The sequence below is a fragment of the Enhygromyxa salina genome, assembly GCF_002994635.1.
In the GTDB taxonomy this organism is placed as follows: Bacteria; Myxococcota_A; Polyangia; order Nannocystales; family Nannocystaceae; genus Plesiocystis; species Plesiocystis salina_B.
Map to the genome: position 1 here is coordinate 1 of NZ_PVNL01000052.1, position 57671 is coordinate 57671.

Sequence of the window (57671 nt, forward strand, 5' to 3'; positions counted from 1 at the left end):
GCCCCCTACGCTGCCCCCTACGCTACCGAAGTAGTCCATGGTCGCGCTGGCGGCCAGCGCCAGCGCGCGCAGCCGGCCGTCGCGACGACCCAGCAGCTCGCGGGTGAGGGCGTGGCTCTGGACATCGGGCAGCGAGGCGATCACCTGCAGCAACCCAAAGCTCGGCTGCCCGCCGCCGGTCGTCAGCGTCGGGTCCGAGACCGCTGGCTTCTGCTCTTGGTACAACATCCGCCGGGTGTCGGTCAGGACGCGCTCATGGTGGACGAGCGTGGCGGCCCGGCCGAACGCGTGCACGCCCGCGTCGGCGTCGAGCAGGCTGAGCAGCGCGAGGCGGGCGGCCTCGGGCTGATCGGGCGCGGTGCAGGCCAGCAGCGCGCGGCGCTGCCACGACTCGCGGGTGACCAAGAACAGATCCAAGAGCAGCTCCGCGCGGGTCGGCGGGTCGAGCTTGGCGAGCGTGGGATCCCCCGCGATCGGGCATGCAGGCGCGGCGGCTCGCGGGGTCTGGGTGGCGCGGGTCAGCAGGCGCCGGGCGGCCAAGCGGACGTGATCCTTGGCGGGCGAGCGACCCGCGCTGCGCATCGCCTCGGCGGCGTCGGCCGCCACCGACCAGTCGAGCGGCCGAAAGCTGTCGCGCAGCAGCTTCATGTGCGGCAGGAAGTCGCCGACGTCCTCGGGGGTCGAGCCGGAGATCAGCACGAACAGGTTGCCGCCGGTCGGGATCAGCAGGTTGTCGATCACCGACTCGTCGTCCGCGACCATGAACTCGATCGCCGGACCGGAGGGCAGCTCGAGCTCGCGGGTCCACAACAGCGCGTAGTTGCGCGAGGTCCACTCGGCGATCAGCGGCTCGGCGCAGCCGATGCCCTCGCAGCGCGACGCCCTGGGCTCGCGCATCACGAACTGGACCCGGGTGTGCTCGCTCGCGTCTGGATCCGCGGCGTCGCCGACCGGCTCGGCGTTGGGGATCGGCTCGCGGGCGCCGAGGCCCTCGGGGTTTTGGTCGGTGCTGGCGGCGAAGAACGCCTCGGCGGCGGTGTCGACGTGGGCGCGGCGCTGGGGCTGCAGTCGGTCGATCGCCGCGTCGTCGATCCCGGCGAGCATGGTGTCGAACGCCTCGGGCGAGCGCAGCCACGCGGGCAGTCGATCCTCGGCGCCGGTCAGCACCGCGGGCAAGGCCTCGTCACTCAGCCACGGGTGCGCGGGAAACATGACCTTGGCGTTGGCGAGCAGCTCGCGCGCGGCGGCGAGGTCGTCGGGCCCGGTCAGCAGCGGCAGCGCGTCGGACAGCACCAGCGGGCTGTCGGGGTGCAGCAAGACCAGCTCGCGGGCCAGCGCCACGGCCGGCTCGCGCATGCCCGCGTCGCTGTAGGCCGACAGCAACAGGAGCTTGGCCACGTGACTGTCGGGGTGGTCCGACGCGACCCGCTCGTAGTCCGCGAGGCCGAGATCTTTCGCGTAGCTGTCGAGCAGATCGAGCATCGCCTCGCGCGGGATCCGGGGGCCCGCGAGGTCGTCTCGGATCAAGGCGCTGATCGACAGCGCGTACAGCCCGAAGGTGCGCAGCTCGGCGTCGCTGGTGTCACCCTCGGGCCGCGTGGCCGCCAGCATCTGCGGGGAGTGGGCGGTGAACTCGGGCGCGGCGTCGTCCTCGACGGCGGGCAGCCAGGCGAGCAGGCGGTCGGCGTAGAGCTCGGCCGCGGTCAGGTCCAAGCTGCGCACGGCCGAGCCGGCCGCGAGCGCGAACCGGCGGCGATCGACGATGTCGAATTGCCCGACGATCTGTTGGCGCAGCAGCGCGCCCCGGTAGCGGCCCTGACCCAGCTCGATGTCGTCGGGCTCGGGCGCGATCGCATCGAGCGCGAGCTGCTTCACGCGCAGCTCGGCGCCGCGCTGCTCCTCGCCCTGCTTGGACAGCCACAGCGAGGCGTTGAGCAGCCAGACTGGATCATTGGCGAGATCCGGCAGCCGCTCGGCCGTCGCGAAGAACTCGTCGAGATCGAGGCCGTTGGCGCGCACGCGATCTGGGTCATTGAGCGCGAGGTAGGCCAGGTCGACGGCCAGGAACCGGCTGCCCCCGAGCTCGTTCCACAGCGGCACGCAGCGCTCGGCCGCGATCTCGAACTCGTCGCGACCAAACATGCGCAGGCACGCGTACTGGGCCAGCGCGGGGTCTTCGGTGGGCGCGTAGAGATCGCTGACGATGCTGCGGGTGGCCGGATCGTCGGCCTGCCACAGCTCTTCGCGGACGATCGCCCAGCTCAGCAGATCGTCGATCGCGTGGCGACTGCGGGCGTCGGCGAGCAACAAGCTGGCGTGGAGGCTGGCGGCCGGCTGCCGGAACGCCTCGTAGCGGGGCCGGGCCAGGGCCAGGGCCTCGAGCTCGCTGTCGCGTCCGATCAGGTAGGTCAGCCACAGCTCGACGTCGCGATACTGCACGCGCAGCTCGGGCGCGGCGGCGCCCAGCCAGGCCAGGACCTTGGCCGCGATCGGGAACGCCTCGGCGGGCGATCGCGCGGCCTCGAGCTCGGCGAGCAGGCGCTCGAGCCCGAGCTCGGCGAGCGGGCGGATCTTGGTGCTGGGCTCGCCAATGCTCAGGAGCATCGCCGCGTCGTCGCGGGCCAGCCACAGCTTGGTCAGCAACGGACCGTCGAGCTCGCCGCGGGTGGCCGCGTCGATCAGCTCGCTCGCGCGCCAGTGCATGCCCGCGTCGGGGAACAACAGCAGCGCGTCGCGGACTCGCCCGAGCTCGCGCTCGGGGATCGCCAGGGTCCGCAGCGCGCCCTCGAACGCTGGCAGCGCGCGCGGGCGCCGAGCCAGGGCCCGCAGGTACATGGTGTGGGCGCTCGCGAGGTCGAGCGCGTCCTCGGCGGCGCGGGCCCGCACGTAGGGCGCCATGAACCCCTGCGGATCTTCGGCGTCGGCGATCGCCAGGGCCTTGGTGCGCAGCTCGGGCTGATGGGAGAGCTGGGCGGCGAGCGCCAGTCGGCCCGCGACCACGCCCTTGGCCACGCCGTCGAGGTCGTCGACGGTCGCCGCGAGCTCGGTGGTCGCGGCTTGCCACGCGCCCATCCGCGCGAGCGCGAGCCCGCGGGCGAACCGAGCCAGGCGCGAGCGCCCGGGGAACAGCTCGTCGACCATCGCGGGGTCACCCGGCAGCCAGCGCTCGAGAAACCATGTCGCGTCGGTGTCGGCGCTGGGGACTTCGAGCAGCAGGTTGGACAGGTCGCGCGGCTCGACCAGGCCGTCCTCGAGATCGCGCAGCGCCATGCTGGCGGTCGCGCGGGTCTCGGGTCGCATGATCGCCCCGTTGAGCTCGAGCCGGGCCCGCGCGAGGTCGGGTCGGTTGGAGGCCAGCTCGCTGAACAGCGCGGCGGCCTGATACTCGGTGGTCGCCGCCAGACGCGTGCCCTCGAAGCTGGCCAGCCGGTCGCGCACGCCCGGCAGCTGCTCGCCCTCGAGCCAGGGGACCGGCGCGAACCACTGCGCGCGGGTGTTGGGCGAGCCGGCCAGCGCGTCGAGCCCCGCGCCATACTCGGGGCTCGCCACGTCGAGCTTGCCCAGCTCGTCGAGCACGTCGCGGCAGTCTTGATCGAACAGCTTGCGCTCACGGCAGATCGCCAGCTTCGCGCCGAGCTCCGGCTGGCGTCCCGCGACAGCCGCGAGCGCGCGGGCGCGGGCACGCTTGGACGAGTTCGCGTTGACGGCCGCCGATCCGATCACGGGCAGCGCCAGGCGAGGGGCGTTGCGACCCTTGGACTGGGTCACGAGCTCGCGGTCGGCCGCGCGCGCGAGCTTGGCGTGCTCGGGCGGGGCCTGGTCCTGCTCGAAGTCGCTGACCCAGCTCGCCAGCGAGGTCGAGTGCTGGGCCCGCGCCTTGCGGCGCCATCGCTCGAACGTCGCCCGGCCGTGGTCGGTCCCCGACGACAGCGCGACCATCGCGTTCAGGGTGGCGTGGAGGGTCTGCTCGCTGGGCGTGCCCGAAGGCTCACCGAGCTCGGCCAGCAGCTCGCCAGCGTCGCCGAAGGTCCCACCCGCGAGCATCATGTTGGCCCGACACAGCGCGAGCGCGAGGTTGTCGGGGGCCGCGTCGTGGCGCAGCGACATGCGGGCCTGGCTGCCGAGCGGATCGGCGCTGTTGGTGGCGAGATCGGGCAGCAGCGCCTCGTCCTCGCTGATCTCCCCGCGGGTGAGGGCGTCGAGCACGACCTTGGCCGCGAGCGCGTCGTGATCCCAGTGGTCGGCCTCGAGCAGCGCCTCGAGCCAGCGCCGCTGATCCGCGCGACGGCGCTCCGCCGCCGCGCGGTTGGCCTCGTTCCAGATCAGATCGATCGCCTCGGGGCCCGCCGCCGCGAGCGACTCTGGGGCCATGCGCGGCGCGCCAGACGGCAACCCGGGGGACTGGTGGCTGCGCCAGCGCAGCCGCTGCAGCGCCGCGAGCATGTTCGCGTTGCCCGAGAACGCGTCCCACAGCCGCTCGTAGCCCCAGCTCAGGTCGGCCTCGTAGGCCACGCTCAGCGCCCGCGCGATCGCCTTGCGCTGGCGCTTGGGCGCGAGCATGAACTGCGCGGCTTCTACTACGAGCGTCGCGTCGAGCACCTCGTCGCCGATCTCCACCGCGAACACGGCGGCCGCGTCGAGCTCCGTGATCGCCGAGTCGAACTGCGCCGCGTCACCGCCCGCGAGCCGGACGATCAACAGTCGCGCGCGGGCCAGGTCGAGCTGCTCACGCGCAAACCCGGACGCCTCGTCCGTGTTGCCGAGCTTGGCCGCGAGCTCGGCGGCCAAGCGCGCCCGAGCCTGGCCGTCGTCGAGCTCGCCAAACCCGCCGAGGTGCCCCAGCGCGACCCGATCGCGCAGCGTCTCGCCGTCGAGCGTCTCGTGATGGGTGTGAACGGGGACGCGGGTGAGCGAGCAGGCGCTGGTGACCGCCGCGATCAGGACCAAGAGTGACAGGTACGAGGTCCAAGACTGGGCGCGACGCTCAGGCATCCCCGGATATATACCCCGGCAGCCTCGCGCCGGGGTGCTCGACCAGGTGCTCTAGCAGTTCCGCAGCGGGAGCGTGGCACGATCAACTTGCCGGCTCGGGTAGGTGAGCGAAGACAGCACCTGGCCAGCCACGGGATTGGAGATCCCGAAAAAGTCTGCCATGTCTTCCAGCATGGCCCGGACCAGCGACATCGCTCCCCCCGTTCGCAGCGGCGCGGTGCCACGCGAGCGCTGCGAAGCCGGCCTTGCCACCGAGCACCTCGTCGTAGTGCCCGCCATCTCGTTCGACGAGGTACTCGAGGTAGTGCTTCGCGTGCCGCTCCTCACGCCACCAGGGCATCGGGATCGGCATCGCGGCCTTCCGCTGATTCTCCGCGATGCAGCCCGGTAGCCAATCGGCGTCGCAGCACTCGAACTCTTCGACGTCGGCGTGTGACAGGCGTGGGGCGACGTTGGCAGCGCAGCCCGCCAGTCGCAGGGCGCTTCGGTCCGCGAAAAAATAGCCTTCGACCATCGGGCACAGCAGATGGAAGCTGCATCGCTCGCGCACGCGGTCGCGGATCCGCTGAGTTGTCTGTTGGTCGCGATCACGGGCTTCGATCTCGCGCTCGAGCGCCACACGGAAGTGCTCGCAGATGAGCTGCCGCTGGTCGAAGTTGTTGAGCTCGACGTCATCAACCGCGATCACCAGATCCGCTGGCGTCCCGTCCGCGCCCTCCCAGGCCTCGGCCAACAGCGCCCTCGCTAGGCCTCGCATCGCCCTGTCTGGCTCCTGATTCGGTCGCAGACGATTCCCCGTGGCGCCGTGGACCTTGCGGGGCTGCAACCATTCGACATCCTCGCCCTCAAAAGTCTGGGACGGGAACAGGCGCGAGATCGAGGGCACGATCGCGGCCCATTCGAGGTCACCGGTGACGATGAATCGGACGCGCTTCACCGACTCATCCGCGCTCGTCGTTGCTACCAAGTTCGCCGTCGGCCAGGAGCTCGCCCAGACGAAACTGTCGCAGCCAGTCGGGGTTCTTGAGCTGTGTCAGCGGCGTGGGTCCGGGCCAGGTGCTGCGCTCGAGCACGTAGATCTGTTCGGGCGAGCCATCGAACGCATCGAGGAGCACGGGGGAGTGTGTGGCGAGGATGACCCGAAGCCCTCGCTTGCGGGCGGCCCGTGCCGCGAACCTGGCGAAGGTCCGGATTGCGAAGGGGTGCAGCGCGGCCTCTGGCTCGTCGATCGCGACGATGCCGCCGTCGTCCGCGGCAGCGAGGTCGCACAGCAACACCAGCATGGCGAGCACACCGTTGGCCTCGTTGCGCATTGGCTCGGGTGCCTCACGACCGGGCCGGAACACGCGGGCGGCGAGGGTGCTGCCTGCCTCGACGAAGTCGAGATCTTCGATGAGGCCCGGAAACGCCGCTCGCAGCCCCGTGAGGACGAATGCGAAGCGCTGGCGATCTGGCCGACGCTGATGCCAGGCACGCAGCATGGTGATCGCGTTGTCGCCTCGGCTCAGCAACTGCGTGGACAGTGCGGCGCTCGAGCCCCCTCGCAGGGCGTGCAGATCGGGATCGTGGAACACCGAGATGCTGCGCAGGCACGCGACCATGCGTGTGACGGCGGGGTCGTCGACCTGGCTGTCGAGCACGGCGCGCAGGCCCAGGCGATTGTCGGAGCGCAGCTGTCGGTCGCCGTGGACGAAGTTGCCCAGCGCGTCGCGGTGGAACACCTCACGATCACCATCGCAGAGTGTCTCTTCGGTGAGGTGAGCGACGGTGGCGCCGTCGGGGCGCAGCTGGATGGTCCAGCGCAGATCATCTAGCTGCACGCCGAGCTCGATCGGCTCGTGTTCCGCGGCGTCGCGATGTTTGAGGCCGTGAGTTCCACCGAGGACCACGCCAACCGCCTCTGGCAGCCCTCGATCCAGAGCGAAGCGCAGCAACTTCAGCAGCAGCAGCGCGGTGGTCTTGCCAGCCCCGTTGGCTCCGACCAAGAGGCTGACGCCACACAGCGGAAGCCGAAGATCGCGGAGGCCGTAGAAATTGCGCGCCGTGATCACGCAACGCTCGGCCGTGAACGGGAGGTGGGGCACCGCCTCCACCGGCGGCGGGGACGTCTCCACCGCCGGAGCCCCCAACGCTTGGTGCTGAAGATCGAGCTCGACGCGGGTCAGGATCTGGCCCATGAGGTCGAGGATCGAGCAGTAGACCCAAGTTCCCGTGGAGCGATGGGCGACCTTGCGCCGCAGCCCCAGCTCACCCGCGTCGCCCCACGCTGCGTCCAATTCCCGCAGCTCGTCGTCGAGCTTCAGGTGGCGCAGCAGCGGCCGCAGAGTCGCGTGGGCGATCTCGACTTCCAGGTCCTGGTCGTCGGTGTCAGTCTGGGGATCGAGCGCCTCGCGAGCTGCGTGTGCCCACGCATCGTCGACCGCCTTTTTTGCGCGCTCGAAGGTCGACGTTGTGCTCGACACACGAACGCTCATACACCGGTACGCTCACCCTGCACAACGACCGAGTGACGGTGCTGTTCACGGAACCAATACGCGGATGCTGGCGCTCTCGCGGCTGCGGATCCGCGGCCCCACGCGGACGTGCTCGGGCTCGAGGTCGAACCGCTCGATCGCCTCGGCGATGATCCGCTCGTTGGCCGGCTTGTCTTTGCGCACGCTCAGCTCGATCTGCGCGCGCTCGAAGGTACCCGCCAAGAACCCCAGCTCTTCGACCAGCGCAGCCTCGTCGATCGTCGCGCCCTCGGGCAGTCGGTGGACGAGGATCAGCCGCTCGCCAGATCGCTTGGGCGTGGCCTGGCCGGCGATCAGCGGCGCGCCCTCGCCCAGCGCGACCCGAGCGATCACGGAGTTGTCGAGCGGGGCGTGCTCGGGCGCGGGGGTCGAGAGCACGCCGACGTCTCGCCACAGGCCCCAGGACCGCTGAAACAGGACCTCGATGCTGACGGCGCCGCGACCGGACAGGCCGGCGAGGCGGGCCCCGTCGGCGAGGTCGGCGAACGCGACGTAGCCCATGACCTCGAGCAGGACGACGGCCTCGGGCGCGCCGGGCTCGCGTGAGATCCGGCGCGCGGCCTCGGGGACGTCGGCGCCGAACCGCTCGGCGCCCGCGAGCCAGGTCCGGCCGAACCGCGCGAGGTCGTTGGTGTTGCCGCGGACGAAGCTGGCCGGGGCGACCGCGACCATCGGGATCAGGCGCGGTGCGTCGGCGCTGCTCAGGACCAGATCGCGGGCGTCGATCGTGCTGCCCGAGTTGGCCACGGGGCTGGTCAGCGAGCGCTCGACCGCGCGCAGCTTGGCGTCCTTGGCCTTGTCGCCGGTCGCGGACACGAGCGCGACGTTGGCGGTGTCGACCCCGATCTCGTCGAGCGCGAACAGGCTCAGCATCGTGGCGGTCTGCCCGGCGTAGCCGACCAGCTCCAGCTTGCCCTGCGGCGGCTTCTCGGTGAGCAGCTTGGGATCGTTGGCCGCGAGCGCGTCGCGGCCTCGCGACCAGCCGACCACGAAGAACACCTCGGGCGACAGCGCGCGCAGGTGCTCGTAGGACGCGACGAAGGTCGGCAGCGGCATCACGGCGACGTCGGCACCGTCGTCGTCGCCGCCACCGCGGGCGAGCTGGGTCTCGATCTCGCTGGCCGTGAGCGCGACCGAGAATTCGACGTCGAGGCCGGCGCTGCGAAAGCTGCTGTTCTCGCCAGGGCTCAGCCCGTCGTTGGCGATCAACCCGGGCGCGACCAGCTCCCAGCCGAGGCCCACGACGCGCAGGGGGCGACGCGGGGTGAGCTCGGCGGGGGCGGGGTCGGTGTTCGCTGCGGCGTCGCTGGTCGCGGCAGCGGGCGTGTCCGACTTGTTCGCGGCCGTGGTGGCGCTGGGCGTGTCCGACTTGGTCGGGTCAGTCGTCGCAGCGTCGCTTTCGTCCGCCTCCTCGCTCGGCGGATCGGCCTGGGCCTCGGGCAGCGGGTGGGTGGCGAGCAGGGCGACCAGGCCACCGGTGATCAGCGTGACGGTGACCAGCCCGATCGGTCGAAACGCGGCAGGTTGGGTGCTATCGGTGTTGGTGTTCATGTCGACCTCGTGTCCGGGAGCGGGCTCACCACGAGCTGGCGCCGAAGCTGCGGCGGTTGGGGTACTCGTCGGCGACCATGGCCGACAGCTGCGAGACCGGGACCGCGAGGTTGAGGTTCTGGCCGCCGACCATCCCGGCCACCGACACGCCGATCACGAAGCCGTAGCGATCGAACACGGGCCCGCCGGAGTTGCCGGGGGAGATCGGCGCGGACATCTGGATGTAGCGCTCGCCCTCATAGACCCGGCGGGCCGAGACAATGCCGTTGGTCAAGGTGTGGTCGAGGCCCAGCGGGTTGCCAATCACGCTGACGGGCTCGCCGACCTGGACCGTCTCGGAGTCGCCGAGCAAGGTCGGCGCGGGCGGCTTGGGCAGCGTGCTGGGATCGATGCGCAGCAGGGCGAGATCGACGACGGGGTCGCTGACCAGGAGCTCGACCCGATCGAACTCGGTGCCGTCGAACAGCTTGACCCGGACCTCGCTCGCGTCCTCGATCACGTGGTGGTTGGTCGCGATCGTGCCCTTCGCATCGATGAAGAAGCCCGTGCCGCCCGCGCTGAACCCCCGGTGCTCGAGCTTGATCGAGACCACCGCTGGGGCGTAGGCGGCGAACAGCTCGGCGGGGCTGTACTCTTGCTGCTTGCCGGTGGGCGATGGCTTGGTCGCGTCGGCTGGCTTGACGTCGGTCTTCTCGTCGGTTGGCTTGGCAGCGTCCGAGGGCTTGGGATCGGACGCGTCGGCGAGCTTGGTGGTCGCGGGATCGGCCGTGGCCGGCTTGTCGGTGGTGGGCGGCTCGATGGGCGATGTGGTCGCCACGGCAGGGTCATGCGTCGTCGTCGGGTCTGCGCTGGTCGCCGACGCCGGGTCGGGCCCCGCCATCCATCGCCCGAGCCACGCGGCGCGGCTCCAGCCATCGGCGTCCAGGCGCTCGGCCTCGGCGTGGAGCGGGCCCGCGGTCAGCGATCCAGCGGCGGCGACGAAGATCAGGGCCGTCGCAGCCCAGGTGCCCGAGATCACGTCACGCACGAGCCCAGGGCGGCGCTGCTTGTCGGGGTCGTTGGGCAGCAGGCGGTCGGCGATCACCAGCGGGACCACCGCGAGCACGACCAGCGGCACCAGCAGGCGGACCCACAGGTTGTCGGTCGCGAGTCCCATGACCGACATGCCGCCCACGGTCGCCAGCGGCAGGCCAATGCCGATCCCCGCGAACGCGATCACACCGTGGAGTAGACGCAGACCCGTTCGCGCGGGAGCCGATTGATCGGAGCTCACATTGTTCATGACGCAGAGATTCCCTCGCCGCGCGCGTCGTGACGGACCCGCCAGCGCGCGTCGCAACGATAGCCGTTTGACGGGTATTCCGCCCAGCGCTGGTTGCAGGACCGGAGGGCCGACTGATCCCTACTGATCCACGGCCAAGCTCGCGCGCTCGAGCCCCGCTTCGATCAGCTGCCAGCTTGGGTCGGCGTCGTCGGCTGGACCTTGCAGCAGGTCCTCGAGCGCTTGCTCGATCGAGGCCATGGCGGTCGAGACCTCGGCGTGGCCGTAGGTGCCGGCGGTCCCGTGGAGCGTGTGGGCGATCCGATGGGCAGCGTCGATCGCCGACTTGCGGCTGGCCTGGTCGGCCGCGCGGGCGTGCTCGACCGCGGCGCGCAGACCCTCGATCTTGGTCGCGAGGCTGTCGGCGTAGCGCCGCCGCAGGGCCTCGATGCGGACCCGGCCGCGCTGCTCGACCGGCTGATCCAAGATCCCGCGGATCTCTTTGGGCAGCTGCATCGGGTCAAACGGCTTGGGGATCACACCGGCCGCCCCAAACCCGACGTAGCGCTCCTTCTCGTGCGACTGGACCTTGGCGGTCATGAAGATCACCGGGATGTCGCGGGTCTCGGGCTGGGCAGCGAGCGCCTTGAAGGTCGCGACGCCGTCCATCTCGGGCATCATCACGTCGAGCAGGATCACGTCGGGCTTGTGGGTGACCGCCAGCTCGAGCGCCTGGGCGCCGGACGAGGCCAACACGGTCTTCCAGCCGCCGACATGAGACAGGCTCATCTCGGCGATCGTGCGGATATCGGGCTCGTCATCGACGAGTAAAATAGTGTTGATCTGTGCCACGGGGACTCCGGTGTGGGAGAAGTGAGTTGCGACTCAACGTGAGTCAGAGGCTCCGCTGGGCCTCATCCTCGAGGGTCCGCAGCGCTTCGGCGAGGGCCTGGCGCTGGCCGTGGTCGTCGACGTTGCTGGGGTTCGTCACGAAGTTGGCGAGGCTCGAGGCCACGCGGATCAGCGCCGAGCGAACGGGCACAGCCAGGCCCCGGCGGCGGGCGAGGTCGGTCGCCTGGCGGTGCAGCTCGCGGGCCATGTCACGGGCCATGTCACGAGCCAGCTCGCGAGATGGATCTGCTCCCGCCGAGCCGATCAGCCCGGCCGCGCCATCGACGAGCTCGAGCACGGGGTTGCTGCGCTGGCCCTCCGCGAGCGCGCGTCGAGGCTTGCGAAACGGGCCTGACTCGGCGCGGAACCGACGGACCGGTCGCTCGCCCTCGCCGACCTCGAAGTGAAATCGGGAGCCCGCGCCCGGCTGGCTCTCGACCCCGATCACGCCGCCGTGGGCGTCGACGATCGCCTTGGAGATCGCCAGCCCTAGCCCGCTGCCGCCGACCGATCGGGTGTCGGACTCGTCGAGCTGCGAGAACTTGCGAAACAATTTGGGCAGCTGATCCTCGGCGATGCCGGGGCCCTCGTCGCGGACCGAGAACCGCACGGTCCCCACGGCGATCTCGGCCAGCTCGACGTGGACGGTGTCGCCGTTCTTGGAGAACTTGATCGCGTTGGACAGCAGGTTGATCAGGACCTGCAGCAGTCGATCGCGATCGCCACGCAGCTCGCACGAAGGCTCGAACTCGCGGACCAGCGTGATCCCGCACTCCTCGGCGTAGCCGGCGATCTCGGCGATCGCCTCGTTGGCGAGCACGACCGGGTCGAGGGCCTCGCTGCGGAGCTCGAGCTTGCCGGTCTCGATCTTGTCGAGATCCAGGATGTCGTTGACCAGCCGGATCAGCCGCTCGGTGTTGCTCAGCGCGATCTTGACCAGGCTGCTGGTCCGCGGCTCGAGCTGACCGACCACGCCGCCGTCGAGCAGCCCGAGCGAGCCACGGATCGAGGTGAGCGGGGTGCGCAGCTCGTGGCTGACGATCGAGACGAACTCGTTCTTGAGCCGCTCGATTCGCGCCCGTTCGGTGATGTCGGTGGCGATCCCGACCACGCCCTCGAGCCGGTCCTCGCTGGTGACCGCGGGCGAGCAGCGCAGCTCGAAGGTCAGCCGGCCGATCGGGGCGGTGGTGACCGTGGTCTCGCCGGTCATCGCCCGCCGGACCGCGCCGAGTAGCTGGGGTACGTGGGCAAACACTTCGAACACCGAGCGGCCGATCACGCGCTCGGGCGAGACGCCGAGTCCGGCCGCGCCCAGGCCGTCGAACAGCGACAAGATCCCGTCGGGGTCGATCGAAAACAGCACGATCGGTGCCCCCGTGATGATCGTGCGGAGTCGGTTCTCGCTGTGGATCAGGGCTTCCTGGGCGCGCCACCGCGCGCTGACGTCCTCTTCGGTGACCAGCGCGAGGCGCTTTGGGCCCTCGACCGCGCTGACCTGGATCAAGAACCAGGAGCGGCCGCGTGGCCCATCTCGGGACACCTCGCTCTCGTAGCGACGCCTGCGGCCGTCGAGGACCTCGAGCATGCTGGCCACGAACGCGCCGACTTCGTCGTTGGGGCCGCCCGGGGTGAGTCCGGCCAGGTAGTGGCTCCCGACCGGCCGCCAGGCCGGTGCGTCGGGGTGCTCGTTGGCCATTGGAGACAGCCACGCTCGATTCGCGGAGATCACCCGGCCCTCGCGATCGAGCAGCGCCGCGCGGTTGGGCATCGCCTCCAGCAACTCGTCGTGGGGCAGGCGGGCGCGCGCAGGCGTGAGCTGTGCCGTCGCGTCGCTCGGGTCACCGCCGGCTCGAACCTGCTCGCCGCTGGTGGACTTCACTGCCCCAAGTATGCCGTTGAGGGGCGTTTATCACCAGTGATCAGTGGTGGCACCGGGCCCCGCGGCCCCCGCGAGTGCGTACATGACCGGACCAGCGGCACACGATCGGCGATTGGGAGCGTCATAGGACTTGTCACCGCTCGACGCCGGCTGTCATAAACGCGGGGATGGAGAGGGAAGCAGGCGCACGGCGCAAGGCCAGGGTGTTGGTGGTCGACGACGATGTCGACTTGCTCGCGCTGCTCGAAGCTGGACTCGAAGACGAAGGGTACGAGGTCGAGGTCTGCGGCTCGGCCGAGCGCGCGCTCGAGCTGCTCGAGGTCGCCGCGCACGACATCATCGTCACCGACATCAACCTGCCGGGGATGAGCGGCCTCGACTTCTGCTCGCGAGTGGTCTCGGAGCGCGGCAACGTGGTGGTCATGGTCATGACCGCGTTCTCGAGCATCAAGTCCGCGGTCACGGCCTTGCGCGCGGGCGCCTACGACTACTTGATGAAGCCCCTCGACATCGAGGCGCTGGTCCACCGCCTCGATCGGGTGGTCCGCGAGCAGGACACTCAAAAAGAGGTTCAGAAGCTTCGCGAGCTGGTCGCCGAGGAGCGCGGCTTCGAGGGCTTGTTGGGCACCAGCGCGCCGATGCAGAAGCTCTACGACCTGGTCGCGCGCGCGGGTGAGACCGACGCCTCGGTCCTGGTCACCGGTGAGAGCGGCACCGGCAAAGAGCTCGTATCTCGGGCCCTGCACCGTCGCAGCGCCCGTTGTGGCGCGCCCTTCGTGCCGGTCAACTGCTCGGCGATCCCCGACACCCTGCTCGAGAGCGAGCTGTTTGGTCACTCGCAAGGTGCGTTCACCGACGCCCGGCGGTCCCGCGCCGGGCTGTTTCTCGAGGCCACCGGGGGCACGCTGTTTCTCGACGAGATCGGCGAGATCCCGATGCAGGTCCAGCCCAAGCTGCTGCGCGCGCTCGAGGAGCGCAAGGTTCGACCGGTCGGCTCCGACAAGGAGAGCGACGTCGACGTGCGCCTGGTCGCGGCGACCAACCGCGACCTCGAGGCCGCGGTCGAGGACGGCAGCTTTCGCGAGGATCTATTCTTTCGCGTCAACGTGATCCACATCCACGTGCCGCCGCTGCGCGCCCGCGGGGGCGACGTGCTGTTGCTGGCCCAGAGCTTCCTCGAGCGCTACGCCGCCCGGTTTGGCAAGGACGTGGTCGGCCTGAGCGCGGGCTCGGCCGAGCGGCTGATGGCCTACAACTGGCCCGGTAATGTGCGCGAGTTGCGCAACTGTATCGAGCGGGCGGTCGCGCTGGGTCGCGGGGTCGACATCCAGGTCGAGGATCTGCCCGAGCGTGTGCGGACCCACAGCCGCGCGCAGCTGGTCGTCGGCAGCGATGACCCCTCGGAGCTGGCGGAGCTGGCGGAGATCGAGCGGCGTTACATCCTCCACGTGATGGAGGTCGTCGGGGGCAACAAGAGCCTCGCGGCCAAGACCTTGGGGCTGGATCGCAAGACGCTGTACCGGAAGCTGCAGCGCTACGCTCGGGCCGGCACCGCGGATTGATCCTGCTGGGCCCGAAGCTGGGCCGAAGCTGGCCCGAAGCTGGGCCCCAAGCTGGGTTGTCGCCGCGGGTCCTGGGAACCTGCCCGGGTCCGCGGGGTCTGGCGGCCGTGCGTTGCGATGCAGGTCGTGGTTGGATTGGGGTGATGTCGCGCGAGAGGTGGGGTCGGTGGTTGGGGCTCATACTGCTGACCCTGGTGTTCGCGGCCGGGTGCAAGGCCAAGCGCGGGGCGGCCCTGGCCGAGGGGCCGCCGGAGATCGACGCCAACACGCAGGTGCTCGCGGCGTTCAAGCCTGGCGAGCTGGCGGACACGGGCGCAGCGGGGCTGGACCTGGACGCGGTCGAGACCTCTCCCCCGGTCGCGCCGGACGTGCCCGTGTTGCCGCCGCCGAGGCTCGAGGAGTTTGGGCCGATCGGCGACACCGGGGAGTACGCGGACATCGAGTTTCGCTTCAACCGGCCGGTCGTGCCGCTCGGCGAGCGTGACCGGCTCGACCCCCAGGCGCTGGGCCTGGTCATCGAGCCCCCGCTGGCGGGCGAGCTGTACTTTGCCGAGCCGACCCGACTGGTGTTCTCGCCCGAAGCCGCGCTGCCGCTGGCGCACGTGTGGCAGGTCAAACTCGACGCTCAGCTGCAGGCGGTCGATGGCCCGACGTTCTCGGCCAAGGCCGAATTCTCGTTCGCGACCGAGCCGCCGACGGTGTCGGTGTGGGTCAGCGACGACGATCAGATCCTCGCGGACGACGAGGCCAACGGGCTGATCGAGTACCACTGGGACGCCAAGGTCCTGCTCGACGTGAGCGACGAGACCACGCTTCGGCAGCTGCAGCCGCATGTTCACGCCGAGGCGATCGACGCCCGCGGGCACGCCACATCGGTCGCGATCGGGGTCCGCAAGGGCAAGCGGGACGACTCGGGCTGGCGCGAGTCCCAGTTCGAGATCTACCCCAAGACCCACTGGCCGGCCGGGCGCGAGATCCTGATTCGTGTCGACGATGGGCTGGTCGGCAACCTGGGCCCGCGGCCGACCGGGCGCGAGGAGACGATGTCGTTTGCGGTCACCGCAGGTGTGCGGGTGGTCGGGGTCCAGTGCTACGCGGGCGACTTTGGTGACGGCTGCGATCTCGGGCCCCTGCAGGTCATGTTCTCCGCTCCGGTCACGCGGGCCCAGGCCCGTCGCGTGCGGGTGAGCCCGGCCAGCGCGGGCTTCGACACGCTCGCCTACGATCGCGAGGACTGGCGGGAGGACAGCCGCAACAGCTACTGGTCGATCCTCGCGTGGGGCGACTACGCCGACGGCGGGCACTACAAGGTCAGCGTCGACCCCAGCTTGCGCGACGTCCATGGCCAGATCTTCGTGGGCGAGACCGAGTTCGAGGTCGACTTCGTCGAGCCGCCGCCGGAGCTGAGCGTATCGAACGGCCACGGCACGCTGATCCAGTCGAGCACGCCGCGGGCGGGGATCGAGAGCCGTCACGCCGAGCAGCTGCGGCTGCGCGTCGCCGTGCTCGACGATAAAACCCACGAGCAGATGCTTGGCCAGCCGCTCGGCGAGATCGCGTGGCCAACGAGCGGCGCGAAGCGGTTCGACGAGCACATCACGCCCGCGCACCAGGGCCAGTTCGCGTGGGCGGCGACCGAGCTCGACTTTCACCGGTTCACGGGCAGCAAGCCGGCGGCGGTGTTGTTCGAGGCCTCGGTCACCAAGCTGCTCCCGCGCGCGGCCAACCGAACCATGCCGTCGGCCGAGCGGGGGCTGGTCCAGATCAGTGACCTCGGCGTGAGCGTGATCGGCTCGCTGACCGACAGCTGGGTCCGCGTCGCCGACGTGACCAGCGACAAGCCGGTGATCGACGCGGAGGTCGAGCTGATCGACGCGCCCGGCGGGGCTCGGCGGGTGCTCGGCAACACGGATGGGTCGGGGCTGCTCTCGCTGCCCGGCGCGGCCAAGCTGCCCGAGCACGCGCTGCTGCGGGTTCGCAAGGGCGACGACAAGCTGCTGGTGTCGATCGCCACGCTGCGTCGCCCCGAGACCGCGCCGAAGGGCCTGCGGACTGGAGAGACCGCCAAGGTCGCGGTCACGACCGAGCGCGCGCTCTACCGGCCCGGCGAGGTCGTCCGCGCGATCGGCTGGGCGACCGTCGCGGGCCCGTATCAGCTCGCCGGGGTCCGGCCGCTCCCGGCCAAGGCCACGATCACCCTCGAGCTGCGTGACTACCGAAACGAGCTCGTCGCCACGCGCACGGTCACGCCCAAGCGACGCGGTAAATTCTGGGCGACGCTGCCGGTCCCGGCCAGCGCGCCGCTCGGCAACTACTCGGTCACGGCCACGGTCCTCGATGGCTCGGGCAGCGCCCAGCTCGAGGTCAAGGACTTCGTCGCGCCCGAGTTCGAGGTCTCCGCCCAGGTGGCCCGCGCCGATCTGCATCACGGCGAGACCACCACGGTCGACGTCAACGCTCGCTACTACTTTGGTGGGCCGGTCCCGATCGAGCGGATGCGGACCGCGCTCGACTGCCGGGAGTCGAACTTTCGCCCGCCTGGGCTCGCGCCCGAGTGGCGGGTGAGCCCAGGCGCCGCGCACTACTCAATGCACGGCGTGCCGCGGATCTCGATTCCGCTGCCGCCAACCGCGAAGCACGGCCACGTCGAGACCGGCCTGGAGCCGCAGGCGCTCGATCCTGGACGCCCAGCCCACTGCACCTGGTCGGTCGCGCTCGCGGATCAGACCCAGCGCGAGGTCGGGGCCGAGACCAGCGCGTGGGTCCACCCCCCATTTTATTTGGCCGCGTCGGTGCCCGGGCATGTCCTCCCCGGGAAGGATCTCGACATCCCGATCGCAACGTTGGAGTTCGACGGCGCGCGGCGGCCAGCGAATAGCGTGGAGGTCAGGCTCGAGCGCCGCTGGTACGAAGACGAGTGGGTGACCGAGAACGGCAAGCGGACCTACGCGGGCCGGCGCGAGCGGACCAAGAAGCTGCCCGCGTGCAAGACGAACACGCTCGAGGGCGACGCGAGCTGTCGGTTCGCGGCGATCGAGCACGGTCGCTACACGGTCGAGATCGTCGCGGCCGACAAGCGCGAGCCGGGCTACCACCCCACGCTGAGCGCGAGCGTCTACGTGCCCGAGCCGCACAAGTCGGGCTGGACCTGGTCGACCACGCGGCGGTCCAAGCTGTCGATCGAGGTCGACCACCAAAAGGCCAAGCCCGGCGATGCGATCCGCGCTCGAGTCACTGCGCCGTGGGCGAGCGGGGCAGGGGTCGTGTTGATCGCCAAGGGGGCGATCCACGAGGTCCATCGGGTCGATCTCAGCCAGGGCGTCGCCGAGCTCACGTTCACGGCGACCGACGCGTGGATTCCAGGCACCGAGCTGTGGGCCGTGATGATCCAGCCCGGCGACTCGAGCGAACACCCGCGCCTGGCTACCGCTCACACCAAGGTCTCGCTCGACAACAGCACCCGGAATTTGAGCGTCGCGCTCGACGTCCCGCGCGAGGCCAACGCTGGCGACTCGCTGCCGATCGTCGTCCACGCCCGCGACCAGGACAACCAGCCGATCCGCGGTCACGTCAGCGTGTGGGCCGTCGACGAGGCCGTGCTCGCGCTCGCGCCCCACGAGCTGCCGAACTTCGTCGACGCGTTCACCGTCGCGCTCGCGGGCGGGCTCGGCTTCGCCGATGGCTACGCGGCGTTGATCTTCGCGTACGTCGCTCGCAGCGACAGGTACTGGCGCAGGGACTTCGTGAACGGCTGGGCCGCCGATCCCGAGTCTGCGCTCGGCGGGTACGGGTACGGGTACGGTCGCGGATCTGGCGGGGGCTTTGGCGGTCGCGGCTCGCGGGCGCCGATGATCCGCTCGGGGACGGCGAACGTCGAGCCGCCTGCGCGCAGCAAGTTCGAGTCGGCGCCGATCTTCATTGGTGACGCCGAGCTCGACGCGAACGGCGTGGCCCGCCTGTCGGGCGAGCTGCCCGACAACCTCACGACCTTCCGCGTGACCGCGCTGGTGTCGTCGCCGATCGAAGACTCCAAGGTCGAGGCCCGGTTTGGCACCACCGACGCGCGCGTTCGCGTGACCCGGCCGATCGTCGTGCGCGCGGCGCTGCCTCGGATCCTGCGCCCGGGCGACAGCGCCGAGGTCGGGGTCCTGGTCGACAACCTGCGCGCGGGCGCGGGCAAGGCCGAGATCGAGGTGACGCTCGACGATCCGACCCAGGCCCTCGAGCTCTTGTCACCCGCGACCGCGACCGTGGCGATCGCGGCCGGCGGACAGGTCCGGGTCCCGTTCAAGGTCCGCGCGCACAAGACCGGCACGCCGAAGTTCACCGCCCGCGCCAAGGTCCGCCCCACGACCGGCAAGCCGGAGGTCGACGCCGTCGAGCTCGAGCTGCCGATCGAGGCCGAGCGCACCATGAGCGACCGCGTCGCGGTGTACGGGACATTGGACGCCGACCGCCCGGCGCTGCTGCCCTTCGAGCTCCCGGCCGACGCGGATCCAGCGTTCGGCGGGCTGTCGGTGTCGATCGGCTCGAGCATGCTCGGCGGCGTCGAGGATGCCGTCGCGTACCTGGTCAACTATCCGCATGGCTGCGTCGAGCAGACGTCGAGCTCGCTGCTACCGTTGATCCCGCTCGGGGCCCTGGCCAAGACCTACCCGCTGGGCATCGCCGACACCGACGCGTACGTCGAGGCTGGGGTCGCCCGGCTGCGATCCATGCAGCTCGACGACGGCGGATTCGGCTACTGGCCGGGGGCGACCACCGCGAGTCCGTACGGCAGCGCGTACGCGACCTGGGTGCTCGGGCGGGCCAAGCTCGCCGGCCACGCGGTCCCCGACGCGATGCTCGACCGCGCCCAAGCCTACCTGCTGGGCCAGGTCCGTGGCTGGGCCGCCGAGCTCGGCTCGAGCACCGGACGCGACATCGAGATCGCGCTCGCGCTCGCGACCTTGGCCGAGGCCCAGCTGGCCCCGAGCGACGCGCTGACCAAGCTGCACGAGCGGCGCACGACCTTGCCGATGTTTGCCCGCGCGATGCTGTTGATGGCGATCCACGATCAGGACGGCGCAGATCCCCGGGCGGCCGCGATGCTCGGTGAGCTGCGCAGCTTCGTCGATGAGCGCGAAGCCAGCGCGCGGATCGAGGCCAACACGACCTGGACCTGGTACTGGGACTCGAACGTGCGCAGCAGCGCGATGATGCTGAGCGCGATGCTGGCTCTCGATCCCGAGCACGTGCTGGTGCCCAAGCTGGCCCGCGGGCTGCTCGACGCCCGCCGCGGCGGTCGCTGGTCGAACACCCAGGAGAACGCCTACGCGCTGATCGCCCTGGCCGAGTACGCGCGCATCTACGAGGCCGACGAGCCCGACTTCGAAGGCCGGGTCTGGCTCGACCGCACCGCGGTCGCCAAGGTCCGCGTGAAGGGCCGCAGCTTCGCGTTCGAGTCGGGGTTCACGGACATGCCCGCGCTGTTGGCCGCCGATCGTGTCGACCCCACCACCAGCCGGCTGCTGCTCGAGCGGGCCGGGACCGGGCGCATGTACTACCGCGTCGGCCTCGAGTGGGCCTCGACGGCGACCAACCTACCCGCGCGGTCCGAGGGCCTGGAGATCCATCGGACGATCCGCGACGAGTCAGGACGGATCGCGGCCAACCGGGCGATCCCGGCCGGGACCTTGCTCGCGATGGACGTCACCCTGACCACCCGCTCGGAGCTGACCCACGTCGCCGTCGAGCTGCCACTGCCCGCGGGGCTCGAGGCGATCGACATGGGGCTCGGCAAGGGCACCGCCGCGATGCGGATCTCGGGCTCGGTCGGCCGGTTCGTCAGCCACCAGGAGCTGCGCCGGGATCGGGCGGTGGTGTTCGTCGATCGCCTGGTGCCGGGCGAGCACGTCCACACCGTGTGGCTGCGGGCCACGACCCCGGGCGAGTACGTGATGCCGCCCGCGAGCGCGGAGATGATGTACTACCCCGAGGTCTACGGGCGCACCGCCTCGGCCCGGGTGTCGGTCAACTGAGCGAATCGGTCGCGGTCGCCGTCATGGGCAGCGGCGACGGCGATCGGCCCCAAGCAAGCAACGAGCTTTGGTGGCGCTGGGATAGCGAACCAGCTCCGCGCACCGATTGCGGGCTGAATTCGAGAAACAACTTGAGTTCACGACGCCGTGGTCATACGATGCTCTTCACACGGGTGCAGAACATACTTAGTTGAGCTGTCACTGTGCATCTTTGCGCAGACTGTGATCTATCTGGCGTCCGCGATCACGTTCGCTGACGAGGCACACATGAGAGCCCCAGGACATTCTGGATTGAGCGTTCTATTGGCCACGCTCGCGCTAATGGCCTGCTCCGCAGACGAGGTCATTCCGCCGTTGGGGGAGTCTGGCGGCACCGATGGTGGGGACTCGGGCCCGCCGCTGCCGGGCGGCGATGACTGCGACGAGAACTGGTACGCGATCGATGGCGCCCCTGTCCCGCAGGAACTCAACGGACCCGAGGCGTTTGGCGGCTCGCTGGCCAAGCATCAGAGCCGGATCGAATTCACAGGTCCAGCCAGGCAGCCCGACCCGGTCGTGCCTACGCCGATCAACCCGGCGTTCGGTCAGATGACCTTCGAGGACTTCGCCGCGAGGTACGCCGAGCGCTTCGGCAACTACTGGTTCGTCGAAGGCGACCAGGCCATGACAGACGCCGACCTGCACGCGCTCTACGACCGACTGCACGAGCAGGCGAGCAAAGGCGCCCAACCGCCCGTCCCAACCGCGGCCGCCTACGATGAAGGGGGCTTCGACGCCGCGTGGAGCTCGGGCCGCAAGCTCACGCTCACGTGGTGCGTCGGCTGGGTTCTGCCATCATTGTCCGCCAACGAAGAGCTTCACGCAGAACACGTCGCGCTGCTGATCGAGACGATGGAGTGGGCCACGCGGGCCTGGGAGCGGGCCGGCGACGTCAACTTCGTTCACCTGGCGCAGTATGACAGCCCGGAGGCGCAGGCCTCCGGTCAATGTCAGCCCGGCGAGAATGGCATACACTTTCGTGTGCGCACCGGACCAGAGTGTACGGGGGCTTGCGGGGGTCGGGTCTTCATCGAGGCGCTCCCTCAGTACGAGTTTGAAGATCCGGCCAACATCGACGGGGACGCCGAGATCGTGTTTGGACTGCAGCGCTTCTTCGACAACGAGAACGAGGCGCGCATCAACGCGCTGCACGAGCTGGGGCACGTGCTGGGCTTCACCCACGAACACCTGCGCTGGCCTGAGGAGCAAGATCCCGACAGCGGCTGCAACGGCCTCGGCGAGATCCCCTGGCGTGGCCTGACCCCACCCGACAGGAGCTCGGTGATGGCCAACGACTTCTGTGCGGGCGTCAACCCCAACGTGCCGTGGCTCTCGGCTTGGGATCGACTGGGCGCGTACTATCAATACACGTGGGGCCGGCGGCGTGCGTCGATGATGGGCCTGGTGAGCCAAGTCGACGACTATGCGTATGATGGGCTCGGGCAGACGGGGATCCTGTGGCAGACCAGCCGCAGCGCCCGGATGCAGCGCTGGTCGTCGACCGGAGCGCCAGGGCAGCCGATCCAGTTCGCGGTGGAGGAGCTGTGCGCGGACGGGAGCGCGCCTCCGTGCATGGGGGCGTTCGACAGTGAGGGCCGAGTGCGGCCGAGCCCGGCGCTGCTGAGCGGCGGGGCGTTCGATCTCGACGTGCTGTTTCATGGGCCGGGCCCGGCGCTGGCGGACTCGTTGCTGCTCAACGAGGGCGCGGAGCTCGACGCGGTGAACCTGGATCTGGACTGGTTCTCGGTGCCGGTCGTCGGCAGCTTTGAGAGTGGGAACGCAGATCAGATCCTGCTGTACCGACCCGGGCCCGAGGAGGATGCGCTGCTCGTGCTCGAAGACGGAGACGTGGTCACGTACCCGATGAACTTTTCCGGATACGCCTACCCGCTCGCGGGCCGCTTCCGCGGGTTCGCGGGGGGACGGAACGACATCATGTGGTACGATCCGCAGAACAACGGGGTGTCGTCGTGGAGGTGGATGGGACAAGGGTTCAATTTTGTCGTCAACGGTCCCTCAGATGCCGGAACACTGGGCCTTGAAAAAGGCGTCGAGTACACACCGATCGTCGGTGATTTCAACGGGGACGCGATGACTGACCTATTGTGGTACTCAGCCGGTGGCGGCGCGGATCTCATGTGGTGGTCAGAGAGCAATGTGGCATCGATCTTCTTTGAGGTCGCGGGTGCGACCATTACTCACGACTACCGCCCGTTCGTCGGTGATTTCGACGGCAACGGAGTCGATGATATTCTTTGGTTTGCTTCCTACGCGGAAGCGGTGCACGTGACATCCAAGATCTGGTATTTCTTCGAGGACGAGACGTATATTTCTCGCGTGCTGTCAACTCATCTGGACTACAGCCCATACGTCGCCGACTTCGATGATGACGGATGCTCCGATATACTCTGGTACAAACCCAGCGAGCCAAACTCAGCGAGTCCGCTGTGGCGGTGTCTGCCGAACGACCAAGACTTCGCCTGCGAGCCACCGCTCCAGACACCCGGTGGGGCCTATCCCGTGGGTTTCGGAGGATCATATTAATGCGACGCCACGCCGTGTTCGTGCTGATACTCCTCTCCGCGTGCAGTTCGCGCCCCGTGGATTCTGATTGTGACGGGATGTGCCAACTCGCCGGTCCTGAGTTCCCCGGCGTCGGCGAATGCAAGGAGGGGGCGTGCACACCAACCTACGCTGACTGCTCCATTCGAACGGAGATCTCGACCTGCGCCGAGGCATGCGAGGCGCAGGGGACGACGTGTGCCGCCCATGGGTGTGGAGGGTACACGTACCGGCTCTACTCGGTTCTCGAGTGGTGCGAGGACCCCGAACTGGCCGGCCTCTTGTTCGCGCTCGAGTGTGACGAGCCCATCGAGTGGCAGCTCAACGACGCCGTCAAGTGTTGCTGCGAGCAGGAGTAGGGCACGACAACGAGAGGTGAGCGGACAAGAGTCGTTGCTCAGTCCCGACTCCAGGCGGTGGCTCACCAGGTGGGGGCTGACTCTCGCCGTTCGAGAAGCGAGTCGTGGGCGAAGGGATCTGACCCCTTCGCCTCCCCCTTCTGCGCCAGCAGCATCGTTCGGCTGCGAAGCCCCTCCACCAGGGACTACGGTGACTGCAGCTTGCCCGTCATCACGCGAAACTCGATGCGCCGGTTGTTGGCGCGCCCGGTCTTGGTGTCGTTGGTGTCGATCGGCACGTCGGGACCCATGCCCTGGGTCGTCACCCGATCCTCGGAGATCCCCATCCCCACCAGGTAGCTCATCACCGACTCGGCGCGCTCGCGCGAGAGCTGCATGTTGTGATCGTACTTCCCACGATCATCGGTGTGGCCAGTGATCTCGATCCGGACGCTGGGGTACTGCTGAAGGATCCGAATCGCCTCGTCGAGGGTCGGCAGCGAGCTGCGCTCGATCGTGGCCTTGTTGGTCTCGAAGGTGATGCCCTTGATCGCGCCAGAGAAGCGCAGGACCTCGGCCGGGACCTCGTCTGGGCAGCCGTCGTCGTCCTCGAAGCCGTTGTCGGTCTCGGGCTCTTCGACGCAGCTGTCGACGTCGTCGGTGAACCCGTCGCCGTCGGTGTCCTTCAGCGGGCAGCCGTCGGGCTCGACGCCAGGCTCGTCCGGGCAGGTGTCCTGGTCATCCCAAAACCCGTCACCGTCGCGGTCGGACTCGGGGCAGCCGTCGTCGTCTAGGTAGTCGTTGACGGTCTCGGGATCGTCGATGCACTGATCGTCGACGTCGAGGATCCCATCGCCGTCGCGGTCGCCAGGCCCGGCCGGGATCACGACCGGCTCGTCGGGTCGCGCGGGCGGGACGTTCTTGCGGTTGAGCGTAATCGACAGCCCGAGCAGCCCCTCGAAGTTGTGTGAGACGAACGTGTTCTCCACCCCCAGCGAGTGGCTGACGACGTCGCGCAGGTCGAGCCGCAGCATCACCCAGCGGTTCAGATAGATCTTCGCGCCCGCGCCGAAGTGCATGGCTGGATCGATGTCGCGGCCGAGCGGCCCGCCGCCGTTGATCCCCAGCATCCCCGCGCCGACCACCACGAACGGCGTCACGCTCCACAGCCCCAGCTGCGCGACCGCGTGGCCACGCACGGTGAACGGCATCACGCCCGCGCCGCTGCCATCGTCGAGCTTGCCGGGGATCACCCCGCCCTCGGCCTCGACGCCGAAGAAGCGCAGCGGGTAGTAGCCGATCCGCCCGCCCAGGTCGGGGTTGCTCCGCCGCAGCGGCAGCCAGCCTTGCATGGGCAGATTCGCGTTGGGCTCGAACAGCTCATGCTCACCGTTGAGCCGGAACAGGCCGCCGTAGACGCCAAGCTCGAACATGTGGGGCTCTGGCGCCCAGCGCTTGATCCATTTCTGGTCCTTGCGCGGGTTCCACTTGCGGGTCCGAGGCTCGGGCGTCGTCTCGGTGCTGGCTTGTGTGTTGGCTTCGGTGCTCGCGTCCGCACCATCGCCCGACAGGCTCAGCTCGGCCGAGCCTTCACCGCTCGCCTCGGCTTGGTCAGGGGGCGCCCACGCGTGCGCGAACGAGGGAACCGTGATGCCGAGGGCACACACTAAAGAGGGGAATCGCAGTCGCATCGGTCGCTCCTGGGCCGCGGAGGCCCTGACTGCGAATTGTGCCCGGTCGAGCTGAAATACGCAGGTTTTTGACAAAAGCGCGGTGCCCCGCCCGCGCTCGGGGAATTCTGGGACGGGTCCCACTCGTTGGCGATCGGCGGATCACCATCTCCGAGCCAGCGCGCCAGGTCAGGGGAGCGCGAGCAACAAGTCCTCGACCCCACGCGGCGGGCCCGGGTACGATGGCGCGGTCATGGCCCAGACCGTCGAAGAAGAATACATGGGGGGCTCCAAGGCCCGAGTGTGGACCTACGTGATCCTCGCTGGGCTGCTGCTCGTGGGGCTGCTCGTCGCCAATTTCGTGTGGGCCAACCCCGACGACGCCCGCGCCGCCCTCGACGGCTTCCTGGGCCTGCCCGGCTGGGCGATCGTCGGGATCATGGCCGTGCTCGGCGTCCTGGTGTTCTGGGGCGGCCTCAAGATCGAGGCGGACTGGCCCGAGGCCGTGGGGGCCCTGATGATCGCGGGGGCGGTCCTGGCGGTCGAGATGATGGTCGGGCTCGAGACCTTCCGGCTGTTCGGAATGGGGTTCATGCCGTACTTCATCCCGTTGGCTGTGTTCGTGGTGTTGTTTGGTCTGGGGATGGTGAAGTCGAAATAGGGTTGTTCTTGGTGGTTGGGCGGGGGGGGGTGCCGGCGGGGCAGCGCGCACGGGCTGCAGACGGCCCCAACCCGGCTAGGTCTACTTCAGTCTCGGTTTGCAGCTTCCTGTCGGGGATCGTCTTGGCCCGACGGGGGTGGCTTCGTTAGTCTCCACGTGCGTAGATACGCCGGGTTGGGGCCATCTGCGGCCTTTTGTGCGCTCTACGTTGGTTGGAACGTTGGCTCCGACCCGGACGAGTGGAGGTTCTCGCGATGTTGTTGCTACTAGTTCACGAACCCTCCGAGGGTTGAGGGGGAGAACTGCGCCGCCTGGCTCACGCGGACCGCCGACTGCGAGAACACCTGGAACGCCGAGCGGATCTCGCTGGTGCTGCTGCCGGGTGTCAGGACCCAGCGATCCTGGATGCCCATCTCGGTGAACACCCGGCGGAAGTCCGTGCTGCCGTCGTCGATGCCCATCGCGGCGACGATGTGGGTCTCGGCGCGCAGCATGTCCTCGACGAGTGGGCGGACGTGGGTGGCGGTCGCGCGGGTCGAGTGGACGTCGGCGCCGTCGCTGATCAGCAAGGTGACGGTTCGGACTGGGACGCCGTTGTCGGCGAACTCCTGGGACTTGGCGAGGACGGTGGCGAGCAACACCACGGTCTGATCGTACAAGGGCGTGCCCTTGTTGGGATCGTAGTTGGCCTTGGTCATGCGCGTGGCGTGCTCGAGCGGGATGTAGGGGTAGAGCACGTCGCCGTTGAGGTAGCGGTTGTGGACGAGGATCTCGGCGGCCTGGCGGCAGGTGCCGAGCGCGTCGAGGATCAGGTTGTGGCCCTGCCGGACGGCGTCCGCGTTGCCGGCGAAGCGGATCGACCCCGAGTCGTCGGGCATCAGGCTGACGAGGACGACCTCGGCTGCAGGGACGTCGTCGACCTCGACGCCGAGCCCGGCCTGGATCTGGGCGCCGAGATCCAGCACGTCGAGGGTCGCCATCGAGGCCTTGGACAAGGTGCCCTGGGCGCGGGCGTTGGTGAGCAGTGACCGGGCTTTGGCGCCGGGCTTGTTGGTGTTCGAATTGGACATGATCGGTGCTCCTATTGCTGGGTGGGGGTCATGACGCGCGAGGCAGCTCGGGCCAGGCGTCGAGCGGATCGGTCGAGCGGACCAGGTGCATGCCGGCGTCGGCGAACCGCTGCTGGGCTTGCTCGGCCTGGTCGCTGAAGTCCGCTGCGAACCCGCCGCGGCCGTCGGGGACGGTCACGGCGGACATGCAGTCGGCGAGGATGTAGACCTTGCGCGCGAGCGATGGATCCGTGGCGACGATCTCGTCGAGTAGATCGTCGATCGTGCTCTTGACGCAGTGGCTGGCGGCCTGGCCGGCGATGATCACCGCGTCGGCGCGCAGCAGGGTCTCGATGAACGCGGTGTTGCGCTGCGCGAGCGGAGCACCGTCGTGGCGGCTGAGCACCTCTGGGCGCAGGACCGAGTAGTTCTCGGTCAGCGGGTTGCCGCCCTTGACCTCGATCCATGACTGCATGCCGCGGGCGAGCGAGAACATGCTGCGGGCTTCGTCGACGACGCCGACGAGGGCGTGACCGTCGCTGCCGAGCAGGCAGTGCGGCGGCCACAGGTAGAGCTCGTACTTGCCGACCCGCTCGAGTTCGCGGCAGTAGTGCTCGACCTGCTGGCGCAGCCACCCGTAGTTGCCGCGGCACAGCCAGCCGGCGACGGCGGGGTTGGGGCGCAGCTGACCCGAGGTGATCGCCGCGGTGGTGACGATCGTGTGGGCGGGCGGCGGCTGATCGTCGCGGTCCAGCCAGAAGCTGGGGAAGAAGATCTGGTGCGAGAAGTGGCTGTCGAGGGTCGCGGTGATCCGGGTGAGCCGCGCCATGTTCTGATAGATGAAGCGGGCGATCCGGCGGCTGTCGTCGATCGCCCCGGTGCCGCTGCGGCCGCCGACGTAGAGGCTGCCCTCCGGCAGGCAAAAGTCCTTCTGCACGTCGATCAGCAGCAGGTGCAGCTCGTGGGCGTCGCCGGCCGCGGGGCGCAGCTGATGGCGATCGATCCACTCGCGGGCGTGACCGGCGAGCGCGTGATGGTCCGCGCGGTAGTCCCAGCGGGCGGCGGCGTCAGGGTCGAAGAAGTCGGGGATCGGGAGGATGGTGGACATGGGTGGTCTCCGTTTGGGTGAGGGGCCGTTTACAATTGAGGTTCAGCCGAGCTCGATGCGGCGGACGCCTTCGCGGTCGACGATCAGCAAGCCCGCTTGTCCGGCGAGCAGCGAGCAGGCGGCGTCGACGAAGGGCGCGGTGTCGGGGAAGCTGCGGGTCAGCTCGGGCCGGCCACCGACGAGCTCGACGCGGACGATGCCGGCGTCGGTCGGGACCAGCAGCATCGAGCCGACCGCGGCGGCGCCGTCGAGCGAGCGGGTCCAGGCGTCGCGGCTGGCTGGATCCTCGGCGTCGAGCTCGGCCGAGCCGAGCACGCTGCCGTCGCGGCCGAGCACGTCGAGCCGCAGGCGCAAGCTGGGCCCGCGCTCGAGCAGCATGAACAGCCAGGCGTGGGTCGCCGAGAGCTGGGCGCCCGCGCGGACGAGCCGACCACGGATCGGCGCGAGCGTGTGGCGGTCGTCGAGGCCCGGGCGGGTCGGATCGAAGGTCGCGGGGATCGGCAGCGCGCCCACGCTGTAGAGCGCCAGGCCAAACCGGGGGCCCAGCCACACGCGGGTCCGATTGGGCGGCACCCGGCCCAGCTCTCGCGCGCGCTCGTGGGGGCCACGGCTGGCGTCCGAGAGCACGCGGCCGCCGCTGATCCAGACCCGGTGATCGCCGTGGCAGGCCAGCGCGAGCTCACCCTCGACGACGTCGACGATCGTGGCCCGGGCTGCGGGCGCCCGCGCCAGTGACTCGCCGTTCCAGACCCACGCGCAGCCGTCGTCGAGCCAGCACTGGCGCGCGGGTGGCTGGCCGGGCGCGAGCGTGGCCACGGGGACGCGCCCGCGCGGCTCGTGGATCCACAGCTGACCGCCCTCGGACTCGAGCAGCCGCGGGCAGCCAGCTCGATCGAGCGCCGCCGCGAGGATCTGGCCGCGGGCGGCGAGCACCGGGTGGACACGGACGGCGCCCCGGACCAGCTGCCGCTGCGGCGTTGGGAGCGACTTGGTGCACGCGGGACAGCGTGAGCGGGCGTGCTCGAGCCCGCAGCTGCGGCAGCGCGTGAACGCGAGCGACTCGAGCAGCGCGAGCGGGATCGGGGTCCGAAGATCCTCGGCGAACACCCGGCGCAAGCACTCGAGCAGCTGGTCGGGCAGGCTGTGCAGCGGCAGCGCGGGCTTGGGGTAGAGGACCCGCGGATCGAACACGGTGATCCGCCGCAGGGGACGGGCCGCGTGCACGACCGCGGCCTCGCCGGGCGTCGGGCGAAACACCCCGCCGTAGGGGCCGACACACAGCAGCGAGCGCATGACCATGATCGCGAGCGCGTACCAGTCCGAGGCCTGGTTGTGGGGGCGGATCAGCGCGGGCGCCGAGCCGTTGGGGTCACACAGCAGCGGGTCGACGAAGCGCTCGGTGAACACGCCGCAGTCGAACCCGGCGAAGCTGAACGAGTCGGCGTCGATCAGCCAGGCCGCGCCGCCGCTGCTCACGAGCACGTTGAGATCGTTGAAGTCGCCGATCACGACGCCGCGACGGTGCAGGGCGGTGAGCGTGCGGTGCAGATCGACGAGGACCTCGACGACCCGGGCCCCGCTGATCCCCGCGCGTCGACGCCGAGGGTCGCCCCAGCTCATCAGCGGCTCGGCGCCTTCGATCCGCCGCATCGCGTAGCCGACCACGCGGCGCCGCCGGAGCCCGCTGGTCGCCAGCTGCTCGGGGTGGACGACGCGCTCGGGCAGGTCGGGCGGGAACGCGTGGAGCTTGTCCTGATGGACCTCGAGCCGGGCGGCGGCCGCGTCGCGTTGCTCGGGGAACGGCCGAAGATCCGGGTGGTCGGGGCCCTTGAACAGCTTGAGCGCGCGGCCGTCGGGCAGCGCGAACACCTCGGCCTCACCGCCAGCGCCGAGCCGCACGAGCTGGCGGTGATCGACGCGGTCGCGCCCCAGCCACACGGTCACGCGGACCTCCCAGGCTCGCGCCCGAGCACGAGCAGGGTCGTGTCATCCGCGAGCCGCCCGTGGCTGCGCTCGACCACCTCTGCGGACCAGTCGATGTTCTGGGTCTCGCGGTTGAGCTGGGCCAGCTCGCGCTGGATCGCGTGAGGGCGCAGGAGGTAGCGGGGATCGGCGAACCGCTCGATCGAGAGCTCGACCGCGCCATCGGTGGCGAGGATCAGCCGCTCGACCTGCGCGGGGTCGACCGCGTGGATGACCTGCACGGGCGGGGTCGGGCCATGCAGCCCGTAGCCGAGGTACGGCGGCTGGTTGTCCGGAAACGGCCCGAGCGTGGTGAGCTGGCCGTCGAGCCAGACCACGCCGTCGCCGATCGCGTGCACGACCAGCTGCGCAGGGGTGAGCACAAACCCGACCAGGGTGAAGAGCAGCGCCTCGTGGACGAGCGCGGTGGACGACCCAGGCAAGGCCTCGACCACCGCGGCGAGCCGCTCGAGGCTGCGCGCGCAGGCGCGGTCCCACAGCTGCGGCTGCGTGGGGGTCAGCCCATCATCGAGCAGTCCGGCGAGCGCGTCGGCCCACAGCCGGGCGCCGAGCCACGCGCCTACCTCACTGTGCGGCGCGCTGCCGCAGCCGTCGGCGACGACGCCGACCACGGCCAGCTCGCTTCGCTGCACGTACCACGCGTCTTGGTTGCCGCGGCCGCTGCGGCGGTGATCCGCCCCGATCGCGCTGCCACCGTGAGCCCGCCAGCTCGAGAGCGAGGGTGCGGTCCGGGGTGGGTTCGACGTTCGTGTCATGTGCACACTCTTGATAGTGTATGATCGACACTTAGTCGAAGCGAGCGCGGGTGAGCTTACGCAAGCCCCGTCACGGGTGGACAGCGCTGACCTCGGCGACGATCATGCCCGCGCGCTCGAGGCCGCCCCATGCAGTCGATGCAGTCGATGAAGTACCTGGCTCACTACCCCGCGGACTTGCAGGAGCAGGTCCGCGCGCTGGTCGACGCCGGGCGGCTCGGGTCGGTGTTAGCCGAGCGCTACCCGAACACCCACGAGATCAACAACAACGCCGCCCTGTACACCTACGTGATGGCGCGCAAGCGGGCCGACATGGCCTCGTCACCGCCGCTCACCAAGGTCCGCTACTGCGACAAGATCAGCACCTTGAGCAACGCGCTGGGCACCCACACCTATGCGACCCGGGTCCAGGGCGCCAAGCTCAAGACCAAGCACGAGCTACGGGTTGCGAGCATCTTCAAGCAGGCGCCGCCCGAGTTTCTGGAGATGATCGTGGTTCACGAGCTCGCCCACCTGCGCGGGCGTGAGCACGACAAGGCGTTCTATCGGCTGTGCTGTCACATGCTGCCGGACTACCACCAGATCGAGTTCGACATGCGCCTGTGGCTGACGTGGCTCGATCTGGGTAGCCCGCGGTAGGGCGACCACCGCTCAGCGGCGTTTAGGGCAGCGCACGCCGCAGCGCAGCCCGAAGCTGACGAGCGTGATGTCGACCGCCAAGAAGGCCCCGAAGCGCAGGACCGGCAGCAGGGTCTTGTCGACCGACTCGATGTCGCCGACCGAGTCGCGCCCGGTGATCGTGCGCTTGTGGCCGAAGGGGTTGAGCGAGAGGCCGGCCCCGAGCACGAACGGTGAGTTGGCGATGCCCACCGTGAAGTACGCCCCGGGCGACAGCAGCCCGGCCAGGTTGAACGCGGCCGGCTCGCCGAGCTCGGTCTGGCTGGTGCCGTTGCTCGTGTCGACTGGCGCGCTGGTCTCCTGCGTGAGCCACTTGGAGGTCGTGATCGCGCCCAGATCCACGACCGAGATCAGCGCGCCCAGGTGCCAGGGCCGCTTGGCACCAACACCGACGGGGCCGGTCGCGTGCACGCCGATCGGAGCAAACATCGCAAACTCGCCGCCGGTCCGACCCCAGGCGAGCTGGTCGTTCGCGTCGAGCTCGTTGGACAGGGTCGCGCCGGCGTAGACGCCCAGGAACCCGTTGATCGAGACCGCGCCCTGCCGATACTTGCGCTTGAAGCCGCCGGCTGGAAACGCGGACTGGAGCGCCAGGTTGACCTCGTCGCTGGAGGTCGCGTTGCCGAGCTCGATGAACAGCGGGATGTACCGCCGGACGCCGGACATGCGCTGGTCGAACGCGGTCGACTTGCCGGGGGCGCGCGCGTTGATCAGCGCGACGGTCAGCTGGATCGTGTCGATCGCCGCGCGGGCCCAGTCCTCGTCGGCGTACGCGTGGGCCAGCTCGATGTAGTCGTGGACGTGCTCGAGCTCGGCCGCGAGCGTGAGCGTCCAGGGCTTGGGCTTGGGCTTGGGACCTTCCTCGCTGCGGGCTGGGCTGGCGACCGTGAGCAAGGCGAGCGCATGGTGCCCGGTGAGCGCGAGCTGCTTGCTTGCGATCGTCGCAAATCCATACATGTCCGCGTCGAGGATCGGTCCGAGCTCGGCGCTCGCGGAGACACGCTCGGCGATCGACTTGCGCAGCGCCATGATGCCATCCTCGAGCTGTACGACCGCGCGGGTCAGGGCTTCGAGCTGACCGGGCTGGATCTCGAAGCGGGTCGAGCCGAGCTGGGCGAGGATCCGCTGCTGGGCGCGGACCGGGAGCTCGGCGAACCGCTGCTCGAGCGTGAACGCGACGCCGACCGAGAGGTAGGCCGGATGGAGCTTCTGAACGGCGGACGAGTTGCTGGCGATCGCGTAGGACAGCATCGACGCCAGCCGCAGCACGGCCATCGTGTCGGCGCAGTTTTGGTCGCCGGTCACGTGACCTGGCGGCGCCAGGGTCTCGCACTCCAGCTCCTCGCTGGCGTGGAGACTGGCGGCAAAGTCGGCCGGGTTGGTGCGCGCGCGGGCGGCTCGGGCCAGCGGGATGACCACGCGCGCGAGCGTGCCGGGGTAGGCGACCTCGGGCGCGGTCATCCACGCGAGCACGAGGGCGCGATCGGGCAGCAGCTCGAGATCTCGGACGATCGACGCGTGCACGCTGGCCCCGATCGCCGCGACCGAGAGCGTGGACCCGACGCTCAGCAGCGTGTCACAGGTGACCGGGATGAACACCCGCGTGTCCGCCGTGGGCGCACAGATCCGCTCGACGAGCTGCTCTTGCACGTAGGCGAGGGTCTCTTCTTTGGCGCGATCGATCAGGAACTCGGCGAGCCCCTCGAACGCGGTCTGGCCGATCGCGCCGAGTGACGGCACCGCGAGCGCCGAGGCGCTCTTGCCTGGAGTCTCGACCTGCGCCTTGCTGATGAAGGTCTCGGCGGCGGGCCCGAGCGTGGCTTTCGCGGCCGCGAGCGCCTCGGCGCTGGCGTAATCTCGCGCCTGCTCGAGCAGCTCGGCGAGCTGTGATCCGGCGATCTCGACGATCTGAGACGCATGCGCGAGCCCGCGGTCGAGCTCGCTGGCGTGATCGAGCCGCAACAGCTGGAGATCTGCAGACTCGAGCTTGCCGGACCTCGCGCGCCGACAGATCGCGTCGAGGCCCGCGAACATGTCGGCCAGCTCGCGGGCGAGCGTGACGATCGCGACGACGTCGGCGTCCTTGGCCGCGGCCATACGCTTGGCGAGCGGGCGCTCGCTGAGCAGCTCGATAATCCGCTCGGGCGTCATCGGCATGGGCCGCTGCCAGCCGCTGACCTGACCACACATCCCGCTGAGCTCCGACGCGAACGTGTCCGCAGCGATCGCGTTGGTGCGCACCACGAACGGCGCGGTCTGACCGACGCGGGTGCGCTCGGCCTCGTCGAGGAACTCGAGCTTTTGTTTACGCTTCGCAAGCTCGCGCGCGGTCGGGGCCGTAGGCTCGTCACCCTCGCCTGCATGGACGGACCCGGTGGGCCATACGAGCGCGAGCGCGAGCGTGAGCGCGCCAACCACGAGCGGTTTTAGGTGTGTCATGTGGGATGCGTCCGCGCGCGGACGAGCGTGGTGATCGCGCTCAAGAACCCGCCAGGATCGACGCGGCGATGCTCGGCCGGAGATCGCGAGCTGTCGCGGAGCAGGCACGAGAGCCGCCGTCGGACGTCGAGGGTCGCCGCGCCCGTTGCGTCGAGGCTCGTCGCGTACGCCAGCCCGAGCGCCGCGATCCCGGCGACGATCGGCGTCGAGGCGCTGGTCCCCGAGAACATCCTCGAGGTGTCGCCCCGGCCCGTCCAGGTTGGGATCTTCAGGCCCGGTGCCGACACCGGCATCCATGATTCCCATCTGAACCGCGTCACGATGCGGTCGTGGCTGGAGGTCGCGCCCACGACCAAGACGTCGTCGGTCGCGGCCGGAAACACGGGACGGATGCGGATATCGTTGCCGGCCGCGACGATCACGGGGATCTGCGCCGCGCGGGCGGAGGCCAGCCCCGCCGCGAACTCGTCGGTGATCTCGGCGAGCGTGAACGGACAGCAGATCAGATCCGCCCCGAGCTTCACGGCCGACTGCATGGCCCGGCCGACCAACGATGGCAGCGGCTCACCGGTGGAGCCCGCCACGCCAAACGCGAGGAAGCTGCTGTCTGGTGCGACGCCCAGCAGCGACTCGTCGCGCGAGGCGAGGATCGACGCGGTCTGGGTGCCGTGCGCGACTGGGCTCAGGTCGTGCCCTTTGGCCGGGCGCTCGAGGCCGTCGGCGGAGAACCGGCGAACGTGGGCGAGCGGCTCGATGTCGGCGACGCCCGTGTCGATCAGCGCGACCGTGACCCCTGCGCCGCGGGTCTCGTAGGTGTCCCACGCAGCGTCCAGATCCAGCGCTTTGAAGTGCCAAGCTCGCATGCGGTGACCCAATGCTACCGGTCGCCCACGCGCGCGTGCAAGCAGTTTGCGAGCCCCTCGCGCGAGCCCCTCGCGCGAGGATGGATCAACCCACGCTCGCGAACGGGCTCGGCTGACGGGCGCGCGGTTCAGATCTTTGCGCGAACGAACGCGCCGATGTGCTCGATCGCTCGCTTGCCCTCGTCGAGCATGCCCGCCCACAGCTGAAAGGCGTGGAACATCTCGTCCCACAGCTCGAGCGTCACGTCGACGCCCGCCTCCTTGCAGCGGGCCGCGAGTCGCTCGCTGTCATCGCGCAGCGCCTCCGCGGCGCCGGCCTGCAGCAAGATCGGCGGGAGCCCAGCTGGGTCGGCGAACAGCGGCGACGCGAGCGGGTGCTTGGGGTCCGCACCACCGAGGTATGCCTGGGCCATCATCGCCACGTAGGGCGCCTGCGCGGAGGGATCTTCCGCGGTCGCGAGCGAGCTCGAGGTGCAGGTCAGATCCGTCCACGGCGACATGCAGACCAGCGCGCCAGGCAGCGCGAGCGGGCCCTCGTCACGGATCCGCAGGGTGGCACCGAGCACCAACCCGGCGCCGGCCGAGTCGCCGACCAGCGCGATCTTGCTGGGGTCTTTGCCGGCGGTCTCGACCAGCCACCTGTAGCTGGCCACGACGTCGTCGAGCCCGGCGGGAAACGGACTCTCGGGGGCGCGGCGGTACTCGATCGACAGCGTGTTGGCCCCCGACGCCAGCGCCACGCGGCTGGTCAGGTCGCGGTGCGAGTCGATCGAGCCGAGCATGTAGCCGCCGCCGTGGACGAACAGGATCGTGCGGGCCTCGTCGGCTTCGTCGGGCCGAAACCATTCGGATCGGACCACCCCGGTGTCGACGACCTCACAGGTCACGCCGGGCAGCGGCGGCGCCAGCTTACCGGCGGCGTCGAGGCTGTTGCGCATGCCCTCGACGCTGAGGTCGGTCGACCCGGTCAGTTGGGCCGTGATGAATTGATGAACGACTGCGAGCTGTGGATTTGTCATGGATGGGACCTCAGGGGACGATCTCCAGCGAGAACGTGGCGGGGGCGCCAGGGAGGATGGTCGGAACGTAGTTGAGCTGGGCGCCGCTCAGCCCGGAGGCGGCCTCGATCAGCGGCTCGTAGTCGATCGCATCGGGCGGCGGGATGTTGATCAGGGTAATTTTGAGCGTGGTCGCGAAGTTGGCGACGTAGCGCCCGACCTCTTCGAGCAGCACCTCGGCGTGCGGAGTCAGCCGCCAGACCACGCTGGGATCGAGCTCGAAGCCGAGCCGGACCGCCGGGCCGGTCTCGACCTGGTTGGTGCCGCGGTTGATCCGCGCGCGGCCGGGGGCGTCCTCGAGCAGCGCGTCCCACTCGAGCTTGGCCTCGATGATCGCGTCTTTGAGCGACTGCGAGTTGGCGGCCTCGTAGGCGATGCGCGGCCCCGCGTACCACGAGCCCGCGCTCGAGAGCCTGGTCGTCGCGTTGTAGAACACGTCGGCGTACTGCTCCTCGCCCTGCGCCGCCTGGCGATACAGCATCAGGTAGCTGCGATAGGCGTCGAACCCACGAAGCCACGGGTTGAGGGTCAGCGCCCACTTCTTGAAGTAGGGGATCGGCACCTGATCTGGCAGCCGCGGGAAGCTCTGGACCTTGGGCACAGCTTGCGCGGCGATCACCAGCTGGGCCCCCGCGGCGTTGAGGATCGCCGTGGGCAGATCCTGGGTGGGCCCGCCGTCGAGCAGGCGGGTGTTGCCGATGTACGTGGCGACGAACGGCGGCAGCGATCCGCTGGCCATCAGACCCTTGCCCGCGAGTCCCGAGGTCTGGTGGTAGGGCTCGCCGGTCTGGGCGATGCTCGACACCGAGATGGTCGGCTGGGCCAGCTCGCTGAGATCGACGAAGTCGGTCGCCCACGACAGCCACCAGGTCAGCGGGATGTTGTCGACCAGGGCAAAGAACACGCCCCAGCCGATCGTGTTCGAGTTGAACAGCATCCGCGTCAGGCCCTTGTCGCCGAGCGCGGCGTAAAACGCCCCGACGAACGCCCCAGTGCTCGAGCCCGAGAGGATGTCGATCGGGATGCCGGCGTCGCGCAGCTGCTCGATGAAGGGGATCCCCACGTAGGACTGGGCCCCGGCCCCGCCGATCGCGACACCGACGCGGCGATCGGTGATCCCACGCGCCCAGCGACCGAAGCTGTCGAGGTTGGCCTGGACCGGCGGGACGGCGGCGGTGGGGTCGCCCTCGAAGCGCAGCCGGATCGTGTCGAGCGACCACGGCTTGGGCTTGAACCGCGTCGAGCTGTAGATCTGCGAGACGACGGCGATCCAGCGCCGCCGCCAGCGGGCGAACCGCTGGGTCGCAATTGCGGCCTGCCACCACAGCTGGGCCTCGCTGGCGGGGTCCGACGAGCTGAGGATCTGCATCAGCTCGATCAGCAGGGTCTGGACCAGGTGGGCCTCGGGCATCGGCCCGAGCAGCGCGACCGGCTGCGAATGGACGGACGCGGGCAGCAACCCGAGCGTGGCCGGGAGCTCGTTCCACTGATCGGGATCACGGATCAGGTAGTCGACGCTGGTCGTGCAGGTGAGCCCGTCCATCGCCCACCACAGCTCGGCGTCGCGCGAGCCGTCGGGGTTGACCCCGCTGGTCTCGATCAACACCTCGTCGAACGCGATGCCCCAGTCGTCGCAGAATTGCTGCAGCTGATCGTGCACGAACACGGTCAGGTTGGGGGTCCCGAACGGCACCCGGATCTCCGTGGGCGGCGTCGTGGGCGGGGGCAGGGCGACGTCCCAGACCACGTGCAGCACCCAGGTGAGATCATCGAGCTCGGTCTCGATGGTCTGGGCCAGGATCTGGACGATCCCCGGCAGCGGGAGCGCGGCTGGATCTGCGCCTGGGTCGGCGAGCACCATGGTCATCGCGGCGCGCGTGACGAGCGGGTAGTAGATGTCGCTGCTCATGGATCGACCGCCTTGCTGAGCCCGCGGGGACCGAGCGCGCGCGCGAGCCCGGGATCGGTGCGGATCTGGTCGAGCAGCGAGGCCTGGGTCAGGACCACGGCGCGGGCCTCATCGGTGGCTTGGGCCGCGAACTGATTGGCCTGCGGGCTGTCGTCGAACATGCCGGGGCCGCCCAGCTCACCGACGCCCAGCGAGACCGTCTGCTCGTCGTTGCTCACGGTGAGCTGGCCCTCGAGCACGTAGTAGAGCGCGGGACTGGTGACGGACTTGCCCTCGAGGCCCAGCTGCTGCGGGTCGTCGTCCTCTGGTTCTTCTGGTTCTTCCGGTTCTTCCGGCGGCTGCTCGAGCTGCATGGGCCCATAGGCGAGGGTCGGCGCGCGCTCGAGCAGACGATAGAGCTTGGGGGTGGTGACGCGGGAGAACTGAGGCGTGCTGCGCAGCGCCGCGACGACCCTGGGGGCGTTGAGTCCAGTTGGAAACATGCACAGGAGCCGCGAGCAGATCGCGTTGCCCTGCGGATGCATGAACACATCGTCGAAGTGCTGCGGCGCGAGCTCGAGCACCCACAGCGGCCCGACCGCGTTACAGCGGACCGGCGCGGGATCGGGAGCCGGCCACGCGCTGGGGATCTTCTTGGCGCAGGCCCAGTCATTGATCGCGCTGAGCCCAAAGCACGAGCCGGTCGTCAGCATCCACGCGCCCTTTTGTTCGCTCGAGTTGCTGGGCTCCCAGCTGGCCTGACCATGCGCGACCAGGCGCAGCGGCGTACTGTCGGGCGTTGCGACCCGGCTGAACAGGTCGGTGCTGTCCTCGTAGTGATGCATCTGCAGCCGCTCGGCGAGCGGCTCGACGTCTGGCTCGGTCAGCCGCTGAAACAGCGGGCACGTGAGCAAGAAGCGGATCAGCGAGGCTTTGTCGGGGGTCGGTGGCTTGGGGGCCAAAGTTCTCACTCACAGTCGAAATTTGAGCCGGAGGACGCAGCGGCCGGGTGCGGAGTATATCCTACGGGCCCTGCCAAGTGCAGCTGATCCGATGCGAGGGCCGCGAGCTTGAACCGATACCTGACCACCTCCGAGCGGGTGTTCCTGGCCATGGCCGAGCAGGTCGTGATGAACCCCGTCGTGATGGTGCGCTGCCGCGGTGTGTTGCCCGTCGAGCGGGTCGAGCATGCGATCCGCACGGTCGCGGCCCGGCACCCGGCGCTGGGCGTCCGCGTGGTCCGTGAGGCGCAGCCGTGGTTCTCGGACCGCGACGTGCCACCGGTCCCGCTGCGGGTCGTGGACCGGGCGTCGCCCGAGCACTGGCGCGAGATCGTGCGCCACGAGCTCAACGAGCCGCTGCCGATCGAGCAGGGCCCGCTGATCCGGTTCGTGTTGGTCCGCGACGAGCAAGCGTGTGAGCTGATCTGCACGACCGACCACGTCAACGCCGACGGTCGCTCGGGGCTGTTCGTGCTCCGCGACGTGCTGCGGGTGATCGACGATCCGCAGCTGCGCCTGGTCCCGCTGCGCGAGCGGACCTGCTTTGACGACTACCTCGAGAGCAGGGGTGTGTGGGACCTCGCCTGGGGGCCCCGGATGCCCGACGCGCTGCGCGGGTTGCTGGCCGATCACGCCCGCACGCTCCTGGGCGGGCTGCAGCGCCACGGGCTCGGTCAGCTGCGCGCGCGGGCGCTGGGCATCCCCAGCGAGGCGCCCGAGCCGGTCCCGCCCGCGCCGATCGAATTCGTCGATCGGCGCCTCGACGTCGCGCGCACGGCCGCGCTGACCGACGCTTGCCGGGCCCACGACAACACCGTGCTGTGTGCGTTGGTGATCGCCTGCGCCGACGCGCTCGCGACCGTCGACGGTCGAGGGGCGCGGGGGTTGATCGGCTGCGTGACCCCGATCGACATTCGCTCGCTGCTGCGCCCCTCGGTCGGCGATGACTTCGGGATCTATGCGTGGGCGCCGACGACGGTCCACCCGGTCGGCCCGCGCGCGAACTTTTGGGATCTGGCCAGGCGGACCCAGCGGTTGGTCAAGGCCTACCGCAGCGTGCCCGCGCTCGCGGGGATGCGTCGCTTGCTCGATCTGATGGAGCTCACCGAGGGCACCCCGCTCGCGCGCCTCTACGACCGCGCGACCCGTTCGTGGCTCGACGGCATGATGGTCGTCAGCAACCTCGGGCGGGTCTCGCTGCCGACCGAGGCCGCGGGCGTGGAGGTCGAGTCGTTTGGGTTCTATGCCATGATTCCAAACGTCGACTTCGTGCTTGGCGTGCAAAGCTTTCGCGGCGTGCTGGAGATGAACTACTGCTGCTCGCCCAATTGGATGCGGCGCTCGGTGGTCGAGGGCGTGGCGGACCGGGTCGAAGCCATCCTCGCGGCGGCCAGCGATCCGGCCGCCTGCGGCGACGGGCGCCTGCGCTATGGCAGGGAGCCGGCGATCAGCTGATCTGCCGCGGCCAGTAGCGCAGCTCGCGACAGGCCGCGATGAAGGTCGCCGCCGCGCCGCCACCCGCGAGCGGAACGTAGCCGTCGTCGCGCCGCGGCTGGCCGATCCCGGCCGCGTCGAGCAGCAGCTCACCGCCCTCGTCGTAGCCGACGAACTTGAAGTGGTGGTGGGCGTCCGTCACAAATTCGCGGGCCGCGAATTTCATGCACATTCGCCGCGCCCCCGCCTGCGAGAGCACCACGGCGACCGCGTCAAACAACACGGAGGGCCCGCCCTCGAGCTTCTCGGCGATCTCGAGCAGGTCGCCTGCGCTGTCGTGAATGCCCTCGCGGGTGGGTGCGATCAGGGCGACCATGGAGCCCTCGGCGTTGGCCTCGCGCATGATCGCGGCGAGGGTGTCCGCGTCGCTGCCGTCGTCGACCAGCACCCCGACCCGGCGACCCGTGAACCGCGTGGGGCCGTTCTTGATGATGCTCAGCGCTGGAGACTCGGGGAGGTCGTCGCGCGGCTCGACCGCTGGCGGCAGCGGCTCGGGCAAGCTCGCGAGCCCCAGGCCCTCGGCGACCTGCGTGGCCAGCTGCGCGTCGACGTTGATCAAGCTCGCGACGACCCGCTCGCGGATCGCCGACTTGTCGACCTTGGACAGCTCGAACACCAGCGCGTTGACCATGTGCAGCTGCTCGGTCGGGGTCTGGCTCCGGTAGAACAGTCGGGCCTGGCTATAGTGGTCGGCGAATGACTCCGGGCGAATCCGCCGCTTGGGCCCCGACACCTGCTCGCGAAAGGTCTGGTAGCCGCGGCTTGGATCTTCGCGCGGCCCCCCCTCGGCGCCCCATGAGTTGGGCTCATAGTTGGCGCGGCCCTTGGGGTTGATGAACGCCATGTGCCCATCCTGCTGAAAATGCGCGAACGGGCAGCGCGGGGCGTTGACCGGCAAGTGCATGAAGTTTGGCGAGCCCAGGCGCTTGAGCTGGGTGTCCAGGTACGAAAAATTGCGCCCCTGCAGCAGCGGGTCGTTGGTGAAGTCGATGCCGCGCACGACATTTTGCGTACAGAACGCGACCTGCTCGGTCTCGGCAAAGAAATTGTCGACAGTCTGATCGAGGACCAGGCGGCCGATCGGCCGGACCGGGATCTGCTCTTCGGGGATCAGCTTGGTGGCGTCGAGCACGTCGAACTCGAAGCGGTCGGCGAATTCGTCATCGAACAGCTGAACACCCAGCTCATATTCGGGCGAAGCGCCCGACTTGATCGCGTTCCACAGATCGCGGCGGTGAAAGTCTGGATCGGCGCCGTTGAGCTTGACGGCCTCGTCCCACACCACCGACTGCAGCCCGAGCTTGGGTTTCCAGTGGAATTTGACGAAGGTCGAGCGCCCCTTCGCGTTGACGAAGCGAAACGTGTGGACCCCGAACCCCTCCATGAACCGGAAGCTGCGGGGGATCGCTCGATCCGACATGATCCACATGACCATGTGCATCGACTCGGGCATCAGCGAGATGAAGTCCCAAAAATTATCGTGGGCGGTCTGGGCCTGCGGGAAGCCGCGATCCGGCTCGGGCTTGGCCGCATGAATGAGATCGGGGAACTTGATCGCGTCTTGAATGAAGAACACCGGGATGTTGTTGCCGACCAGGTCCCAGATGCCCTCCTTGGTATAGAACTTGACGGCGAATCCGCGGACGTCGCGGGCCAGGTCGGGCGAGCCCTTGTTGCCGGCGACCGTCGAGAACCGGACAAAGACCTCGGTCTTCTCACCCGGGCGCTGAAGCAGGTCGGCGCAGGTGATGTCGGCGAGCGAGTCATAGGTCTCGAAGAAGCCGCGCACCCCAAAGCCGCGGGCGTGGACGACCCGCTCGGGGATCCGCTCGTGATCGAAGTGGAAGATCTTCTCCCGCATCACGAAGTCTTCGAGCAGCTGCGGACCGCGGGCGCCAGCGGTGAGCGTGTTTTGATCGTCGGCGATCGGTACGCCCTGCTGGGTCGTCAGTGGCTCGCGATCCGGTTCGCTGAGCTGGTGGGTCTCGCCGCCCGAGCCACGGTGGACCTCGATGTTGCCGTATTGAACTTCCTCGAGATCCTCGGCGGGCTGTTTGCCGTCTGTCCTGGCGCGGGCAGCCGCGGCCTTGGATTGTCGTGCTTCGTTCGTCGCTTTGGTGTCACTCGGCTTGGTCATGAGACTCATAAAAAGTGCAAACCAAATGCCAGCACGGCATCTGAACGACGATGAACAAGCGTCATGTTTGCGGCGCCCGGCAGGTCGGCGCGCAAGATTACGGCGTGGTCCCGAGCGCTCGGATCAGCGCTGGAACAGCTGCGTGATCCGGGCTTCCCACCAGGCCTGCGCGAGCGAGTGAGGCGTCAAGGTAGCCAGCCACGCGTCGATGCCGACCGGGTAGCGCAGCCGCGGGCGCGCAGCCAGGGCCACGTTCGCGATCACGCCGGCGACCCGATCGGGATCCGCGAATGACAACAGCGTCTGCAGGCGCTGCGTGTCGAGCTCGAGCGCGGCCCGGACCCGCGCATGGACTGCGCGAGGCTGCTGCTGGTCCGTCGCCGCCGACGAGCTCGGTCGAACCTGATTGCGCCCGAAGATCTCGGTGGGAAACATGCCCGGCTCGACCAGGCTCACGAACACGTTGTAGGGGACGAGCTCGTAGCGAAGCGACTCGGACCAGCCCTCGAGCGCGAACTTGCTGGCGCAGTAGGCCGAGTGAGCCGGGATCGCGCTGCGCCCCGCGACGCTCGACACGTTGATCACCCGCCCGTGTCGACGCTCGCGCATGGCTGGCAGCAGGGCCAGGGTCAGGGCGACGAGCCCAAAAAAGTTGGTGTCGAACTGCTGGCGCAGGTCAGCCTCGCTGCGCTCCTCGGCGAAGCCCGTGAACATCATCCCGGCGTTGTTGACGAGCACGTCGACGGCACCCTCGGCGGCGAGGATCTGCTCGACCAGGGCGTCGCGCTGGCCGGCGTTGGTCACGTCGAGGGTCACGAGCTCGACGCGCGAGCGCCCAAACCCCGAGGCGTCCAGCGCGGCGCGCAGCGGCTGGGCACGGTCGAGGTCCCGCATGCTGGCGTAGACCTTGAAGCCGCGGGCGCACAGGGCCACGCAGGTGCGCAGGCCAAACCCGCTCGACGAGCCCGTGACCAGTGCCGTGCCCCGCTGCATCCTAGGTGTCCTGCTTGGATCCCGCCGCCGCCGCGCGGACGTCCTCGTCGAGCAGCTCGGGCCCGTGGATCACCACGTCCATCAGGGTCTGATACACGCCGTGCATCTGCCCGCCCGTGAAGTCGATGACGGCGCTGTTGAACCAGTACCCGGCGTCGTCGGCCAGGACCGAGACCAGCGCCGCGACCTCGTCCATGGTGTTCATTCGGCGGGCGGGGAACATCCGATCGTGCACGGCCTTGACCCGATCCCAGACCGCCGCCGGAAACACCCACTGCAAGGCGGCGGACTCGACGGTGCCGAACTTGAGGGCGTTGACCCGGTAGCCGAGCGGCCCGAGCTCGAGGGCGAGGTGGCGCACGTAGGTCTCGAGCGCGGCCTTGGACGCGGCGATGACCGAGAGGTTGCCCAGCAGCGACTCGTTGATCGCGTTGTCGAGCGCGAGCAGCCGCGCGCCCGGGCCCAGCAGCTCGCGCCGCAGCAGCGCCTGGGTCCAGTACACGAATGAGTGCGCCATGCTGTCGAAGGTCTTCGCGACCTGCTTGGGGTGGATCCAGGTGGCCTCGTCACCGCTGGCGAGCAGCCCGACCGAGGCGTTGGCGATCGAGTGGACCATGATGTGCACGCCGTGCCTGCCGACCCGCTCGAGCACCGCGTCGGCCTGCTCGGCGATCCGCTCGGGCTTGCCGGCGTCGGCGATCATCCACTCGATCTCGCGACCGGCGGCCGCAACGGCGGCGGTGACCTCGGCGACGCCGTCGGGGTGGTTGCCGCGGTGCAGGCCCAGGACGTTGAGCCCCGGCTGGCGCGCGAGCGCCTTGGCGATCGCCGCCCCGGCGCCGGAGGTCGCGCCAAGGATCAGCGCCCAGCGGGTGTGTTGTTGCGTCGTGTTTGCCATGGGAACAGATCGGGTTTGAGGTCGAGTTCGCCGACGCGCCCGAGCCAGGTCCGCAGTCGATCCACGCGTGGGCCGAGCGGCGGCCCGTCCAGATTGACGCGCGGCGCAGCTTTGGCCTTGACCCGGGCGAGGTCGAGCAGCGCTTGCACGCGGGCTTGGACCCGCTCGTGGAGCGACTGCAGGGCGGCGCGATCATCGAGCAGCGCCTGGCGCTCCTGTCGGGGGATCACCGGGACGATCGGGGCCCCGACGATCTGATGCACGCGGACCGGAAACGGCGGCGAGCTGGGCCACAGCCCGAGCGGCCCGAGCCCCGCCCACACGGCCCGATCGGGGCTGGTGATCCGCAGCCGCTGCTTGAGGCGGGCGTTGTCGTTGAGCCCGAAGAACGCGTCGTCGACCCCCGAGGCCGCGACCGGAACGACCTCGAGCCCCCGGCTGATCGCCAGGCGCAGGTAGCCGAGGCCCGGCCAGTCGACTCGATAGCGAACCCAGCCCGGGCGCAGGCCCTCTTGCACGCCGCCGGGTGCCAGGATCACGTGGCGACCCTTGGCGATCGCGGCATCGAGGATCGGGCCCTTGCCCGTCGACCACACCAGGCCCTCGGTCAGCCAGCGCAGGTACGGCCAGTCCATGAAATTTCGATGCACCAGCGCCAGCGGGAGGTAGCCCTGCTCGCGCTGGATCTCCGCGCCGAGCAAGAACAGATCCCAGGCCAGCGGGCGCCCGTGATAGCCGACGACGATCTTGCACTCGTGGGTGCGCAGGTGCTCCATGCCCTCGACCGTGTAGGAGAACCACCGCCGCCACGCGGCCATGGTCGCCAGCCAGTGGGCCATGGCGGACGCCGATGGCTCGCCCGTGCTCACGCTCATGGCCCGGCCGCTCCGAGCTGATAGACCATCGCGCCGTAGCTGATCCCCGAGCCGACGGCGACCATCAACAGCAGGTCGCCGCCGCGCAGCTTCCCGCTGCGCCACAGTCGATCGAGGCTGAGCGGGATCGAGGCCGCGCCGACGCTGCCGATCTCGCCGACGACCCGCAGTTGCTTGTGCTCGGGGATCCCCAGCTCGCGCGCCAGCATGTCGAACATGCGCCCGTTGGGCTGGTGGGGGAGCACCCAGCTGATGTCGTCCATGCGCACGCCCGCGAGCGTGAGCGCGGTTCGGGCGCTGGTCAGGACCGCCTCCGTCGCCTCTTGCGTGATTTGCTTGTTGGAAACACCGAAGCGGACGATCTCGGGCTCGCGCGTGAGGCCAGCGTGAGCGAGCGTCACGCTGCCTCGCAGTCTTCCGTCGTTGCGCAGCCACGACGAGCGCAGGCCTTCGCTGGTCCGGCCACGCCCCAGCACGACCGCCGCGCCAGCGTCGCCAAACACCACGTACGAGCGCGGGTCAGAAGGATCGAGGTGGCGAGACCACAGCTCCGACACCACCACGCCAACCGGATGGAGCCCGGTCGCAACGCTTCGGGCCGCGAGATCCATGGCCGACAGGAACCCCGTGCACGCGTTGTTCAGATCGATGCAGTCGCAGCTGCCGTGGAGCCCGAGCGCGTCGCCGACCGCGTTGGCGGTCGCGGGCAGGAGCGTGTCGCCGCCCGTGGAATTGACCTGAATCAGCCGCACGAGGTCACTGGCCTGCAACCCCGCGCTGGCCAGCGCCCGTCGCATGGCATCGGCTGCCAGTGACGCATGAGTCGTCTCGGGGTCGGCCCAGTAGCGGCGCTCGATCCCCGTTCGCGCCACCAGATCGGCTGGATCCCGGCCAGGATAGGCGCGCTGGCACACCTCGGCGGTCGTGACTGCGCGCCCGGGGAGGACGCTGCCCGTGCCCAGAATCCGGACTGGGATCAGTGACTGCGTGGGGGCGACCATCCGGAGCGGCGCGATGATGCCACGTGGGGCGCCATCTACAAAGGCGTCGGTCGTGACTCCAGTGCGACCGACCGGACGCACTCCACCACGGGCCGCCAGCGCGGATTCCGGGCTCGCGCGAACGGCGTGCACCATGAAGCGCGAGCAGAGGGTGAGGATTAGACTGACGTGAAACGAGTAAGTGGGTAGAATCCACGGATTGGGCACCTTTGTCAGAACACGGCGACATCATTGACTCTGCGACGACGCTCTCGGGTTCTGGCGTCACCGTTGGTGATGATGGCAACGCGGCGCTGACAGACGTCGGCGTGTTCGCCGATCTGACCGATGGATACGGAGACCTCGGCTCGGCCGACGTCGAGATCGGCCAGCGCCTCGGCCCCTATGTGCTCGAGCGTCACCTCGGCTCGGGCGGGATGGGCGAGGTCTACTCGGCCCGCCATCAACAGACCGGCAAGCAGCTCGCGATCAAGTTCTTGTCGCGCACCACGCCGCGCTTGCTCTACCGGTTCAAGCGCGAGTTCCGGGCGCTCGCGGACGTCTCCCACCACAACGTGATCTCGCTCGGTGAGCTGGTCGTGCCCTCGTCGAGCGCGGCGTTCTTCACCATGGAGCTGATCAACGGGCTGACGTTCACCGAGTACGTGCGTCGCCGCGCCCGCGTCGGGGAGCTGCCCAACCTCGTTCGCCTCGGGCGGGCGCTCCGCCAGCTGGTCCGCGGCCTCGTTCACCTGCACGACGCCGACTGCGTGCATCGAGACGTCAAGCCCTCCAACGTGCTGGTGACCCGCGAGGGCCGGGTCGTGATCCTCGACTTTGGCCTGGTGTCCGAGCTCGCTGACGCGGACGATGGGATCTCGCACGACGGGCAGCCGATCGGGACCCCCGCGTACATGGCCCCCGAGCAGGCAGCGATGCGGGCGATCACCCCGGCCGCGGACTTCTACGCCGTCGGTGTGCTGCTGTTCGAGTGCCTGACCGGTGTGCTGCCCTACCGCGGATCCGCGATCGAGATCGTCATGCTCAAGCAGGACGAGGACGTCCCGGATCCGGGCGAGCGGGTCCAGGGGATCCCGTCCGAGCTGCGGGAGCTGTGCATGCGACTGCTGGCCCGCGAGCCGGCCGATCGACCCGCGCGTGACGAGCTGCTCACCGCCCTCGCAACCCGGACGCTCGGCGCTGGCGAGCGCAGCACCCCGCACGTCGCTGCCAAGCGACGCGAGCAGGCGCCGTTCGTCGGACGCGACGCCGAGCTCGCGGCGCTCGGCCAGGCGCTTCGTGATGTCGAGACCCAGCGCGCCCCGGTCACGGTCCACATCAGCGGCGCGAGCGGCCTGGGCAAGTCGGCGCTGGTCAGTCGGTTCGCGAGCGAGGTCCGGGCCACCTCCGACACGCTGATCTTGCGCGGGCGCTGCCTCGAGCGCGAGTCGGTGCCCTACAAGGGCGTCGACTCGGTGGTCGACTCGCTCTCGGTTCGCCTGCGCCGCATGTCCGACAGCGATCTCGACCAGCTGCAGCCGCGCAACGTCGCGCCCTTGGTCAAGATCTTCCCGGTGCTCAGCGACATCTGGGAGTTCGAGCGCGGCTCGGCCCAGCGCTACGAGCCCAACGAGCTGCGGCGGCTCGGGATCGCGGCGCTGCGCGAGGTCATGACCCAGCTCGCGACGCTGCGCCCCGTACTCATTCACATCGATGACTTTCAGTGGGCGGACGTCGACGGCGCGCGGCTCTTGACCTCGTTGGTGCGACCGCCCGATCCGCCCGCGCTGCTGGTGCTCGTCTCGTTTCGTTGCGCGAGCCGAGGTGCGCAGGACGGCGAGTCTTCGTCTGCGATCGGCGACTGTGAGGCGCTGCGCGAGCTGACCTCGGTCGAAGCCCGGCTCGGCCGTGACGTCCGCGAGCTGAGCGTGGGTCCGCTCGCCGACGCCGAAGCCCGCGAGCTGGCCTGGGCGCTGATGGGCGCCGACGAGAGCGGCACGATCGGCGAGCGCGAGCAACAGCGGCGCCGGTCCGACGCGTTCGCGCGCGGGGCTCGGGGCAACCCCTTTTATATCGGTCAGATGGTGCTCGGAGACGACGCCGCGCCAGGTGAGACCGGCGATGATCGGATCGTCGCCCGCCGGATCGTGCAGCTCGATCCCGAGTCGCGGCGCCTGCTCGCGACTGTCGCGGTGTCCGGCGGGCCCACGCCGATCGCCCTGGTCCGCGACGTCTACGAGCACACCCAGTCCGGCTCGCGCTCACAGCCGGGCGATCAGTCGTGGTCGGAGCAGCTCTCGGCCGTGGGCGCCGTGATCGAGAAGCTGTGCGCGCTGGGGCTGCTGTCTCGTCGCGGCGGTTCGTTCGACAGCAGCCACGGCGACAGTCAGGACAGCCAGGACAGCCTGTCGAGCGGCGACCTCACCGGCCCCGTACTCGAGACCGCCCACGGCCGGATCCGCGAGGTCACCGTGGCCGAGCTCGAGACCCATGAGCTCGAGCAGATCCACCTCGCGCTGGGGTCCGCGCTCGAGCGCTTAGGTGGCGAACCCGAGACCCTCGCCGAGCACTTCGAGAGAGCCGGCGACTTGGTCCGCGCGACCAAGTACGCCGAGGTCGCCGCCGATCAAGCCGGCGCGGCCCTGGCCTTTGGGCGGTCCGTGCAGCTGTACCGACGCGCGCTCGTGCTGCTCGAGCTCCTCGGTCTCGACGGCATGGCGGGGGACCAGGGGCCCGCGCGTCGTCGTCGCTTGCGGCTCGCGCTGGCGGAGCAGCTCGTCAACTTTGGTCACTCCAGCGAGGCCGGGGCGCTGCTGCGCGAGCTCGCCGAAGAGGAGTCCGCGCCCAGCAAGGCGCTGGTGCTGCGCCGCAACGCGGCCGAGCAGCTGCTCCACGCCGGTCACGTCAACGACGGCCTCGCGCTCGCGGCCACGGTGCTGCAAGAGATCGGAGAGTCGCCGCCGCGCGGGTTTTGGGCCTCGATGTGGAGCTTCATGTGGGGTCGCCTGCGCCTGGCGCTGCGCGGCTACAAGTATCAAGTGCGCGACGAGAGCCAGGTCGACCAGGCCAAGCTCGATCACATCGACACCCTGCTGACGATCAACAAGGGCTTGATCCTGCACCTCGAGATGCACTCGTGGGTCTTGCACAATCGGCTGCTGCGCCTGACCCTCGACGCTGGTGAGCCACGCCGGCTCGCGCTGATGCTGGCCAACGAGATGACGATCGTCGCCAGCTTTGGTGGTGAGGGCAAGGTCCACGAGCTCGCTGGTCGGGCCCGGGAGCTCGCCGCCACCGTCGACGACATCGAGCTCGATCGCAGCATCGACTTTCAGCGCGACATGGTCGAGTACGCGCTCAACCGGTTCCGCGGCGCGACCGACCAGCTGCGCGAGCTGATGCCACGGCTCGAGGAGGTCGCCGGGGCCAACTGGCTGCGCAACACCGCCGTGCTCGTGTACTCGAGCCTGTGTGTCATCACAGGGCGCTGGGCGGAGCTCTATCGCAACCTGCCGCAGTGGCTGGCCGTCGCGCGCGACCGCGGCAACCTGCGCGAGATCGTCGAGCTCGAGGCCTACGCCGCCATGACCGAGCTGCATCGCGGCAACCTGGCCCAGGCCCGCTACCACCTCGACGCCGGTCGCGACGCGTGGGATCACTCGCGCTACAACTACACGACCGTGATGCTCGACCGGGTCGAGATCTTCATCTTGCTCGGCGAGGGGCAGCACGAGCGCGTGCTCGAGCGAATCGACATCCTGCTGGCCGCCGTCCGTCGCTCGAGCGTCGCGCTCAACCCCGTGGTCAAGCGCTTCGTCGACCAGCTGATCGGACGCTGCTGGGCGGCCGCGGCCGTGCAGTTCCCCGCCAACACCAAGCTCGCCGCCCAGGTTCGCGGCGTGTGTCGGCGCCTGCGTCGGACCAAGGTCCCCCTGTACGTCGGCGAGGCCGCGGTCAACGAGGCCGCGCTGCACTCGGTCAATGGCGACGCCGAGCAGACCCGACGGTGCTGGCGCGAGGCCGAGCTGTTGTTCGATCAAAACGGGATCGAGTGCCACGTCGCGTCGGTTCGCTGGCAGCTGGCGCGGGCGACCGAGGGGAACGAGGCGAAGGGCTTCGAGGTCGCGGCGGCCAGGTACTTTGATGCGAATGGGATCAGCGATCCCGAGCGGGTCGCGACCATGTTGGTGCCGAAGCGGTAGCTGGTCGCCCGGATGAAATCGTGGCTGGACTGGGGCGTGCCGATCACCCGGGCCATGGCAGGATCGAGAACACCTTGGCGGCGCGCTCGTGCATCACATCCACGATCACCGTCGCTCGCTCTGCGTCGAAGGGCACATAGCTGATCGCCGAGCGACTCACCTGTGCCGCGCCGTCACTCCAGCGCGAGAAATAGTCAGCATTGCTGGGCCGGATCCGGGTGGTCCCAACCAGCAGTCCATGCTCGAGCACACACAAGCCCCGCGTCCAACCCTGCGCGGCGCCACGCTCGACGAGCGACCATCGCTCGATGATCTCGCCAGTCGTGGGATCGCAAGCGATGACCTCACCGGGCACGGTCGTGACCCATAGACACGACCGCCCGGAGGGATGTCGAGCGATGAACCCCTCATGAGGTGGAGCGGAGTACTCGGGCGACGCCCAGTCCCAGTCAGTGTCTTCGTCGCCCACGCACACGATTCGCCGCTGACGGACCAGCGTCAGCATGAGCGCGCCATCACCACGCCGGGCGCAATGGTTGGCGTGCATGAAGTGCGGGTGCGAGTCGCAGGTGCGAAACTCTGGCGCGCGCGCGAGGCGGGCCTGGGTGCGCGCGTCGCTGGTCAGGAGTCGTCGATGTCGCAGCTGGCCGTGATGGTCGAACTCGTCGAGTGATTCGAGCCCGGTGTTGACCACGGTCAAGCCGCGGTCTTCGGCGAGGACGTGGTGCAGATCATTGAACCCCGGATCATCGATCACGCGGACCAGCCGCAGGTCGTCCAACGATACGCCCATTACTTGATTGGCGCTGCACAGCCACAGCAATCCGTCATGATACGAACCGCCCGTAAAGCCCTTGTTGGCCACGCGCAAGCTGGGATCCGGGGGCTCACGGATCAAGCGCGGCTCGAACTCCAGATCCATGCGCTCGTCAGCGTGACTCAGCACGAGCTCCCCGACGAAGCCTTCGGATCCGCCATCGAAGAACCCGCCGGTGATCAGGAATCGCTCGGCGCTCACCGTCGGGCCTCCCGCAGCGCCGCGACACAGGCCCGCATGCCCTCGGCCAGCGACCAGCGCGGCGCCCAGCCAAGGCTGCGCAGCAAGGTCGAGTCGATCGCGCTGTGCCGGATCTGCCCTGGGCGGTCGTCGACCAGGCGCAGCTGGACCTCGGCTCCGACGGCCTGCTGAGCGAGCCGGGCGAGCTCGAGCACCGAGCAAGCGTAGTCGCTGGCCACGTTTACGCAGCGGGGACGGGCCGGGCTGGCGAACACGGTCACGATCCCGCGCGCGACATCGTCGACGTGGGTGTAGCAGCGAGTTTGCTGACCGTCCCCGTGGATATCGATGGTCTGCCCGGCCAGCGCCCGGCGCAGGAACACGCTGGTCGCCAGGCTCTCGCGCATGCCGGGTCCATAGAACGTTGCGAGGCGGAGGACGGCGGCGCCGGGCGGCATGAAGGCCTCACCGGCGAGCTTGGTCCTCGCGTAGAGCTCGGTGGGGGCGGGAGGGGCCGCCTCGTCGCAGCGCGCGAGGCCGTTGTTGCCGTACACACAGCAGGTCGAAGCGTAGAGCAGCCGCGCTCCGGCCTCGCGGCACGCGGCGGCGACCCGTCGGGTGCCCTCGACGTTGACGAGTTCGCAGCGCTCGGGGTCGGCTTCGGCGTGGTGCAGATCGGCGATCGCGGCCAGGTGCAGACACGCACCACAGCCTGCGAGGGCGCGCCGGAGCTGGTCCGCATCGAGGATGTCGCCACCGACGCGCAGATCGTAGGGACGAACCGTGTATCCGACCCGGTGAAGCTCGGCGCACACGCTGCGGCCGAGGAATCCGTCGCTGCCCGTCACCAGGACCACGGCGCTCATGTCCACACGCTCCGCAAGATTAGCTCGGGTCCGCGCTCGCAGCCGGCCTCCGTGTCGAGGCCAAACTGCATGGCGAACCCAGCCACGCGCGCAAGCTCGAGCATCGCCCGATTGTTGCGGCCCTCGGGCCACGCGAGCCATGGCGTACCGCCGCGGGCCAGCAGCGAGCGACGGCCGTCGAGCAGGCGCGGGCCGAGCTCGGCGGGATCGAGCTGACGCAGATCACTGTGCTCGGGCCCATGCGAGCCGATCAACCACCCGGCGTCTCGCAGGTCGGCGAGCTGCTGAAGATCGAGCATCACTTCGGTCTCGGGTTCCAGCGGAATACCAGCGGCGTCCAGTCGTCGACGTTGCTCGTGCTCGGGGAGCAACTTGAGACCCAGCCGATCGATACCGAGCACCTCGCCAGCCTGCGCGAGGGTGCGACCCGTGGTCGCGCACCAGGCATACAGCGCCGTCAGCGGCAGCGGACGGCGATCGCCATCGAGCAGCGCCGCGGTCACGAACAACACCGGCTGCAGCTCCGGTAGCGCGGCGAAGATCGGCGCCAGCAACGTGCTGTCGGCGTGGCCGTCGTCGATCGTCACCAGCACCTGTCGATGTTGCTCGTGCGCGCGGTTCCAGGTCCGCACGTGCTCGGCCAGCGCTCGCAGTCGCGCTTCGATCGCGGACAGTGGAAGGCTCATCCCAAGCTCGGCTTGAATGCGCCGCGCGCCGACGACCCCGGGCTCGTGGACACGATGCAAGCAGGGCACCTGCGCAGGCCACCAGCGGGTCGGCCCGCGTCCGGGCCACACGCCGCTGGGGAACAGATCGTCGAGCCATATCAGCGCTGCGTCGACAGAACCGAGGCTGACGATCGGCCGCTCGCGCCGCTCGTCGAGGCGCTCCCCGGCGAGACGCTGGGCCCAGCCGCCAGTCTGTGCGAGGCACCCGAGCGGGCGTTGCTCGTGCCAGGCCAGCGCGATCTCGCTGAGGGTCCCTGCTCCGCCGCCGATCGCAATTGCAGCATCGGCAACTCGGGCGACGAGGTTGTTGCGCTGCGAGCCCATGCCGGTCGCTAGCGTGATGTCGATCCACTCGTTGGGCTGCTCGTCGTCGGTCCAGCCTGGCAGCAGGCCGAGCACTTCGGCGCCGGTCCACGCCACGCTCGAGCGCGCGCCACAGCTGACCGCCGCCATCACGCCCGAGAGGCCGCCGCACACGATGCGAAAGCCGGCGTCGACCAACCCCCGACCGAGAAGCTCGGCCGTGGCAGCGACCTCCGGATCGGCCCGGTTGCCCCCGAACACGGCGATCAGCGGCTTGAACACGTGGCCCCTTGCTGCTCGGACTCCCACAGCGTCCGTCCAACCAGATCCCACCAGGCGACGTAGGCGGCGTTGTAGACGTTCCGGGCGCGGTGCAGCCGAAACGCCTCGGCGCTGATCCAGAGCTGCTCGAGTATCTCTCCGAGCTCGTCGGCACGCGCAGGCGCGAGCAGCCCGACCGCGAGCGCGCGCGCGCGTACGGCCGCGCGCCGCTCGGAGTCGGCGAGGGCGATCGCTAACGGGACGCCGGGCTCGTCGAGCAGTCGACCGATCTGGCCTGCGATCAGCCGCGAGGCCTCGAACATCGTGAGCGGCTCACTGAGATCGGGACCCGCGTGATCGAGGCGCGGGAGCGCGTCCTCGCTGCTCGATCGGGACCCGAAGCAGGGGAACCACTCGCCGTCCAGCACCGCGCCGGGCTCGACGGTGACGTGCTCGTTGACCGGGTGCCAGGCAGCGTGGTGGGGCACGTAGCGGGTGTTGGGTGGCATCCACAGCGAGATGTAGACCGGGCGCTCGCCGTGGTCTTCGTTGGGACGCGAGCGGTGCCACGTCAGGCCGTCGAGCACGACGATAGAGCCGGCCTTGGCCGGGAGTCGGATGACGCTCGCGTCGGCCGGAAACTGTGAGCGCGGAGTGGCGATGAAGTCCGCCGGGGCGCCGGGGCCCCAGCGGTGTGAGCCGTCGATGACCTCGAGGCAGCCACCGGTCGGGCCGACATCGACGAACGGCAACCAGCACGACAGCCCCGAGCGATCGACGGGCCAGAAGGTCGCGTCCTGATGCCAGGGGATCGTTCCGTTGAGGCCGGGGCGCGGCTTGGCGATCACGTGGTCGTGGAGCAGTCGCGCGCTCGTCAACCCGAGGCCGGCGCTGGCAGTGCCCCACAGTCGAGCGTCACCGAGCAGCTCGGCGAACGCAGGCTCGTGGCGCCACAGATCGCGCCATTGGCTGACGTGGGCGTCGTAGCGAGTCGGCTCGAGGCCCATCTGCTCCGCGCAGCGCAGCTTGAGCGCACGCCAGCTGTCGAGCGTCTCGGTCAAGAGCGCCGCATCGAACATCGGCGCGAGCACCACGTAGCCGTGCTCGCGCAGGAACGCGTGGGCGTGGTCGTCGAGGCGCTTGAAGCTGCGGGTCTCGACCTCGTATGGGGGTGCTTCGAGTGGCATCTGCAGGTGCTCGAGGGCGTCGTTCAGCGGTAGCTCGGCCGTGGGAAAGTGGTCCCGCAACGCCAACGCGAGCTCGATGTCGTCGAGGCTGTGGACGTCGTCGCGGTCGGGAGCGATGACACGCAGCACCCGGTCGCGGAGCACGATCGACCGATCCGGGAGATGACGGTTGACGCGAAGTCCACTCAAGAAAGGGCCGTAGCCGGGCCGTGAATAGTGGGCGTCAATCATGCCAGCGAATGACGCGAAGGTGCGCGGGGTCAGGTCGAAGTCGTAGTTGCGCGACCACTCCAGCTGGCCGCGGCGGCGGTGTTGGACCTGCCAGCGAGCACCGCCGAGCGGGCGCAGGCGATGGTCGAGCATCGGGTGGTGGCGCCGCCGTGGGTCGCCGAGCGGGATTGGCTCGAGGTAGGGAAAGCCGTTGCCGATGTCGACCCACAGCTGCTCGCCGTCGAGGGCAATGATCAGCGCGATGTGACAGTCGGGCGCCTGCATGCTGCCAGCCACGAGCGTGACCGCGTAGCCGAGCTCGTACAGCAGCGCCGCAAAGAACGGATTCATGTGCCCGCAGGGACCCCCGAGACCCTCGAGCATGTCGGCGCGCACTTCGGCCAGGGTTGGCGCGCGGCGGGGTCGGGCGAGCATGCAGATGTTCTGGAACGGCACCCGCTCGAGCGTGCGCGCCACCAAAGCCGTGAGCGCACGCTTGCTGGGGGTCTCGCGGGGCAGCCCGAGCCGGGCATGGAACGCCTCGATATCGGCGTGGTCGAGCCAGCGATCGAGGCCGTGGACGCTCGTCACTCGAGCACCTCCAGTAGCCGCGAGAACTGGGCGTGACACAGCCCGAGCAGGCTCGGATCGAGGGACTCGTCGGGCGCGTGGATGCGTGTCCAGTCGTCGTTGGGGCCGATCGCCAGGTACGGTCGCGAACCGACGAGATGCTTCAGCATCGGACAGCGATCCTGGCCGAACGCCTTGTTGAGGTAGCGCTCGCGGACCCGCACCGCGCGACCGTGGGTTGCGGCGACCTCGCTGAGCGCCGCCACGATCGGCGCGAGCACCTGGTTCGAGCCCTTCGTCAACACTCGCTGGGCGCCGTCCTTGTAGAAATAGCCCGTCTCCTCGAGCCACACCGCCACGGGTGGGAGCTCGAGGCGCGGATACAGACGCTGGGCCCAGGGCGAGCCAAGCTCTTCTTCACCCTCGATCAGCCAGACCACCCCGCACACGGTCCGGGGCAGCTCGGCGCAGCTCAACAGCCGCTGCACGAGCGGGCCGAGGTTGTCAGCGACCCCGCGGCCGTAGACTCGCCCGTCGCGTTCGGACAAGGTCCAGGGATCCGACTGCCACACGCCAGGCGCTTCCTCGACGTCGTAGTGCGAGGAGATGCCGAGCCAGCGATCAGAGGCTCCAGCTCGCGTGGCCACGAGGATCGGCTGCGCGCCGGGGAGGTCGGCGGCGTGAACCTCGACCGAAAAACCGCACGCCTCCAGCATCATGACTAGATCGTCGCGGACCTGCGCGAGGCCGGCAGGGTGGCTGGTGGTCGGTCGCGCGCCGACCCACCGGGCGAGGAGCGAACGCCACTCGTCGATGCGACTCCACATCATGCTCGATCTTCCTGCGCCGGTCCGGGTGGCATGGTCAGCGAGTCCGACAGGTCCGCGAGCAGCGACACGATCGCGTCGCGTCCGAAATCGAGCGCCGTGATCGCGGTCAGGCCTTCGTTGATCGCAACCGCTACCGCCTCGAGCTCGGGCCGCCAGTCGAGGAGCCCGGCGCAGCGCCGTCCGGCCTCATGCACGGCCTTGCTGACCTCGCGGCGCCGAACTTCACAGGTCTCGAGTACTTCGTTGGCGGCCCGCATGAGCAGGTCGGCGCGTGGCCACGATGCGCGCGCACGCCAGCGCTCGATACCCCGATACAGCCCGACTCCGACGAGATCGGCGACCAGGCGCTCGCGCCAGCGCGATGCGGACTGCGCTGTCCAGCCGGTCTCGTCGCGTAGGTGTCGCAGCGGCAGCGGGAACTGCCCGAGCCGACAGCCATGCACGCTCGCGGCAGCCTGCGCCCAGATCGTGTCGGCCCGACGTGGACGCAGCCCACCGAGCTGGGCCCGCGGGTGCGGCAGCTTCAGCCACGCACGGTCGAACACGATCGTGTTGCCGCCGCGCACGATCGGGACCGGCCGCGTCCGCGCGAGGGTCGTTGGCGTCGCAACCAGCGGGCGCGCGAGCGTCCCGTGGATCATCAGGGCATCGAGCAACGCCGAGCCCTCGAGCGCGAGGCCAAGCATTGGGTACGGATCACGAATGGTCCGCACCGGCGATAGATCATAGTAGTGGTCGATCTCGCTCCAGCGCGCAGCTGTTGAAGATGTGGGCCAGGCGTGGCGAGCGGCTTCGAGGTCGAAGAGGTTGGTAGAGAGCGTCGACGAGGCTGGTAGCGGCGGCGCGCCAGTGACTCCGCCGAGCGCGACGTCGATCTCGGGGTGGGCTGCGTGGAAGCTCCAGATTGCCGGCAACCATGGCCAGGGGGCGCCCAGCTCGACGCCGTCTGGACCCGAGTAGAGCGCGTCGAAGGCCAGATCGTCGTCGAGCAGCAGCACGATTGGGTCATCCTCGAGATCGAGGGTCGCGGCGGCCGAGAGCAGCGCCTGCCGGCCATCGGCGATGCAGCGATCAGCGCTCGAGGGAGCCGGACGACGAACGACCTCGACGCCTCGGGCCGACAGCGCGTCGGCCATCTCGTCCACGCTCGGGCAGCGTCCGCGCTCGACGATCAGCCAACGCAGCATCGATCGCCCGGCCCGGCGCACACCGACCAGGCCGGCGTGCTCGATCATCTGCATGAAGCTGTGGGTGACGGCGCCCAGGTGCACGCCGCCCGGAGTGCAGGTCAGCACCTGAAACGGACGCTGCGACCCGTTGATGGCTTCGCGCGTCAGCGTGTCCACGCGCTGCCGGCAGCCGGAGTCCGTCCACCATGG

At 69.4% G+C, this 57671-nt stretch carries 35 protein-coding genes; 7 read left to right on the forward strand and 28 right to left on the reverse strand.

Annotated features, from left to right (window positions below):
- The 7 genes from ENSA7_RS13840 to ENSA7_RS13870 form a co-directional block, all read right to left on the reverse strand.
- On the reverse strand, positions 1-4992 hold a 4992-nt coding region (locus tag ENSA7_RS13840), incomplete at its 3' end, for a hypothetical protein (protein WP_146157664.1).
- Positions 4993-5074: 82 nt separating this feature from the next.
- Positions 5075-5929, reverse strand: coding sequence for a hypothetical protein (locus ENSA7_RS13845; RefSeq protein WP_106089757.1), 855 nt, complete (start codon positions 5927-5929; stop codon positions 5075-5077).
- A 4-nt stretch (positions 5930-5933) separates the two neighbouring features.
- Positions 5934-7454 carry an AAA family ATPase gene (locus ENSA7_RS13850; RefSeq protein ID WP_146157665.1) on the reverse strand — a complete coding sequence of 507 codons (1521 nt, stop codon included), beginning with the start codon at positions 7452-7454 and terminating at the stop codon, positions 5934-5936.
- 57 nt (positions 7455-7511) lie between these two features.
- Positions 7512-9056 carry a hypothetical protein gene (locus tag ENSA7_RS13855; protein ID WP_106089759.1) on the reverse strand — a complete coding sequence of 515 codons (1545 nt, stop codon included), beginning with the start codon at positions 9054-9056 and terminating at the stop codon, positions 7512-7514.
- A 25-nt stretch (positions 9057-9081) separates the two neighbouring features.
- Positions 9082-10338, reverse strand: coding sequence for a S1C family serine protease (locus tag ENSA7_RS13860; RefSeq protein ID WP_106089760.1), 1257 nt, complete (start codon positions 10336-10338; stop codon positions 9082-9084).
- A gap of 120 nt (positions 10339-10458) precedes the next feature.
- Positions 10459-11169: a response regulator gene (locus tag ENSA7_RS13865; RefSeq protein ID WP_106089761.1), complete on the reverse strand. Its 711-nt coding sequence runs from the start codon at positions 11167-11169 to the stop codon at positions 10459-10461.
- 43 nt (positions 11170-11212) lie between these two features.
- On the reverse strand, positions 11213-13087 hold the full coding sequence (locus ENSA7_RS13870) for a PAS domain-containing sensor histidine kinase (protein ID WP_106089762.1): 1875 nt from the start codon (positions 13085-13087) through the stop codon (positions 11213-11215).
- A gap of 167 nt (positions 13088-13254) precedes the next feature.
- On the opposite strand from ENSA7_RS13870, the gene ENSA7_RS13875 reads away from it, so the two are divergent.
- The 3 genes from ENSA7_RS13875 to ENSA7_RS13885 all read left to right on the forward strand — a co-directional run bounded on the left by ENSA7_RS13875 (position 13255) and on the right by ENSA7_RS13885 (position 23252).
- Positions 13255-14649, forward strand: coding sequence for a sigma-54-dependent transcriptional regulator (locus tag ENSA7_RS13875; protein ID WP_052551924.1), 1395 nt, complete (start codon positions 13255-13257; stop codon positions 14647-14649).
- A gap of 143 nt (positions 14650-14792) precedes the next feature.
- Positions 14793-20669 carry an alpha-2-macroglobulin family protein gene (locus ENSA7_RS13880; RefSeq protein WP_106089763.1) on the forward strand — a complete coding sequence of 1959 codons (5877 nt, stop codon included), beginning with the start codon at positions 14793-14795 and terminating at the stop codon, positions 20667-20669.
- Positions 20670-20990: 321 nt separating this feature from the next.
- Positions 20991-23252, forward strand: a complete 2262-nt coding sequence (locus ENSA7_RS13885; RefSeq protein WP_106089764.1) for a hypothetical protein — start codon at positions 20991-20993, stop codon at positions 23250-23252.
- Between the two features lie 562 nt (positions 23253-23814).
- On the opposite strand, the gene ENSA7_RS13895 is transcribed toward ENSA7_RS13885, so the two are convergent.
- Entirely contained in the window at positions 23815-25299 is a 1485-nt protein-coding gene (locus ENSA7_RS13895) for an OmpA family protein (RefSeq protein WP_106089766.1), read from the reverse strand.
- A 232-nt stretch (positions 25300-25531) separates the two neighbouring features.
- On the opposite strand from ENSA7_RS13895, the gene ENSA7_RS13900 reads away from it, so the two are divergent.
- Positions 25532-25939, forward strand: a complete 408-nt coding sequence (locus ENSA7_RS13900) for a hypothetical protein (RefSeq protein ID WP_106089767.1) — start codon at positions 25532-25534, stop codon at positions 25937-25939.
- A gap of 266 nt (positions 25940-26205) precedes the next feature.
- Here ENSA7_RS13900 and ENSA7_RS13905 read toward each other — a convergent pair whose 3' ends face one another.
- Genes ENSA7_RS13905 through ENSA7_RS13920 form a run of 4 tightly spaced genes read right to left on the reverse strand, consistent with a single transcriptional unit; the run spans position 26206 to position 30834 of the window.
- Positions 26206-27009 (reverse strand): hypothetical protein, encoded by an 804-nt coding sequence (locus tag ENSA7_RS13905; RefSeq protein ID WP_106089768.1) that lies wholly within the window; start codon positions 27007-27009, stop codon positions 26206-26208.
- Between the two features lie 28 nt (positions 27010-27037).
- Positions 27038-28096 carry a cysteine hydrolase family protein gene (locus ENSA7_RS13910; protein ID WP_106089769.1) on the reverse strand — a complete coding sequence of 353 codons (1059 nt, stop codon included), beginning with the start codon at positions 28094-28096 and terminating at the stop codon, positions 27038-27040.
- Positions 28097-28138: 42 nt separating this feature from the next.
- The gene (locus tag ENSA7_RS13915) at positions 28139-30040 is read right to left on the reverse strand and encodes a hypothetical protein (RefSeq protein ID WP_106089770.1); all 1902 of its coding nucleotides are present in this window, start codon (positions 30038-30040) and stop codon (positions 28139-28141) included.
- Positions 30037-30834 (reverse strand): protein phosphatase 2C domain-containing protein, encoded by a 798-nt coding sequence (locus tag ENSA7_RS13920; protein WP_146157666.1) that lies wholly within the window; start codon positions 30832-30834, stop codon positions 30037-30039. Before ENSA7_RS13920 ends, ENSA7_RS13915 begins: the two co-directional genes overlap by 4 nt.
- A gap of 138 nt (positions 30835-30972) precedes the next feature.
- Here ENSA7_RS13920 and ENSA7_RS13925 point away from each other — a divergent pair, with 138 nt between their 5' ends.
- A complete protein-coding gene (locus tag ENSA7_RS13925) occupies positions 30973-31473 on the forward strand; it encodes a YgjP-like metallopeptidase domain-containing protein (protein ID WP_106089793.1) in 501 nt (166 codons plus the stop codon).
- 12 nt (positions 31474-31485) lie between these two features.
- Here ENSA7_RS13925 and ENSA7_RS13930 read toward each other — a convergent pair whose 3' ends face one another.
- The 5 genes from ENSA7_RS13930 to ENSA7_RS13950 all read right to left on the reverse strand — a co-directional run bounded on the left by ENSA7_RS13930 (position 31486) and on the right by ENSA7_RS13950 (position 38722).
- On the reverse strand, positions 31486-33951 hold the full coding sequence (locus ENSA7_RS13930; protein ID WP_146157667.1) for a hypothetical protein: 2466 nt from the start codon (positions 33949-33951) through the stop codon (positions 31486-31488).
- Positions 33948-34814 (reverse strand): S8 family peptidase, encoded by an 867-nt coding sequence (locus ENSA7_RS13935; protein WP_106089773.1) that lies wholly within the window; start codon positions 34812-34814, stop codon positions 33948-33950. The genes ENSA7_RS13930 and ENSA7_RS13935 overlap by 4 nt, the downstream gene beginning before the upstream one ends.
- Positions 34815-34942: 128 nt before the next feature.
- Positions 34943-35833 carry an alpha/beta hydrolase gene (locus ENSA7_RS13940; RefSeq protein ID WP_106089774.1) on the reverse strand — a complete coding sequence of 297 codons (891 nt, stop codon included), beginning with the start codon at positions 35831-35833 and terminating at the stop codon, positions 34943-34945.
- A 10-nt stretch (positions 35834-35843) separates the two neighbouring features.
- Positions 35844-37781, reverse strand: a complete 1938-nt coding sequence (locus ENSA7_RS13945) for a patatin-like phospholipase domain-containing protein (protein ID WP_106089775.1) — start codon at positions 37779-37781, stop codon at positions 35844-35846.
- Positions 37778-38722, reverse strand: a complete 945-nt coding sequence (locus ENSA7_RS13950; protein ID WP_106089776.1) for a cyclic nucleotide-binding domain-containing protein — start codon at positions 38720-38722, stop codon at positions 37778-37780. The genes ENSA7_RS13945 and ENSA7_RS13950 overlap by 4 nt, the downstream gene beginning before the upstream one ends.
- A gap of 108 nt (positions 38723-38830) precedes the next feature.
- Here ENSA7_RS13950 and ENSA7_RS13960 point away from each other — a divergent pair, with 108 nt between their 5' ends.
- On the forward strand, positions 38831-40216 hold the full coding sequence (locus tag ENSA7_RS13960) for a phthiocerol/phthiodiolone dimycocerosyl transferase family protein (RefSeq protein WP_146157668.1): 1386 nt from the start codon (positions 38831-38833) through the stop codon (positions 40214-40216).
- Here ENSA7_RS13960 and ENSA7_RS13965 read toward each other — a convergent pair.
- The 5 genes from ENSA7_RS13965 to ENSA7_RS13985 form a co-directional block, all read right to left on the reverse strand.
- Complete coding sequence (locus tag ENSA7_RS13965; RefSeq protein ID WP_219907963.1) at positions 40209-42392, reverse strand: catalase; 2184 nt, start codon at positions 42390-42392, stop codon at positions 40209-40211. The genes ENSA7_RS13960 and ENSA7_RS13965 overlap by 8 nt on opposite strands.
- Positions 42393-42515: 123 nt before the next feature.
- Positions 42516-43385 carry an SDR family oxidoreductase gene (locus tag ENSA7_RS13970; RefSeq protein ID WP_106089780.1) on the reverse strand — a complete coding sequence of 290 codons (870 nt, stop codon included), beginning with the start codon at positions 43383-43385 and terminating at the stop codon, positions 42516-42518.
- A gap of 1 nt (position 43386) precedes the next feature.
- The gene (locus ENSA7_RS13975) at positions 43387-44283 is read right to left on the reverse strand and encodes an SDR family oxidoreductase (protein WP_106089781.1); all 897 of its coding nucleotides are present in this window, start codon (positions 44281-44283) and stop codon (positions 43387-43389) included.
- Entirely contained in the window at positions 44244-45158 is a 915-nt protein-coding gene (locus ENSA7_RS13980; RefSeq protein ID WP_106089782.1) for a lysophospholipid acyltransferase family protein, read from the reverse strand. The genes ENSA7_RS13975 and ENSA7_RS13980 overlap by 40 nt, the downstream gene beginning before the upstream one ends.
- Complete coding sequence (locus tag ENSA7_RS13985; RefSeq protein WP_244923796.1) at positions 45155-46159, reverse strand: 3-oxoacyl-ACP synthase III family protein; 1005 nt, start codon at positions 46157-46159, stop codon at positions 45155-45157. Before ENSA7_RS13985 ends, ENSA7_RS13980 begins: the two co-directional genes overlap by 4 nt.
- 209 nt (positions 46160-46368) lie before the next feature.
- On the opposite strand from ENSA7_RS13985, the gene ENSA7_RS13990 reads away from it, so the two are divergent.
- Positions 46369-50340, forward strand: coding sequence for a serine/threonine-protein kinase (locus ENSA7_RS13990; RefSeq protein WP_106089783.1), 3972 nt, complete (start codon positions 46369-46371; stop codon positions 50338-50340).
- A gap of 43 nt (positions 50341-50383) precedes the next feature.
- Here ENSA7_RS13990 and ENSA7_RS13995 read toward each other — a convergent pair whose 3' ends face one another.
- Genes ENSA7_RS13995 through ENSA7_RS14020 form a run of 6 tightly spaced genes read right to left on the reverse strand, consistent with a single transcriptional unit; the run spans position 50384 to position 57638 of the window.
- Positions 50384-51358 carry a hypothetical protein gene (locus tag ENSA7_RS13995; protein WP_106089784.1) on the reverse strand — a complete coding sequence of 325 codons (975 nt, stop codon included), beginning with the start codon at positions 51356-51358 and terminating at the stop codon, positions 50384-50386.
- Entirely contained in the window at positions 51355-52203 is an 849-nt protein-coding gene (locus ENSA7_RS14000) for an NAD-dependent epimerase/dehydratase family protein (protein ID WP_181233715.1), read from the reverse strand. The genes ENSA7_RS13995 and ENSA7_RS14000 overlap by 4 nt, the downstream gene beginning before the upstream one ends.
- Complete coding sequence (locus ENSA7_RS14005; RefSeq protein ID WP_106089786.1) at positions 52200-53516, reverse strand: SLOG cluster 4 domain-containing protein; 1317 nt, start codon at positions 53514-53516, stop codon at positions 52200-52202. Before ENSA7_RS14005 ends, ENSA7_RS14000 begins: the two co-directional genes overlap by 4 nt.
- The gene (locus tag ENSA7_RS14010) at positions 53501-55483 is read right to left on the reverse strand and encodes a phytanoyl-CoA dioxygenase family protein (RefSeq protein ID WP_181233716.1); all 1983 of its coding nucleotides are present in this window, start codon (positions 55481-55483) and stop codon (positions 53501-53503) included. Before ENSA7_RS14010 ends, ENSA7_RS14005 begins: the two co-directional genes overlap by 16 nt.
- The gene (locus ENSA7_RS14015) at positions 55480-56292 is read right to left on the reverse strand and encodes a M20/M25/M40 family metallo-hydrolase (RefSeq protein ID WP_106089788.1); all 813 of its coding nucleotides are present in this window, start codon (positions 56290-56292) and stop codon (positions 55480-55482) included. The genes ENSA7_RS14010 and ENSA7_RS14015 overlap by 4 nt, the downstream gene beginning before the upstream one ends.
- On the reverse strand, positions 56289-57638 hold the full coding sequence (locus ENSA7_RS14020; RefSeq protein ID WP_146157669.1) for a hypothetical protein: 1350 nt from the start codon (positions 57636-57638) through the stop codon (positions 56289-56291). The genes ENSA7_RS14015 and ENSA7_RS14020 overlap by 4 nt, the downstream gene beginning before the upstream one ends.
- Positions 57639-57671: the final 33 nt, after the last annotated feature.

What these genes read in the sequence shown, in the direction of transcription:
- ENSA7_RS13925 (WP_106089793.1), top strand. Translation starts at nt 30,973, where the DNA reads ATGCAGTCGATGAAGTACCTGGCTCACTACCCCGCGGACTTGCAGGAG.
- ENSA7_RS13920 (WP_146157666.1), bottom strand. Translation starts at nt 30,834, where the DNA reads ATGACACGAACGTCGAACCCACCCCGGACCGCACCCTCGCTCTCGAGC.
- ENSA7_RS13900 (WP_106089767.1), top strand. Translation starts at nt 25,532, where the DNA reads ATGGCCCAGACCGTCGAAGAAGAATACATGGGGGGCTCCAAGGCCCGA.
- ENSA7_RS13885 (WP_106089764.1), top strand. Translation starts at nt 20,991, where the DNA reads ATGGCCTGCTCCGCAGACGAGGTCATTCCGCCGTTGGGGGAGTCTGGC.
- ENSA7_RS13940 (WP_106089774.1), bottom strand. Translation starts at nt 35,833, where the DNA reads ATGACAAATCCACAGCTCGCAGTCGTTCATCAATTCATCACGGCCCAA.
- ENSA7_RS14000 (WP_181233715.1), bottom strand. Translation starts at nt 52,203, where the DNA reads ATGAGCGCCGTGGTCCTGGTGACGGGCAGCGACGGATTCCTCGGCCGC.
- ENSA7_RS13875 (WP_052551924.1), top strand. Translation starts at nt 13,255, where the DNA reads ATGGAGAGGGAAGCAGGCGCACGGCGCAAGGCCAGGGTGTTGGTGGTC.
- ENSA7_RS13975 (WP_106089781.1), bottom strand. Translation starts at nt 44,283, where the DNA reads ATGGCAAACACGACGCAACAACACACCCGCTGGGCGCTGATCCTTGGC.
- ENSA7_RS13855 (WP_106089759.1), bottom strand. Translation starts at nt 9,056, where the DNA reads ATGAACACCAACACCGATAGCACCCAACCTGCCGCGTTTCGACCGATC.
- ENSA7_RS13905 (WP_106089768.1), bottom strand. Translation starts at nt 27,009, where the DNA reads ATGTCCAATTCGAACACCAACAAGCCCGGCGCCAAAGCCCGGTCACTG.
- ENSA7_RS13935 (WP_106089773.1), bottom strand. Translation starts at nt 34,814, where the DNA reads ATGCGAGCTTGGCACTTCAAAGCGCTGGATCTGGACGCTGCGTGGGAC.
- ENSA7_RS13930 (WP_146157667.1), bottom strand. Translation starts at nt 33,951, where the DNA reads ATGACACACCTAAAACCGCTCGTGGTTGGCGCGCTCACGCTCGCGCTC.
- ENSA7_RS13860 (WP_106089760.1), bottom strand. Translation starts at nt 10,338, where the DNA reads ATGAACAATGTGAGCTCCGATCAATCGGCTCCCGCGCGAACGGGTCTG.
- ENSA7_RS13910 (WP_106089769.1), bottom strand. Translation starts at nt 28,096, where the DNA reads ATGTCCACCATCCTCCCGATCCCCGACTTCTTCGACCCTGACGCCGCC.
- ENSA7_RS13880 (WP_106089763.1), top strand. Translation starts at nt 14,793, where the DNA reads ATGTCGCGCGAGAGGTGGGGTCGGTGGTTGGGGCTCATACTGCTGACC.
- ENSA7_RS14015 (WP_106089788.1), bottom strand. Translation starts at nt 56,292, where the DNA reads ATGATGTGGAGTCGCATCGACGAGTGGCGTTCGCTCCTCGCCCGGTGG.
- ENSA7_RS13970 (WP_106089780.1), bottom strand. Translation starts at nt 43,385, where the DNA reads ATGCAGCGGGGCACGGCACTGGTCACGGGCTCGTCGAGCGGGTTTGGC.
- ENSA7_RS13980 (WP_106089782.1), bottom strand. Translation starts at nt 45,158, where the DNA reads ATGAGCGTGAGCACGGGCGAGCCATCGGCGTCCGCCATGGCCCACTGG.
- ENSA7_RS13965 (WP_219907963.1), bottom strand. Translation starts at nt 42,392, where the DNA reads ATGACCAAGCCGAGTGACACCAAAGCGACGAACGAAGCACGACAATCC.
- ENSA7_RS13895 (WP_106089766.1), bottom strand. Translation starts at nt 25,299, where the DNA reads ATGCGACTGCGATTCCCCTCTTTAGTGTGTGCCCTCGGCATCACGGTT.
- ENSA7_RS13985 (WP_244923796.1), bottom strand. Translation starts at nt 46,159, where the DNA reads ATGGTCGCCCCCACGCAGTCACTGATCCCAGTCCGGATTCTGGGCACG.
- ENSA7_RS13945 (WP_106089775.1), bottom strand. Translation starts at nt 37,781, where the DNA reads ATGAGCAGCGACATCTACTACCCGCTCGTCACGCGCGCCGCGATGACC.